We start from the raw sequence: 57,671 nt of genomic DNA on the forward strand, positions 1-57,671 counted from the left end.
CAATTTCAAAATGCAATGCATTTGAGAAGGAATAATAAAATAAAAATTTACAATTCTGTATTTACAGCGTATCCTAATGGATTGTTTATAGATGGTTCAACCACATTGGCTAATGCTGCAAATGGCGAGCTGGTATTAAAAAATATTGTTTTGGCAGGTGTTGATGGTTGGGGGGCAAATGGTTACGGTACTGGTGGTACAACAACATTTCCAAATCCAATTGGGGTTGAAACGAAATCAACTGGTAATGTTGGTACGCAGGCAATTGATGTTTGGTTTAAAACAACGTCATTCGCAAACGAAACTTATGGAAAATGGCAAGATTTAGGTATTGATGAAACTATTTTTGATTTAGGTGGTACTCCTAAATTCACTTTAAATACCGGATCAATTTTATTAACAGGTGCTAGCTTTACAGGCTTAACTGGTTTTGATGTGGTAACTCACCGTGGCGCATTTGGTACTTCAGACTGGACAGCAGGTTGGGCTAACTTTACGCCTCAAACTAGCGTTTATTAAGTCTTCAAGAATATAAAATACAAAAAGCCAGATAGAGATATCTGGCTTTTTGTATTTTATATTTCGTGTATAATGTATTTTTAAGCATTAGTTTTAGTCTTTTAACTTGATGTTTAGTTAATATCGTTTTAATATTCATCATATATTTTTAGTTGATGGAAAACTTAAAAATTAAAGCGCTCAAGATTGCAATAGTTGCGATTATGTTGTCTGCAGCTATAGTAAGCTGTAAGAAAGAAAGTAGCCCCCTCACGGAGCCTGCTACTTTAAAAATACCAAATAAAATGGCAGTTATTCCAACTCATGTTTTTGACTGGGAAACAACTGATTATATGCCTACCCCAGTGGGTTTACCGCCTATCTTGGTCCCATGGGCATCTGGCAGTAATCAGTTATTCCCGGATGAAATTGCTTTTGATTATAAAAAGGCTGATGGTTGGAATCTGGTCTATAATACTTTTAGCCCTACACAAGTAACATCTCCAAATTTTTTCGCACTTTACAACAAGTATAGAGGAATAATACGCTTTTACCTGTATCTACCTCCCGGAAGCCCGTATGCATCTTCGTACTTTAGTGATGGATTAGGGATATCTGGTGGATATGCGTCTTCAATAATGAATTTTTCTAAAGAGATTATTGAGCCTGAAAATGTACAAAAATCTGTAACAAAAATTCAAAATTATCAAATACTATCAACCGGTGCTTGGTATGCTTGTCAATATGAACTAGCATATGATCCATATATTGCAAACGCCAATCATGAGAATTTAAACTTTGTTTGGAATGTGTCTTCAACTAATTTATCACAAATCGTTCTAAATGGAACGTCAAATAGAACTTTAAACGGTACAGTTGGTACTGCAAATTCTGGTGGTTTTAACTTAGGTAGTTTATTGGGTAATTTAGGAAATACGGCTATTCATGTAGCTGGTTTTAAGGGGATACAAGCACTAAATCTACCTAAATCAAAAGTCTTTGGAACAGATGTTACAAAGTCTATAGAGGATGGTATTAAAGGCGGATTAAGTGGTGCGGTTAAAGGGTTTTTTAGTGCGATATTAGGTGGGTCTGCTAGTAGCCCTCAAGTAGTTGATTTAAAATTAAAAGTAGAAACTAATTTAACGGGCTCAATAACAAATAATAGTGGTATCCTAAGTACTACTTTAGCAATGCCAGGATCGGCGAATTCGAATACAGTTGGATATATACCAAACTATAATAAAATTATGGGTGTTGTAAATATTACTAAATCTCCGGTAGTACATGTTTTTACTGAATTGCTTAACTCACTTGAAACTCAATCTACTCCAAAAAAATATATAAATGATCATAGCTTAATTTATCTTGATTATGAAAATACGGATAATATTATTTATAATCCAGAAGTTACAAATGATGGAACTACAGTTAACCTTATAAGAACGGACTTGTTAGTACCTTATAGGCATAGATATTGGTATCAAGGGGCTAATATTCCTATTCGAAAACCAGTTGGCGTAACCTGGAACGGTATTGAAAAAACAACAATAGTTCCATTCATAGCTGGAGAATATTTTTCATATAATCTATCTTCTTATACGCTTCCTAAATTTTCAGGGCGAGATATTGTGAGCGACGAAGTATATATGTATGGGAGTAGTTCAGAAATTAAAAATGATCGTTTTATCGCCTTTAAAGTTCAACATCGTCAAGATATTAGTGGAGGAGGGACATCTAATTATAATGCTACTGATCTTAATGGTGTTTGTGTACGATATACTTTTTTAGTAACTCCACCAAATGGTTCAAATCCTGTCACAATAGTTAAAACATTTAAAGCAAGTATTGCACCAATAGGTGAAAAAATAACATATCCATAAACAACTAACAATAATGGTTAACTAAAGTAAAACAATAACCTTTGAGTTTGTAATTATGACCTTTGAGATAATACTTGTCAATCACCCGATAAATTATTGGTAAACGCAATATAAATCGGCAGTCAGTTTATAATATTTTTTGGCTTCGGATAGGTTTAAAAATGCAGGAACTATGGTTGGGTTTACGTAGAATGATAATTTGCCATGTCTACAAAAGTTGATTTTTTTATTTTAAGCATTTCCATTCGCTCGTCTGGGGCGTTAGATTAGAAGTTCTAATTGTTAAATAATATTATAAAGTCAGATAGCTATATCTGGCTTTATTTTTGGTGCGCAGCGCAAGGCAATAAACTATAAAGTTAGAATCCAGAACCGCTCTGCAGTAGGAAGTGTTAGCTTAAAACAAGGGTGTCTGGGTGAACTGCGAAAAGGAAGTCGGTGGCAAATATGGGGCTTACAAACAGAAAATGTATATGGAGGTGGATTTAGTTCGGGTGATATTGCCAAACAAACAGAAGCCTAATATTGGACGGGAACTATTACGTATATACAGCGGCACATCCATAGGAAGTAGATTGTCTTACCTGGGGGTGAATGAGTTCTATCGAATGTCGATTGGATGATAGTCTTCCAAATAATTATTTGGAAGACTTAGCCACTAACCATAAAATTAATGGCTTCAGAGGATATAATTACCTTTTATGGTTACCAGATTATCCCCATAATAACTTCTCCTGTACCTCATCTTTACCAATCCTTTACCCTCTAGGTAATAAATAGGTAGAGAAAAGGTAAGCAAAGGGTAACCCTGGGGTTAACTTGGTGTACAGAAAGGGTAAACAACAGGTAAAGAAAGGGTAAGCAATTTCATGTTGTTATACACTAATTTTAATCTATCAATGTTGTACTGTATTAAAATAGATGAAATGAATTAATATCTTATAAAAAATGCAGGTATATTGTTTAATTTAATGTATTTTTTGTTTGTTTATTATTGGCGATATCTGTTGTATAATTTGTATTTTTTATTAGATTAAACTTAATGATTTATTCATTATAGCTTAACACTAAGATGGTTAACTTGTTTGAAGGAAAACCTAACTATGAAAAAAACATCTATTTTAAGCTCATTCTCCAGGAAAGTGGGCTTGGCAGCTTTGCTGCTAACCTTAAGCATCTATTCATGTAAAAAATCTGAACCCTCTGTTATCGCGACTGAAAGCAAAGCAGAAGTTGACGCTACTGCACTTGCAAAAATCAAAGAAATGGGCTTTCAAACAGATGGTATTAAAGAATCTGGCGATTACTACGTGGTGGAAGGTGATATCCTGATTTTGAAGAAATCACTAGTTGAAAATATTGAAAAAGCAACAAATACTGGTGGTAAAATAGCGCAGGCAAATGCAAATAATTTACTTCAGGGAAATTTAACCAATGTGATCATTACAACGGAAGATTACGATATCAGATGGCACTATGCAATCAGGGAAGCTGTTGCTGCCTGGAATGCAATTGGCAACTGTCGGATTAACCTTATCCATTCCTATAGTCAATTTTATCCTCCGTATACGAATTCGGTGACACCTACAATTACTATAAAAAAATCGAATTTAGGAACTGGTGTTTTTGGGCAGGGACAACTTCCTACCACATCTGGTACTGCTGGAGCAATTCTGATGGTAAACCCTTTTACAAATAATGTTAATAGTAACGTGCAAGATAATGGTATTCCTAGAAGCCACGAGCAAGATGTTTATATGTTAGTACACGAAATTGGCCACTGCCTTGGTTTTAGACATACGGATTGGAAGGCGGAAGGTACTGGTGGAAGTGCTGTAGGTGCAAATCCGATCCCAGGTACACCTAATAATGGAGATCCCGGTAACGACCCTAATTCAGTAATGAATTCAGGTAGGTTAGGTACATCAAACACGTGGTCGAGCTTCTCTTCTTATGATGTAATTGCTGCCCAATATTTATATCCACCAGTAATCACGCCATTTGTGAGCACATTTAAAAATGTAATCAATGGTCCATCTTCCAATTCAGCAGGTAGCGAAGTGATCAGTACCGCCGGAGCCATGTACAATGGCGGTTACTATGAATGGAGAATGTTAGACCAAAGTTTAAATGTTGTATTGCCAGTAAGCAGTTTTAGTAATTCGGCACAACAGGAATGGACGCACAGTACTCCTGGAACTTATTATTTAGAGTGTCGTTTGGTTGGTTTAGAGTGTGCAGGAGAGTGGGCAAGACAAACCGTTACTTTTAATTAAGTGCCAGCTGATCAAACAAATCAGTTGCAAAAAAAGCAGGGTAATTTCCATTAGAAAATTATCCTGCTTTTTTCTTTAAAACTGGTATATGCTATAAAAAAGCTTTTATGGCCGTGTTCGCTTAATTGAATTTTAATTTACTCCGCTATCGGCTCTTTTTTTACTGCTTTCTTTTCTGCAACAGGTTTAGCTGTTTTTACCTTCGGAGCTGCAGGAGTAATTTGCTCTTCTTTGATGTATGGCGTTATAGAATCATCCTGAGTATGGAAAGTAACTTTTTTAGTTAATTGCTTTGCAAATTTTTCGATTACTTTATCCGTTTTTTTCGCTTTGCCGTATTGGATAACAAGTTCGTTAAATGCAAGGGCCAATTTCGATTCTAATTCTTTACGTAATTTTTTGCTTGTCGAATGATTTTTCGACTTAGATTTATTCTTTTTCATTAAAACTTATGGGTTTTTCCAAAGGTAAAGAATTGGAAAGTTAAATTAATATTATGATTATGTTAACACATGGCTGACTGCTTAACATATAAAATATTTCTTATAACTTAGGTTAAATCACATAGGTTAGCATTTAATCGAACAAATATGAATTACCCAATAGTAATCGGCGTTGCAGTTCTGGTCATTATTTTAATTGCTTATCTGATCATAAGAAACCAAAAAGACAAAAAGGAGTTTGAAGAGGAGGTAATCCAGTCAGAACTTCCACCTGAGAAAGATGATAAAGAAAATGGCTAAAAACTATTTCCTGGTGCGATGCCTCCACCCAGATCCAGTGTATTCTGGAAACCTTCCAGGTATTGAAGTAAATGCCGCTCTGCATTTGCATAAGAAGTAAATGTGGATGCCGGTTCATAGGCATCAGCATCAGTTTTGCTTTTGTAAAATGAACTGATTTTGAAAACGAAAATTTTGTCGTCATTTATAGGCGACATAATTCTAGCCTTTATGGCGTGGCCGTTTACCTCAACAAAAAATTCTTTTATAACAGTATAGATAACAGCAGACATAGACAAGGTTTTAGATTTAACTCAAATATAAAGGGTCTAAATTACCTTAAATAGCTCATGAATCAGTCTGTTATTGATAAATTAATATTCTTTTAACATTAATTTAATGTTTGTTTTTTTTATTTAATACGAATTCCTATTTCTTAACAGGCTCGTAGGCATAAACCACTTCATATTTACTGTTCTTGAAATTTGAAGAAAGTTGCCCGATTTTTAAGTTTTGTGCCTGTGGTGTAGGCTCACAGTAAGAATACTTCCTGCCTTTATAAGTAACCGGTTCGCCAATTGGTTTATCGAACTGTACGGCGATAGTTAAATGTTTAGGGTAGAGCAGGGCAATCATCGGCAGGTTATAGATTTCCTTTACCAGATAGAAAAATAATGCGGCCCGGTCATCGCAATCGCTGTAGGTACTTAATAAGGTTTGTTCAGGCGAGAAACGTTTTTCTTTGCCAAAGTTTTCATCGTCATCTTCGTATAAAAAACCATAACGGGTAAATCTCATGAGGTAATCAACACCTTTTTTCTGATCCATGTGTTTCAGGTTTTCTTTCAGGGTAGGAATAAGAGAGCTATATGTTTCCCTGCTCAGCGGAATATTAAAATAACTTTCAAAATCTACTACCGGATAATTTTTAAAAATGGTTTGTACATCTTCATTAACTTTTAACTTAAAATGATGGATTTTTTGACGGTAACTAAATTCGATATCTTTTTCCTGGTAACTTTCCGGTTTAAAATCGGGCATTCTGGTTACCTTATAAGAAAAAGGATTTTTAGCCTCCGGAATCGAAATTTTAACGGGCTTGTAAGCATCGGCCTGTTTAAATAGTTTGCCATAATCATGATAATTCAAACACATAAACTTTTTGTTGTCAATCATGAAAAATGGAATATCGCTAATGTCCTCTTCATTCCTTACATAAAAGATAACCTGATCATTCCCTACAGCTAACCGTGCATCGTAGCCGCATTTACTCAGTAAAAACCATTTATATAAAGTATAAGCAAAATAATTATCTGCTTTCGGACTAATCTGTTCAGCTGTCTTACGGATCAGTTGATAATAAATCCAGTCGTTTAAATGATATTTTTTCTGGTATTTTTCTAAAGAGGAAATAAGCGGCGCATATTGGCCAGAAGAGATGCGGCTGTAAAAGTTAGAAACAGCTGATGTTGTAGCTGTTTTAGGTATAGGAAAAACGACTGAAGAATCTACATTAAAGTTGAAAGTTCCATCATAAAAATCGAAAGAATAATGCTGTCCCTTCGAGATGACGGTATTCATCATCAGGAAAACGAACAAAATGGTCCTCAAAATATATGTGTAAATTCCTCTTTTCAAAATGCTCCATATTTGGTTACATTAAATTTACCTATTATTAACATAAAAGCAACAATTTCTTTATGTGAACAATGGGGTAGCGCTTAACGGAGAATTAACATTGGATTTTCGTAAATTCAAATAGGATTAATTTTTTAGTGCATAAAGTTCTTCTCTTAAATGTTTTAAAAGTGAGATATTACAATCTTTACACGCTATTTCTTTCAAATAAATGGGTTTGCCGATACTGATTTTTAACTGGTGACCATTTTTGTTGAATAACTCTGAAATTAGCTTTGCTGTTTGTAAAGAAGGGTGTATAAATTTCAGCAGGCTAAAAAAGATGCCATTATTGCCGTGAAAATAAACTGGTAGTATTGGTACATTGGCTTTGGAGATGATTTTTCCAACCACGGGATGCCATTCGCGGTCGGTAATCTGATTTTTTCTGAATTTATAGGAAGAAACTTCGCCTGCCGGAAAAATAGCAACTGGGCAGCCGTCTTTTAAAGCTTTTAAAGTTGTTTTTAATCCGCTGATACTTGATGAATCCTGAACTTTTTCGAACGGATTTACCGCGATAATACATTTCTCCAGATTTGGGATTTTCTTTAACAGAAAATTTCCCATAAACTTTGTGTCTGGTCGGTGATTGGCAAGGATACTTAATAATGCTAATGATTCTATCGCACCGTAGGGATGATTTGCAATCGCAATAAATGCACCTTCTTTTGGAATGTTGGCTAAATCCTCATCGCTGATCTGAATAATAACGCCCAGAACATTCAGGATATGATTGGCAAATTTTTCTCCTTCTAAAGTATTAGCATCTCTAATAATTCCATTGAAGTCGTTAATCTTTAAGAACTTCATTAAAAAGGAAGCAAGACCAGGAATTGGAATATTACAAATGCCTGTTGCCTTTGAAAAATTCTCTTTAGAAATGACTGTCATAATTATAGTTCAAAATTGATTCCATTAGAGAACCAACCTGATAAATGATTTTTTATTTGAGCTAAATATAAGGGTGGGAAACATTCGGTTCTCGCGAAGAAGAATGTTTATCATAGCTCATACAGAGTACCTAAAGATAATGGAATAATATGAATAAGAGTGTATTAATCAATTAAGAAATTGTAAGGAATAAAATTCTATAAATAACATTTCATTAACATGAATTTAATAACATGAGTCTACTTTTGTGGCATAAATATTTGGTTAGTATTTATAAAGTTTAGGTTAGTTGATAATAAAAAACCCAGATGGATGTCTGGGTTTTTTTATTGAATTAATTTACAGGTTTTTGCCGAGTTTTTCGAGCATTTCTGGTGGAATATTATGCGTATCAACCACTAAGAAACCATCCAGACAGTCAGAGAATTTAGGATCGATATTAAATGAGATAATCTTCGCATTCAGGTTCATGTACTGCCTCAACAGCACCGGTACTTTAATATGTGAATTTTCAATGTCTCCGATTATGCTATCCAGATCTTTAAAAGACTCGCTGCTATCAACCAATGTATCCGTCGAAATTGGTAAAAGATCGGCTTTAAATTTGTTTCTTGGCTTCACATATTTGGCCATCTCATAATCGAAATGGTTTTTGGTAATATAATCTACAATTAAGGCCTTGCTGAATTTCGAAAAATTGTTGCTGATACTTACCGGACCGAACATGTAACGGTACTGCGGGTTATCGATTAGGTATTTTAAAATTCCTTTCCACAGTAAGAACAATGGCAGTGGCTTGCCCTGGTATTCTTTTCTGATCCACGATCTGCCCAACTCGATACCCTGCTTTAACATGGGGTAAAACTGATCTTTCATTTTAAAAAGTTCAGAAAGGTAGAAACCACGGCGACCCATGCTTTCTAAAATTTCATCACCTTTACCAATACGGTAGGCACCTACAATATTTTCTAAATCCTTATCCCATATAAATAAGTGGTTATAGTAGATGTCGTAATTGTCGAGATCGATTTTTTTGTTGGTACCTTCGCCCACTTCGCGGAAAGTAATTTCCCGTAAACGGCCAATTTCTCTTAAAATATTCGGGATTTTTAAAGTCGGAACAATATATACCTCATAATTTTTCTCCGTCCAAACCCTGAAATCTTCCAGAAGCGTTACTTCATTTTTAATCAAAAGCCTCGAAGTTTCTTCAATTACCTCAGCAGGTTTCTTTTTAATTTTAAATAAGTTTAATGGGTTAAAGAGTTTCTTCTCTGTATCTAAACCAATACCAAGCGCATACGTACGGGCTCTTAGAAAGTCCATCAGTTTATTGCTGCTGTTCATGTGCGAAATTTCAGATATGGCTATTGGTTTACCAATCCGTACCTTAATGGTGCGCCCATGTTTATTTAAAAATTCAGAAGGTAATTTTGCTGTGCGCAGGGTAGGGTGTATGAAGCTCAAAATGTTAAAGAAAACACCGTTATTACCATGAAAATAAATAGGTACAACAGGTACTTTTGCTTTAGCAATCAGTTTTCCAACAACAGGATGCCACATCCTGTCCGTTACCTGCTGAGCATCTAATTTAAAGGTAGAAACTTCTCCTGCAGGGAAAATACCAATTGGGATTCCATTTCTAAGCAAATCAAAAGTAGTTTTTAATCCACTGATACTTGAAGAATGCTGCACATTTTCGAAAGGATTTACCGCAACAAAAAATTCATCAAGGTTTGGTATTTTTTTCAAAATGAAATTTACCATTACCTTAGCATCCGGCCTAACCGTACACAATAGTTTAACTAAAGCCAAACCTTCTACACCACCATAAGGATGATTTGCAATGGCGATAAAAGGGCCTGTTTTAGGAATACAATTTAAATCATCATCATCAAATTCTATAGAAACGCCAATGGTTTCTAATATCTTGTCTACAAACTCTAAGCCTTTAAAATGTTGATTTTGAGCAAATACGTCATTAATGTCGTTCAGTTTCATGATCTCCATCATCAAACCTGCTAAACCCGGTACACCTAGCTTATCTATCTTTGTTGCTTTCGCAAACTCAGATGTAGTTATGATCTTCATATAAATTCTTAGATTGTTGATAGGCAAAACCTATTCTGTTTTGCAATCCCAAAAATAAGATTTATATTTATAATACACATGTCATATCGCATCAATGAGAATTTGGTTTAACAAAAATTTTGGTGTTAGCAAAAGTGAGTTCAACGGATTGTTGTTTCTTGTCTCTATTATTGTTGTAATTAAAGCCATTCCAACGATATATGGCTACTATCAGCCAATTTCGAGCGATGATCCGAATCTTTTAGCACAAATTCAGCAGATCAGTATAACAGATCAGGCATATCCCAATACTGTTCGCGATCGGATTGAAGACGCTAACCCTCGAAAAATAATTAAACTTTTTAAGTTCAATCCCAACACCTTAGATGCAGAAGGTTGGCAAACTTTAGGCTTATCTGCAAAACAGGCACAATCAATTATAAATTATACCGCTAAAGGCGGCAAATTTTACAAAGCCGAAGATCTTCAGAAAATGTATACCATTTCTCCGGATATGTATAAAAGGATATTGCCTTATGTTAACATACCCGATCAGCCCATCAATGCCTCAAGGAAGTATGTACCTTTTGAAAAAAAGGAATATGCTAAAAAAGCTGCTGTGATTGTTGATATTAATAAGGCAGACTCGATGCAATTGGATGAGATTAAAGGGATTGGTGGAACTTTTGCACTTAGGATTATTAAATACCGTGAACGTTTAGGCGGTTTTTACAAAAAAGAACAACTTCTTGAAGTTTACGGTTTAGATTCCAGTAAGTATGCTGAAATTAAAGATCAGATTGAAATCAGCAATGTTCCATTAAAAACAATAAATATCAATACAGCAACTTTTAACGATTTAAAGCGCAATCCATATCTTTCTTTCAAACAGATCAATGCCATTATTCAATACCGTAAACAGCATGGCAATTATGCTAACCCATCCGATTTAAAAAAGATCATCATTTTAAACCAACAGGTTATTGATAAGATTACGCCTTATATTTCTTTTTAGAAACTTAAACTTAGCGCCTGTTTAAAATTAAATAAAATTTATTTCGTATGTCAGTCTGAGCGTAGTCGAAGACCATTTCAGCGCATTTATAAAAGCAATCCATTATGCTATCATTGACAGCCTCCAAAAATTCGTCATTGCGAGAAGGAACGACGAAGCAATCTATCATCCAGTGATCCATACTATAAAGATTGCTTCGTCGGCTGAAAAGGCATTCTTATAATGATATTATGTAAACAACTGATATTCATTGTTTTTTTTTGACCATATAAGATATTTAAGGACCATATAAGCTTACATTTTCTTATATTCCTTATATGGTAGGATTATTTAATGAATTAGATGTTCTTAGGTGGTTAATTAAACGTTATAAAAATTTAAACAGTCTCTTAAAGCTAAAATTTTAATTGTGACTTGGAAAGCAATACCAGTGCTAATCGGTTACGAAAGCCCTGTTTTACAATTACTCACCGATTAAAAAAAACCGGGATTTGTGTTCGTTTCAATCAGGTTTAATCATGTAGGGGCAATGCTGGTTAACCTCAAATCATAGTATCGGCCGTGCCACCTAAACCTGATCGGAACGAACACGAAGTGAAACGGAGTAAAGTGGAGAGCAGGACTGAATAGTGACAAACGCTCTGTACCTGATTTCCAAAAAGAAGATAACCAATTTAAAGTTATGCATTCCTGTTCAAGTTAATTATTGGAGTTAATTGCTTGCAAGATTTAAAAATAGTCCATTATGCACCATAATTAGCTTATTCGGCTAAAATTGTAAAAAAATAGAAAAAACTTTCCCTGTTAATTTCAAGGTTTAAAATTAACCGATAAACTAATTGAACCGAATACCATTTCATTCTGTAATTGCACAAATATTTAATGGTAACTAACTATCAAATAATTGTTTATAATTGCCTCAACTAACTTTAAAATATAAATTAATGAGCGTAAGCTTCGATTTTTCAGAAACAGAAACTCAGCAGAGCGTAAAGGCCATGGTCCGCGATTTTGCAGAGAAAAACATTCGTCCACATATCATGGAATGGGATGAAGCACAGCATTTTCCTGTCGGATTGTTTAAACAGCTCGGAGAGTTAGGCTTAATGGGCGTTTTGGTTCCGGAAGAATATGGAGGCTCCGGATTGGGCTACCAGGAATATGTAGATGTGATTGTAGAAGTGGCGCGGGTTTGCGGTTCAATCGGCTTATCATTAGCCGCACACAACTCTTTATGTACCGGCCATATTCTGGCCTTTGCGACCGAAGAACAGAAACAAAGATGGTTACCGAAACTGGCTACTGCCGAATGGATTGGTGCCTGGGGATTAACCGAAGCAAATACAGGTTCGGATGCCTTAAGAATGATGACCACTGCTATTGAAGATGGCGACGATTATATTATAAACGGCGCAAAAAACTGGATTACCCATGGCAAAAGCGGAGATATTGCGGTTGTGATGGTAAGAACAGGGGAGCAGGGAAGCTCGAAAGGGATTTCGGCCATTATAGTAGAACGTGGTACACCAGGTTTTACAGCGGGCAAAAAAGAAAATAAACTAGGCATGCGCGCATCAGAAACCACAGAAATGATTTTTGATAATTGCCGTGTACCGAAAGCCAATTTATTGGGCAATGTTGGCGAAGGTTTTAAGCAGGCCATGAAAGTTTTAGATGGCGGACGAATTTCTATTGCCGCATTGGCTTTAGGAATTGCAAAAGGTGCTTTTGATGCAGCAGTAGCCTATTCGAAACAACGGCAGCAGTTTGGACAGCCAATCTCCAGCTTTCAGGCCATTAGTTTTAAACTGGCTGATATGGCTACAGAGATTGAAGCAGCAGAATTATTGATCCGCCAGGCAGCAGATTTAAAGAACAGGCATTTACCTATGACAAAAGAATCGGCCATGGCGAAATATTTTGCCTCAGAGGTTTCGGTAAGGGTAGCAACTGAAGCGGTTCAAATATTTGGGGGTTATGGTTATACCAAAGACTTTCCGGTTGAGAAATTTTATCGCGACAGCAAGTTGTGTACAATAGGCGAGGGAACATCGGAAATACAAAAGATTGTAATTGCCAGAGAAATATTATCAAGGTAGAAGGTTTTAAGGTAGAAGGTTTAGGGCTATATGCGTTGAACCTTATACCCTAAGCCTTACGTCTTCAACCTTATATACAACAAACCAAATATATTATGAGTAATCCGGATGGTTTAACTACCTCCGGATTTTTTGTTTTAAAGTTTTCAAAACCAACTTTCAATTGCCAATGTTTTGACTAAAGACTAAAGACTAAAGACTAAAGACTAAAGACTAAAGTAGTTTGGCGCTTAGTGTTTGGCGTTTGGCGTCAGTTAGCCGATTTAAACAATTAATCGATTAGAGATACTAACTAATGAACTAAAGCTATGGCAAAGTATTCAGAAAAAGCTGGTGAGAAAGTAGAAAAAACCATGCATGAGATGAAAGAAGGTAAGCTTAAGAGCGGATCAGGTAAAAAAGTGACATCCAAAAAGCAGGCAATTGCTATAGGGCTATCCGAAGCCAAAAAAGCAGGAGCGAAGGTACCTAAGAAAGGTTAAAAGCTTAAAGACTAAAGACCAAAGCAAATAGGTGTGGTGACTAAACTATCTTCCCAGGGCTTTAGTCTTTGGACTTTTCGCTCTAAGCTTATTGCGGTATGTCTTTCGAAGTTAAAATGCTGTCAACCACATAAACGCTAAATCCCCGCCATGGTAGGGAGTGTTTATATTCTTTGTAGTGTAATTCGAAAAACTTACCACTATTGGCCATCATTTTTTCAGCAATTTCCTGGTTAGCGATAGAGAATTCGAATTCGTTGTTCTGCAGCGTTCCTGTTTGCCGGGATTTTATTCCGCTTTGAATTAATTTGCCTTCATAGGTTTTAAATACGTAGCCTTTTTTTACTACATAGTTTAACTCTCCTGCTTTAACACCTTCACCAAAAACAAAGAAATAACGGTAGTAACAAATTGCGATTAATGCGATAACAACTATAACTGCGATAATTGAACCTACTTTTTTACCTTTTGTCATATATGATTATGTATATATAAATGTAGCTAAACAACACATAAGTTCTACTAATGATTTAAATAAAAATTCTTTTTATAAATCTTTCTATTTTTCAATATTTTGCTTACATTTGCAGCCCCGATAACACGGGAAATTTAAAAACCACGAGAGGAGGTATTTCAGCGTTATGATCATTATCAACATTAAAGACGGCGAATCATTAGATAAAGCCCTTAAACGTTTCAAGAAAAAGTTTGAAAAAACTGGTGTATTGAGAGAACTACGTAGTCGCCAAGCATACGAGAAAAAATCCGTTGCTCGCCGTACTGAAATTAAACATGCTGTTTACATTCAGAACATGAATCTAGATACAACTTCTTAGTTGTTCACGATATAAATACAAAAAGTCCTTCCGATGTTAAATTGGAAGGACTTTTCTTTTTAAAAAGAAATCAGGAACATTTCAATAAACAATTAATTAATGATTTCTTTATATCAAAACTATTTGTAACTTCATATCAATGCCCCGCAAAAAGATATTGAATGCTGCTAAAAAGTTTTATCACCTATTTAACTCACGAGAAGCGCTATTCTCCACATACCATTACCTCTTATCAGGTAGATTTAGATCAGTTTGAAGTATTTATTAAGGCATTAGAACTGGATTTTTCTGAAATAAAACATACTCACCTGCGCAGTTACCTGGTTGAGTTAATGGAAAAGGAAAATTCAGAAAATACCATTAACAGAAAAATATCTGCTTTACGAAGCTTTTATAAATTTTTACATCGAACCGGAGCGATTGATCAAAATCCTGCTGTTTTAATTAAGGCGCCAAAAATACCTAAAAGGCTGCCCGTATTTATAGATGCGCAGAAAATGGATCATTTGCTGGATTCTGAGCAATATTTCGATGAAAGTTTTCCTTCCGTTCGCGATCATCTGGTCATTGAACTGCTTTTTGGAACCGGTATCCGTTTGGCTGAACTGTTGCAATTAAAAGATACTGATATTGATATGTATTCAGGAACGATAAAGGTGCTGGGTAAAAGGAATAAAGAAAGAATTATTCCAGTAAATAAACAGCTTATCAATCAGGTAAATACCTACATTGACCTAAAAAAGTTGCAAAAGTTTAATAACAATTTGCTTATATTAATCGTTACCAATACAGGTGCAGCGGCATATCCGAAATTAATATACCGTATTGTTACCTCGTACCTAAACCATGTATCAACCAATGAAAAGAAAAGTCCCCACGTGCTGCGGCATAGCTATGCCACTAGCCTGTTAAATGCAGGAGCAGATTTAAATGCGATTAAAGAACTTTTGGGCCATGCCAGTTTAGCAGCAACCCAGGTTTACACCCACAATTCGATCGAAAGATTAAAAACAATTTATAAACAAGCCCATCCAAAGGCGTAAAAAAAGGAGGAAAAATGAAAATCGGAGTTCAATCAATCCACTTCAGTGCAGACAGTAAGTTGTTAGATTTTATACAGAAGAAAGCAAACAAGCTTGATCAGTTTTTTGACCAGATCATTAGCGGAGAAGTGTATTTAAAGTTAGAGAACGTAGAGGACGAGGCTAATAAAATTAGTGAGATAAAATTAATTGTACCCGGAGGTACCCTCTTCGCTAAAGAACAATGTAAATCATTTGAAGAAGCCACAGATCTGGCCATCGAATCGTTAAGAAAGCAGATTACGAAACATAAAGATAAAACACGTGCAAAATTAAGTGAGCATAAAGCAATTTTAAGTGAGAGCGAAGCCGCTGATTATTAATAATAGCTTAATTATAAAAGTAAAAGAGCGACGCAGTTAATGCGCCGCTCTTTTTGTTATAATAAAGTCGTCATTGCGAGGAACGAAGCAATCCTAATGCGAACGCTGGTAGCGATCGTCGTAAGATTGCTTCGTCGGCTGAAAAAGCCTTCTCGCAATGACGACTTTTATTCTATAATCTATTAATAATAATTGTATGCAACCTCGAGATGAAAGCTTTTATGGCTCAGTTTTTTAAAATAATTTAAAGAAATCGGAAACTATTCGTACAATTTCTATAAACCAAATTTAATTTTCTAAGCAATTCTCCGTGAAAAAATCTCCCTCACGATATAAATTTTAAATTTATTGAGATTAATACATTTGTTATTTTCTGTTGATTATTGTGATTATAGATTATAATCATGTTTATAAGGACAACAGGCATAAAAAAATATTCGATTTTAAGAGATTGATTATTAAGCTCCTTCAGGTGTATGATGAGCACTAACTAAAATAACTTCATTATTTTTTTCAAATTTATTTTGAAGTGAAATATAAGTGTGTATATTTGCATTCCCTTTCGGAAACGGCGTTACGCTAAGAAGAAAAGGGTTGTTCTTTAAAAAGATAAAAGTTTTAAAAAAACACGTTAATAGTATGAAAAATGAAGATTTTTCGTATCATTGCACAAAATTTAAAGCCTCCTTAGCTCAGCTGGTAGAGCAACTGACTTGTAATCAGTAGGTCATTGGTTCGATTCCGATAGGAGGCTCTTTTTATTTTAAAGTGTTAACATTTTGAAGTAAAAAATGGGGAGATTCCAGAGCGGCCAAATGGGACAGACTGTAACTCTGTTATCGCAAGATTTCGAAGGTTCGAATCCTTCTCTCCCCACACTTTAAATGAATGACCAAATGTTTTAATGATGGAATAATTCTCTCATTCTTTCATTCAATCAATCAATGATTTTTAGAAGCGGAAGTAGCTCAGTTGGTAGAGCGATAGCCTTCCAAGCTATAGGTCGCGAGTTCGAACCTCGTCTTCCGCTCCAATAAAAATTAGAAAGTGGGCAGTTATCGGTAACAGTTTTGATATAGTAAAACTAAAGGCTGGAACTGGAAACTAAAAAGCCGACTTAGCTCAGCGGTAGAGCACTTCCTTGGTAAGGAAGAGGTCATGGGTTCAATTCCCATAGTTGGCTCAGGATAATAAAGCTTTGTTAAATCTGTTTAATATGCAGGGTAGACAAGGTTTTTTGTGTTGCATTGCATCAAAACAATAAATAAAAATTAATAAAAAGTTAACCTACTAATTAGTTATAAATAAAATGGCAAAAGAAAAATTTGACCGTAGTAAACCGCACTTAAACATCGGTACAATCGGTCACGTCGATCACGGTAAAACAACTTTAACAGCAGCTATTACAAAAGTTTTAGCTGATGCAGGTTTATCTGAGGCACGTTCATTCGATTCAATTGACTCTGCTCCAGAGGAAAAAGAAAGAGGTATTACTATTAATACTGCGCACGTTGAGTATTCAACTGCAAACCGTCACTACGCACACGTAGATTGTCCAGGTCACGCGGATTATGTTAAAAACATGGTTACAGGTGCGGCTCAAATGGATGGTGCTATTATCGTTGTTGCTGCTACTGATGGTCCAATGCCACAAACTCGTGAGCACATCTTATTGGCTCGTCAGGTTGGTGTACCTTCATTGGTTGTATTCATGAACAAAGTGGATATGGTTGATGATCCTGAATTATTAGAATTAGTAGAAATGGAAGTTCGTGAATTATTATCGTTCTACGATTTCCCTGGTGATGATATTCCTGTTATTCAAGGTTCTGCTTTAGGTGGTTTGAACGGAGATGCTAAATGGGTAGCAAAAATTATGGAATTAATGGATGCTGTTGATAGCTACATTCCAATTCCTCCACGTTTAACTGATCTTCCATTCTTAATGCCTGTTGAAGATGTATTCTCGATCACTGGTCGTGGTACTGTAGCAACTGGTCGTATTGAGCGTGGTGTAATCAACTCTGGAGATCCTGTTGAAATCTTAGGTATGGGTGCTGAGAACTTAAAATCTACAGTTACTGGTGTTGAGATGTTCCGTAAGATCTTAGATTATGGTGAAGCTGGTGATAACGTAGGTTTATTGTTACGTGGTATTGAGAAAACTGATATCCGTCGTGGTATGGTAATCTGTAAACCAGGTTCAGTAACTCCTCACACTGATTTCAAAGCTGAGATATATGTATTATCAAAAGCAGAAGGTGGTCGTCACACTCCATTCTTCAACAAATACCGTCCTCAATTCTATTTCCGTACTACAGATGTTACTGGTGAGATTTCACTAGCTGAAGGTACTGAGATGGTAATGCCAGGTGATAACGTTACCATCACTGTAAAGTTGATCAACGCTATCGCAATGGAAAAAGGTCTACGTTTCGCTATCCGTGAAGGTGGTAGAACAGTAGGTGCTGGTCAGGTAACTGAAATTTTAAAATAAACCCAAACCCCTTAAGGGTTTCAGGTAAATAACTGAAAGCAAAGTGTTTGAGTTCACTTAAGCACTTTGCTTTCTAAATACGGGAATAGTTCAACGGTAGAATAGAGGTCTCCAAAACCTTTGATCAGGGTTCGAATCCTTGTTCCCGTGCTCAAAACAATGGTTGGGTAATTGAATGAGTGAATGATTGAATTTGAAAGTTTACTTTCGGATATTATCATTCACTCATTTACTCATTCAGTCATTCAATAAATTAAATATGGCTAAAGTAGTTGAGTTTATAAAAGAATCGTACGATGAAATGACCAATAAGGTTACATGGCCTACATGGGGCGAACTGCAAAGTTCTGCAATTCTTGTATTGGTGGCTTCTTTAATTATTGCATTGGTTATTTTTGCAATGGATAAAGGTTCTACATTTGTGTTAGATACTTTTTATAAATCACTTTCTAATTAATATTTACTAATGAGCGATCTAAAGTGGTACGTTGTAAGGGCTGTTAGCGGTAAAGAGAAGAAGGTAAAACAGTACATTGATGCTGAGATCAGCCGTTTAGGTTTCTCTCATTTGGTTCCACAGGTATTAATCCCGATGGAAAAATATTACCAGATGAAAGATGGTAAAAAAATTGCCAAAGAGCGTAACTTTTATCCTGGTTATGTTTTAATCGAAGCTACTCTTGATGGTGAGCTGGAGCACATCATTAAAGGAATTAATAGCGTTATTGGTTTCTTAGGTGATAAAGCCGGTAATCCAATTCCAATGCGCCAGGCAGAAGTTAACCGTATTTTAGGTGTGGTTGATGAAATGAGCGAACAGGGTGAAACCATGAATGTGCCTTACTATGTTGGCGAAGGTATTAAAGTTATGGATGGACCTTTCAACGGTTTCTCAGGTATTATCGAAGAGGTAAACGAAGAGAAGAAAAAACTGAAAGTGATGGTTAAAATCTTTGGTCGTAAGACGCCTCTTGAGCTTAACTACATGCAGGTAGAAAAAGAGTAAAAAATTATTTAAAATATTTGAAAGGCCTTAGGATTTATTTTCTGAGGTCTTTTTTGTTTTACATCGATTTTAATTTATTAACACTAGTGGTTTTAGTTTATCTTTAATAAGGTATCGATGTTTTAAAAACCATAACGGCTATGAAAGGACTTCTTCTATTTTTGATTTGTATGTTTTTTTATGGCGTTGATAGTTTTAGTGCAAGTCATCATTCAATCAAAACGTCGATTGATACTCCAACCGTTATCAGAAAAATACAATCAGACTTTTCGGCAATCAATAAAGATTTAAGGTTTTACCGAAAGAAAACTAAGGATGCACCCGACATGTCGGCAGAAGGTGGAGAGGTAACCGGCTATTATGATAAAAATATTCTAAAAAAGATACATTGTACTTTTTACGGCGAAATGGGTAAGGCAGAGGAAGACTATTATCTTAATAGTAAGGGCTTATTCTTCGTATTCAGAAGAGAAATATTTTACGATAAGCCAATGTACCTGAAAGATTTTAAAATAAAAAGTACTACTGAAACACGTTATTATCTGTATGATGGAAAAGTGATAAAAAGTATCGTGAAACCCAAAACATCAACAATATTATCTGATCAAGAAATAGTGGGAGAACTAAAACAGATTATAAGTATCTTAGCAGAGAAATAAATTCACTATTAATTTATCTGCGACAGCTTATTTTTAAACTTATAAGCGGTAGTTGCTAGATAATAAAATATATTTCTTCTTATCTATTGCAGTAATGTAAGATTATCCATATCTTTGCAGTCCTTTAAGCTTTATAGGAGCTCTAAGGAATTAAATGTTACATGCTTCCAATATTTAACATTGAGTTTTAAATAAACAAAAAACACAAAATGGCAAAAGAAGTCAGTGCAATGATCAAATTACAGATCAAAGGCGGAGCGGCAAATCCATCGCCACCAGTAGGACCTGCATTAGGTGCTAAAGGGGTGAACATTATGGAGTTTTGCAAACAGTACAACGCTCGTACCCAAGATAAAGCAGGTAAAGTATTGCCAGTTGTAATTACTGTTTATGCTGATAAGTCATTCGATTTCATCATCAAAACCCCTCCGGTAGCTATCCAGTTAAAAGATGCTACTAAATTACAGAGTGGTTCTGCTGAGCCTAACCGTAAAAAAGTTGGGTCGGTGACCTGGGACCAGATTAAAGTTATTGCTGAGGATAAAATGCCTGATTTAAATGCATTTACAATCGAATCTGCAATGAGTATGGTTGCTGGAACAGCACGCAGTATGGGAATCACCGTTTCTGGTGACGCACCCTGGAACAATTAATTAAAAAACAGTTTACAACAGTGGCGAAATTAACTAAAAATCAAAAAAAGGCACACGCTAAAATAGAAGCTGGTAAAGCTTATACTTTACAGGCTGCTGCTGCTTTGGTAAAAGAAATCACTACCACTAAATTCGATGCGTCAGTTGATATTGATGTATCTTTAGGTGTTGATCCGCGTAAAGCGAATCAAATGGTACGTGGTATTGCTACTTTACCACACGGTACAGGTAAAACTGTTCGTGTTTTAGCTTTGGTAACTCCTGATAAGGAAGAAGAAGCAAGAGCAGCCGGCGCAGACTTCGTAGGTTTAGACGAATATGTGGCTAAAATTGAAGGTGGTTGGACCGATGTAGACATTATTATCACAACACCAGCTTGTATGGCAAAAGTAGGTAAATTAGGCCGCGTTTTAGGTCCAAGGAACTTAATGCCAAATCCAAAATCTGGTACAGTAACTAACGAAGTTGGTAAAGCTGTAACAGAGGTTAAAGCAGGTAAGATTGATTTTAAAGTAGACAAAAGCGGTATTATACACGCTTCAATAGGGAAAGTATCATTCCCAGCAGATAAAATTTATGAGAATGCACTTGAAATCATTCAGGTAATTTCAAAATTAAAACCATCTGCTGCTAAAGGAACTTATTTTAAGAGCATTCACGTGTCTTCTACAATGAGTCCTGGAATTGCAATTGAAACAAAATCAGTAGCGGGGATTTAATCATGAACAGAGAAGAAAAAAACGAAGTAGTTTTAGAACTACAAGGACAAATGCAAGAGTATGGCAATTTCTATATTGCTGATACCTCTAGCCTTTCTGTTGAGCAGATTAACAACATCCGCCGCAAATGTTTCGAAGGTGATATCATCATGAAAGTAGCTAAAAACTCTTTAATCCGCAAAGCGATTGAAGGTTTAGATGGCGATGCTTCTGAGATATACGAAGCCCTTAAAGGTTCATCATCATTATTATTCTCAAAAACAGCAAACGCTCCGGCTAAGTTGATTAAAGCTTTGAGAAGAACATCTGATAAACCATTGCTTAAAGCAGCATTTATAGATTCATCAGTATACGTTGGCGATGACCAATTGAATAACTTAGTAAGCTTGAAATCAAGAGAAGAGCTTATCGGAGATATCGTTGGATTATTACAATCACCAGCTAAGAATGTTATATCTGCGCTTAAATCAAGCGGAGGCAAAATTGCAGGAATTGTTAAAACTCTACAAGAGAGAGAAGGTTAACGAACACCTTAAGTTCGCAATAAAACAAAATTATTTTTACGTAAATTTTTAAAATCTTAATAAAATGGCAGATTTAAAATCGTTTGCTGAGCAATTAGTAAACTTAACCGTTAAAGAAGTTAACGAATTAGCTCAAATCTTAAAAGACGAGTATGGTATCGAGCCTGCAGCTGCTGCTGTAGTTGCTGGTCCTGCTGCTGGTGGTGATGCACCTGCTGCTGCTGCAGAAAAAACATCATTTGATGTTATCTTAAAAGAAGCTGGTGGCGCTAAATTAGCAGTTGTGAAACTTGTTAAAGACTTAACTGGCCTTGGTTTGAAAGAAGCAAAAGACTTAGTTGACGGAGCACCAAAAGAATTAAAAGCTGGTGTTACTAAAGACGAAGCAGAAGCTCTTAAAAAACAATTAGAAGAAGCTGGAGCAGTAGTTGAGATTAAGTAATCACTTAACTTAGCTAAGCTAAAAATGTATCAGACACCGACTGAAAATGTCGGTGTCTTTACCTGTTTATAAACATCTCATTTTGTTTGGTTAATGAGCATGGTTAGAACGAAACCAAACAAATAGTTTATTCTTAAACTAAAATCTTTTAGTCCATTGGCAAAGACAGTCGAACAAAGAGTAAATTTTGCAACTAGTAAGCACATTATAGACTATCCGGATTTTCTGGATGTGCAATTGCAATCATTCAGAGAATTTTTCCAGATAGATACCACATCAGACGATCGCTCTAGCGAAGGTTTGTTTAAAGTGTTTGCTGAAAACTTTCCAATAACAGATTCAAGAAATATCTTCGTATTAGAGTTTCTTGATTATTTTGTTGATCCGCCACGTTACGATATACACGAGTGTATTGAGCGTGGATTAACCTACAATGTTCCATTAAAAGCAAAGCTGAAGCTTTCTTGTAATGATGTAGAACATGAAGATTTTGAAACTATTATCCAGGATGTGTACTTAGGTACTATCCCGTATATGACACCAAAAGGTACGTTTGTTATCAACGGTGCAGAACGTGTTATCGTTTCGCAATTACACCGTTCTCCAGGTGTGTTCTTCGGTCAAAGCCGTCACACAAATGGAACCAAATTGTATTCTGCACGTGTTATTCCTTTCAAAGGTTCATGGATCGAGTTCGCTACAGACGTTAATAACGTGATGTATGCGTATATCGATCGTAAGAAAAAATTCCCGGTTACCACTTTATTACGTGCTATCGGTTACGATTCTGATAAGGACATCTTAGAACTTTTTGATCTTGCTGACGAAGTAAAAGTTAGTAAATCGGGTTTAAAGAAATACATCGGTCGTAAACTGGCTGCAAGGGTATTGAAAAAATGGGTTGAAGATTTTGTTGATGAAGATACTGGTGAGGTAGTTTCTATCGACCGTAATGAAGTGATTCTTGAAAGAGAAACCGTTTTAGAAGACGAACACATTGATATGGTTATCGAAGCTGGCGTAAAAAGCATCATCTTATCAAAAGAAGATGGCGCAAGTCAGGCAGATTATACCATTATATATAATACATTACAGAAAGATACATCAAACTCAGAAAAAGAAGCTGTAGAAAACATCTATCGTGCTTTGCGTAACGCAGAACCACCTGATGAGGAAACAGCCCGTGGTATCATTGATCGTTTATTCTTCTCGGATAAACGTTACGATTTAGGAGATGTTGGTCGTTACCGCATCAACCGTAAATTAAAAATGAATACCCCTGATGAGGTTAAAGTATTAACAAAAGCAGATATTATTGCAATTGTGAAATACCTGATCAAATTGATCAACTCAAAAGAAGAGGTGGATGATATCGATCACTTGTCTAACCGTCGTGTACGTACGGTAGGTGAGCAATTGTACGCACAATTTGGTGTTGGTTTAGCCCGTATGGCCAGAACAATCCGTGAGCGTATGAATATTCGCGATAACGAGGTGTTTACCCCAACTGATTTGATTAACGCACGTACGTTATCATCAGTGATCAACTCTTTCTTTGGTACTAACCAGTTATCTCAGTTCATGGATCAAACGAATCCATTAGCAGAGATCACTCACAAACGCCGTTTATCGGCTTTAGGTCCAGGTGGTTTATCACGTGAGCGTGCCGGTTTCGAGGTACGTGACGTTCACTATACTCACTATGGTCGTTTATGTACTATTGAAACTCCAGAGGGACCAAACATTGGTTTGATTTCATCACTTTGTGTGCATGCAAAAATCAACAATTTAGGTTTCATTGAAACACCATACAAACGTGTTGAAGATGGTAAAGTAGTTGTTGATTCAGACGTTATTTATTTATCTGCAGAAGATGAAGATGGTAAAACCATTGCTCAGGCTAATGCAGAGTATGATGATAAAGGTAACTTTACCACGCCACGTGTTAAAGCGCGTTATGAGGGTGACTTCCCGATTATTGAGCCTGAGAAATTAGACTTAATGGACGTTGCGCCTAACCAGATTACTTCAATCGCTGCTTCGTTAATTCCGTTCTTAGAACATGATGATGCGAACAGGGCTTTGATGGGATCGAACATGCAACGTCAGGCCGTACCATTGTTGCGTCCTGAAGCACCAATTGTAGGTACAGGTTTAGAAGGTCGCGTTGCACGTGATTCAAGAACTTTGATCAACGCAGAAGGTGACGGTGTTGTAGAGTATGTTGATGCTAACGAAATTACCATTAAATATGAGCGTAACGAAGATGATCGTTTGGTTTCATTTGAAGGTGATAGCAAAACTTACCGTTTAATTAAATTCAAAAAAACCAACCAGAATACTTGTATCAACTTAAAACCAATCGTTAAGAAAGGTCAGAAAGTTACTAAAGGACAAGTGCTTTGCGAAGGTTATGCAACTGAAAATGGTGAATTGGCATTAGGTAGAAACTTAAAAGTGGCATTCATGCCTTGGCAAGGTTTCAACTTTGAGGATGCGATTGTAATTAACGAGCGTATTGTTCGTGATGACGTTTTCACTTCATTGCATATTGAAGAGTTTGAATTAGAAGTACGTGATACTAAACGTGGAGAAGAGGAATTAACACCAGATATCCCGAACGTTTCTGAAGAGGCTACTAAAGACCTTGATGAAAACGGTATTATCCGTATTGGTGCTGATGTAAAAGAAGGTGATATTTTAATTGGTAAGATCACTCCAAAAGGAGAATCTGATCCTTCACCGGAAGAGAAATTACTACGTGCAATTTTTGGTGATAAAGCAGGTGATGTTAAAGATGCGTCTTTAAAAACTCCTCCTTCAATCCAGGGTGTAGTAATTGATACTAAATTATTCAGCCGTGCTAAAAAAACTACAAAAGCTGAAGAAAAATCGGCAATTGAGAAATTAGACAAAGGATATAACAATATCACTGAGAAATTAAAAGCAGAATTAGTAGACAAATTATTCACCATTGTAAACGGAAAAACATCTCAGGGTGTATTTAACATTTACAAAGAATTATTAGTTGCTAAAGGCGCTAAATTTACTCAGAAAATTTTAGCTGAACTTGATTATAATCACATTAGCCCTAACAAATGGACTACTGATGATGATAAAAACGAGATGATTAAAATGTTGCTTCACAACTACGGTATCCGTGTTAACGAAGAACTTGGTGCTTACAAACGCGATAAATTCGCGATCAGTGTAGGTGATGAGCTTCCTTCAGGAATCGTACAGATGGCAAAAGTTTATGTAGCTAAAAAACGTAAATTAAAAGTAGGTGATAAAATGGCGGGTCGCCACGGTAACAAAGGTATTGTTGCACGTATTGTACGTGATGAAGATATGCCTTTCTTAGCTGATGGTACTCCGGTTGATATCGTGTTGAACCCACTGGGTGTACCTTCACGTATGAACCTTGGTCAGATCTACGAAACTATTTTAGCTTGGGCAGGCCAGGAATTAGGTGTTAAATTTGCGACACCGATTTTTGATGGAGCTACCCACCAGGAGGTTGAAGAATGGATCGCTAAAGCAGGAGTTCCTGCTTCAGGAAAAACCTACTTATACAATGGTTTAACAGGTGAGCGTTTCGATCAGACTACAACTGTAGGTATTATCTACATGTTGAAATTAGGTCACATGGTTGATGATAAGATGCACGCCCGTTCAATCGGACCATACTCATTAATTACACAACAACCATTGGGTGGTAAAGCCCAGTTCGGTGGTCAGCGTTTTGGTGAGATGGAGGTTTGGGCATTAGAGGCATTTGGTGCAGCTAATATTCTTCAGGAGATCTTAACCGTTAAATCTGATGATGTAATCGGAAGAGCCAAAACTTACGAAGCCATTGTTAAAGGTGAAAACCTACCAACGCCAGGTGTACCAGAATCGTTCAACGTATTGGTACATGAGTTACGCGGATTAGGTTTAGATATTACGTTAGACTAAGTATTAAGTATAAAGTATCGAGTATCAAGAAGGTTAATTCAATCTCGATACTTGATACTAAGTACTTGCTACTAAAAACAAAAAGATATGTCTTACAAAAAGGATAATAAATTAAAAAGCAATTTCACATCAATCACGATTAGCTTATCGTCTCCAGAAATTATTTTGGAACGCTCAAGCGGTGAGGTGTTGAAACCAGAAACCATTAACTACCGTACTTACAAACCTGAGCGTGATGGTTTGTTCTGTGAGCGTATTTTTGGTCCGGTAAAAGATTACGAATGTCATTGCGGTAAATACAAACGTATCCGTTATAAAGGTATTGTTTGCGATCGTTGTGGCGTTGAAGTAACGGAGAAAAAAGTACGTCGTGAGCGTATGGGACACATTGCTTTAGTGGTTCCTGTTGCACACATCTGGTACTTCCGCTCTTTACCAAACAAAATCGGTTATTTATTAGGTTTACCTACTAAAAAATTAGATTTAATTATCTATTACGAGCGTTACGTAGTTATTCAATCAGGCTTAATGGCTGAAGAAGGTATCAACTATATGGACTTCTTAACGGAAGAAGAATATTTAGATATCTTAGATAAATTACCTAAAGAAAACCAATACTTAGATGATAAAGATCCTAATAAATTCATCGCCAAAATGGGTGCTGAAGCATTAGAAGATTTATTAAAACGTATTGATTTAGATACTTTATCTTATGATTTACGTCACCAGGCAGCTAACGAAACTTCTCAGCAACGTAAAAATGAGGCTTTAAAACGTCTTCAGGTTGTTGAAGCTTTCCGTGGTGCTAATACACGTATTGAGAATCGCCCTGAGTGGATGATTGTTAAAATCGTTCCGGTTATTCCACCAGAACTACGTCCGTTAGTGCCATTAGAAGGTGGTCGTTTCGCTACTTCCGATTTAAATGATTTATACCGTCGTGTAATTATCCGTAACAACCGTTTAAAACGTTTGATCGAGATTAAAGCACCAGAGGTAATTTTACGTAACGAGAAACGTATGTTGCAGGAAGCTGTAGATTCGTTATTCGATAACTCACGTAAAGTTAACGCGGTAAAAACTGAAGGTAACCGTGCTTTGAAATCACTTTCAGATATCCTGAAAGGTAAACAAGGTCGTTTCCGTCAGAATTTATTAGGTAAACGTGTGGATTATTCAGCTCGTTCGGTAATTGTTGTAGGGCCTAGCCTTAAATTACACGAGTGCGGTATTCCTAAAGATATGGCTGCTGAGCTTTACAAACCGTTCATTATTCGTAAGATGATTGAGCGTGGTGTGGTAAAAACAGTTAAATCTGCTAAGAAAATCGTTGATAGAAAAGATCCATTAGTTTGGGATATCTTAGAAAATGTATTAAAAGGTCACCCGGTATTATTAAACCGTGCACCTACGCTACACAGACTAGGTATTCAGGCTTTCCAGCCAAAATTAATTGAAGGAAAAGCAATCCAGTTACACCCGTTAGTTTGTACTGCATTCAACGCCGATTTTGATGGTGACCAGATGGCTGTCCACTTACCTTTAGGTAACGCAGCAATTTTGGAAGCCCAGGTATTGATGTTGGCCGCACATAACATCTTAAACCCTGCAAATGGTACGCCAATTACAGTACCATCACAGGATATGGTTTTGGGTCTTTACTATATTACTAAAGGCCGTAGAACAGATGAAACCAGAGTTGTAAAAGGACAGGATTCGAATTTCTATTCTCCGGAAGAAGTTATTATTGCTTATAACGAGAAAGAATTAGACTTGCATGCATTTATCAAAGTAAGGGTAAATGTGAAGCAAAATGATGGATCGATCGTTAATAAATTAACTGAAACAACAGTTGGTAGAGTATTATTCAACCAAATGGTTCCTGAAGAAGTTGGTTATATCAATGAGTTATTAACTAAAAAATCGTTAAGAGATATTATCGGTGAGGTAGTTAAAATGACTGGTATGGCACGTGCTTCTCAGTTCTTAGATGATATCAAAGAATTAGGATTCCGTATGGCATTCCAGGGAGGTTTATCGTTCAACTTACAAGACGTAAACATTCCGGTAGAAAAACATACTTTATTAGAACAGGCAGCTGCAGAAGTTGAAGAGGTAAGAAACAACTATAACATGGGTTTCATTACCAACAACGAGCGTTACAACCAGATTATCGATATCTGGACCCGTATCAACAACAGGTTAACTACTTTCGTTATGACTCAGTTATCTTCAGATAACCAAGGTTTTAACTCAGTTTACATGATGCTTGATTCAGGTGCACGTGGATCTAAAGAGCAGATTCGTCAGCTTTGCGGAATGCGTGGTTTGATGGCGAAACCTCAAAAATCTGGTTCAGGTGGTGATATCATTGAAAACCCGATCTTATCAAACTTTAAAGAAGGCTTATCGGTATTAGAGTACTTTATCTCTACTCACGGTGCGCGTAAAGGTTTGGCAGATACGGCGTTAAAAACAGCTGATGCGGGTTACTTAACCCGTCGTTTACATGATGTTGCACAGGATATGATTGTTAACTCAGTTGATTGTGGTACTTTAAGAGGTATGTACACAACTGCGTTGAAAGATCAGGAAGATATTGTTGAGCCATTATACGACAGGATTTTAGGCCGTACTTCATTACATGATGTTTATAATCCTTTGGATAACACATTGTTAGTAAGTGCAGGCGAAGATATCAACGAAGATGTTGCTAAACTGATCGAAGAGTCTCCATTAGAAGGTATCGAAATCCGTTCGGTATTAACTTGTGAGAACAAACGTGGTGTTTGCGCATTATGTTACGGTCGTAACCTGGCATCTGGTAAACGTGTTCAAAGAGGTGAGGCAGTTGGTGTAATTGCAGCACAATCAATCGGTGAGCCGGGTACACAGTTAACACTTCGTACTTTCCACGTGGGTGGTACTGCATCAAACATTGCTGCAGAATCTAACATCGTAGCTAAGTTTGATGGTGTAATCGAATTCGAAAATATCCGTACTGTAGATACACAAACAGAAGAAGGAACAGTTCAGGTAGTATTAGGTCGTTCAGGTGAGTTCAAAATTGTTGAACCAGGAACCGGACGTATCATTGTAACCAACAACATTCCTTACGGTGCATTCTTGTTCGTAAAAGAAGGTGATAAACTTACTAAAGGTGATAAAATCTGTTCATGGGATCCGTACAACGCGGTTATTCTATCAGAATTTGCCGGTAAAGCACAATTTGATGCCATTATTGAAGGTGTAACCTTCCGTGAAGAATCAGATGAGCAAACTGGTCACCGTGAAAAAGTAATTATCGATACACGTGATAAAACGAAAAACCCTTCAGTTCAGATCGTTGATAAGAAAGGTGAATTCATCAAAGGTTATAACATTCCGGTAGGAGCCCACGTTTCAGTTGATGAAGGTGAAGCCATCCAAACTGGTCAGATTATCGCTAAGATTCCTCGTGCAACTGGTAAAACCCGGGATATTACAGGTGGTTTACCTCGTGTAACCGAATTATTTGAAGCACGTAACCCATCTAACCCAGCTGTAGTAACTGAGATTGATGGTGTGGTAACTTTAGGTGGCGTTAAACGTGGTAACCGTGAGATCACAATCGAATCAAAAGATGGTGAAGTTAAAAAATACCTGGTTCCATTGTCTAAACACATCCTTGTACAGGATAATGACTTTGTGAAAGCAGGTATGCCGTTATCAGATGGTTCAATTTCTCCTGCGGATATCTTATCAATTAAAGGCCCTGCAGCGGTTCAGGAATACTTAGTAAATGGTATTCAAGAGGTTTACCGTTTACAAGGTGTGAAAATTAACGATAAGCACTTCGAGGTAATTGTTCACCAGATGATGCAGAAAGTTCACATTGAAGATCCGGGTGATACTATTTTCTTAGAAAACAATGCTGTTGACCGTTGGGATTTTGCCGACGAGAACGATGCGATGTACGACAAGAAAGTGGTTGAAGATGCAGGTGATTCGACAGAAATCAAACCAGGTCAAATTGTTTCATTACGTAAATTAAGAGATGAAAATTCTCAATTAAAACGTAAAGATTTAAAACAGATCACGGTTAGAGATGCAAGACCAGCAACTGCAAGTTCTATCTTACAAGGTATTACACGTGCGTCATTAGGTACTAAATCGTTCATTTCTGCGGCTTCGTTCCAGGAAACTACGAAAGTATTAAATGAGGCAGCTATTGCAGGTAAACGCGATAATATGTTAGGCTTGAAAGAAAACGTGATCGTTGGTCACTTAATCCCTTCAGGTACTGGTGTACGTGGTTACGAAAGAATCATCGTTGGTTCTCAGGAAGAATACGATAAATTATTAGCTTCGAAACAAGAAGAAGTAGAAGCTTAATAAAATTCATATTTTTTAAAAGGGCTGCACCATTAAATTGGTGTAGCCCTTTTTTTATAATCAGTATTTTCTTCCAACTGTAAAGATCCACTTTGTCATTTATTTCCATCCTCATCCGGGGTGAAATTAGGTGCATTATTACAAGTTTTCAATAGAAGGGAAATATTTTGTAAGTCATTCTTTCAGTTTACTTTACTGAAATCATTATAAAAGCTTATAAAGCTATCATTCCTATTAAATACATCGCTTCTTCAGCGGAAAAGGCTTCTCGTAAGAATGGAAAAAATAGGTTAGTAGTTGCCCTATAGGAGAACTTATTTTTAATATTAAGTAAGTAGTCAACGATCGACCTGGATATCGGGAGGCTCAGTGTGAAAGGAAGTAGGGTAAGGATAAAATTTAAACGAACCCTTAATGTTTAGCGATTTGAATAATTAAGATCTGGTTTTATAATAAATTCTCTTTTTTTTCTGTCTTTTAGAAAGAATATCTCCGGTACCTGCGGTGATGATAATGATACTTAAAGGAATAAGATATCCACAGAATGCTAAGGGTAAACTTAAGGTAGGTCTGTCATAAAATGACTTTTTTTTTGAAGAATTTTTCTGATTAGTAAGTATAAAACAAGATGAAACCCCGAATAATAGCATGATTATGCCAATAATTATTTTTTTCATTGCTTGCAAAAAAAAATCGCTTCAATTATTAGGCTGATGGATCAATACGATTTAAATTTAATATCTGATAAAAGAGATCAGTGATTAGCTCTTTTATCAGATATGATTAACTTATTTAAGGTTATAAGATAAACCTAAAGTAGTCTGTATTTCGGATATAGGTTGTTTAGTCACCAATCTGCCCGCATTGATATTACGGTTATCGTTAGTGATCTTAATTCCATCAGCACCAATGTAATTTCCTCTTAAAGCGAGACCTATTTTATTGGTTAAGCTATAGCGTAATCCTATTCCGCCGCCATAAGCAAATGTAGACGCAGTAGAACTACGCTGGTAAAAAGTGTGTGTAGGATCATCTTCCAAATCAACTTTTAATTCTGGTGTAGAAAAACTTTTAATCACCCCAGCAACTGCCCGCACATCAAGGATCAGTTTAGGATGAAGTAGAAACGAATATTGAGGGCCTACCAGCACATTTAGATTACGGTAGCGTTTATTCGAAGTAACTGTCGAATTATCTACAGCAAAGCCATCCGTATATCCTGCAGAAAGATTTTCTACATCCTTATGGCTTAATCTTCCCTGATCCTGATAAGATATTACACCTGCTAAGGCAAGGTTTTTATAGAAGTACCAGGCACCGTCTACACCAAAAGTAAAACCGTTTTTTGCGTAACCTGCTTTGTTGTTCTCCTTATAGATTTCTCCATACTCCGACTTTGCAAAATTGTCGATTGGTGAGGATAATCCACCAAAAAATCCGATATAACTTTTAACCTGTGCACTCGCGCTGAAAACAGTAAAAATTAATAAAAATAACGGTAATAATAAGTATTTTCTCATGATAAAAGGCTCAAAAATTAGTTAATAGCTACTTTAAAATTCACATCAAGATCTGTTGAACCAGGAGCAAAAGTTCCGTTTTTAGCGTTAGGCTGGTGACGTAAGATTACCTCCAGATTACCTGTACTTGCTGCTCCTGTGGTAAATAGGTCGGTTAATCCTACTTCTAATGCCGGACTGTTGGTGTCACGATCCGTTCTACTTACTGCAAGGTTGAGGTAGGGGCCTTTTGAACTGGTTAACGTACCTGGGATATAAGGGCTTGTATTGCCTGTGATCAGGTTAGCACTGGATATTGGTGTAGGCTGGAAAAATAAAAGGTGATAATTTTGCCTTTCTTTAATTTCATTACCTACATTAAATACTGGAGTTTGTTGTTCATCATAAATATTTACCACGGCATTATATTTCGCATTTGCTTTAAGCTTTAATACGGTAGAATCTGAAGACTTCACATTACCGGAGTTATCAAAATAATACTTATACCTGCAGGAGGTAGTATCACTTACATCGGCCTGGTTGGTCAGGTTAAGTACCACTGTAGTTAAAGATTCATTTGCTATTGTTGGAGCAACTGCCTGCTCTTCTTTTGAACACCCTGCAAAAAACAAGGTAGCCCCGCATAACAGCAGGCTTAGGGATTTAAATTTAGTCATCATTTTTATGTTTTAATTGTTGTGTATTTGTATTCATTAGTATCAATTAATTACCGATTGGTATGGGTGGTTTTTGAGATTTTAAAAGGTACTTTGAGGCGAACAATAAAGTTTCTTCCGGGCTCATCCGTGAAATAACGGAAGCGGTCCAGGTAATCACGGTAAGCTGTATTGGTTAAATTATTAACGGCAAAGCTGACGTCGGCATAATTGTGCAGGTAGTTTACCCTAAAGCTCAGTTGTAAATTAATCAGATTATAACCAGCAGGTGGCAACACATAATCCTGCCCCACTGGTACCCGGGATTGCTTACTTACATAAACATCTTCCACACTAAAGAAAATACGCTTTAAGCCTGATAAATTACCAAAATGATAACCGATACTATTTTGAAAGCGACTTGGAGGAGTATAAATCAGATAATCATGAATGGTTTTATTGTAAGCGTAAATCAGTGACGTTTTTGAATTAAGTTCCAGAGAATCTACCGGCTTTAGGATTAAGTTAAAATCCAGTCCCCTAAAGTAAACATCAGCTTGTGTGTAATTGAAAACCAATGCAGGTCCACGAACGGTGCGTGTATATTGATTTGTTGGATTTGCAAAGATAAAGTTATTGATGCTGTTATAATAAGCCTGAACATTTATTAATAACCTTGAAGTGGTATAATCTAAATTTATATTAAAATTGTTGGCACGCTCCGTATGTAAATCTGGATTTCCAATTTCATAGGAGACTAAGCTCTGGTGTATTCCGTTGGAGTATAATTCGTTAACTGTTGGTGCCCTGAAAGCTGAACTGTAATTGCCACTTAATTTTAATGCATCGGTTATACTATACGTGGTACCAATCGTATAGCTGGCACTCTGATAGTGAGTTGTAGGTGTCTCTATTAAAGCTGTATTGTTATTCAGTTTATACGCCCTAAGCCAGCGGTAATCATACCTTAAACCCGCTTCCAGCAATAAATTACCGTGTGTATATTTCTCTATAAAGTAAGCTCCTCCTCCATAATTCCTGTAATTAGGGATGAGGTATTCATATTTTCGAATATTGCCCTGAGTAATACCATTAAAACCAAATGAGCCTGAGAAATTGCCTAAATCTTTATGTTCATAATTGATATCTGCAGTCTGTGTATTGATTTTAAGATATAATTCTGGATTGATTCTTCCATTAAGTGGCAAAAAGTCATATTCTTCCCGGGTATTGGTCTGATTAGCAAATTGAAACCGCAGCTTACTGCCATTTTCAAAATTGTAAAAGCTATTCAGTTTTAAGGTTTGGTGATTTACAGTTTGGTAGGGGCGATCAATGGCGTAAGTAAAAAAAGATGGTGTTAAAGGTTCAGTCTGTTCAATAGCTAATTTTAAATCTGCAATGGAGCCTACTTCTGCTCCCTGAAAGATACCTAGCTTTGTATTGAACACACTATAGTAAGCCTCAAATCCATAATTTTTATGATGGTACTGTACTGCTGCAGAACCATCCTGTTCTCTCAGTCCGGTATTTGCAAGCAGATAATTAGGCGTACTGCTGTTTCCCGCAATTTTGAAAGTTCCTTGTAAACGGTAGCTTAATCCGGTAAGCTTTTTATCAAAAGCGCCTTCCAGCATACCTGAAAATGCGCCAAGTCTACTATTAGACATCCCAATGGCGTTTATTTCTCCATCCATTCCGGGGTTTTTAGGCAGCGCTTTAGGTTCAGCAAGAATCACCCCACCTATAGCATCCGATCCATAACGGATGCTGGCAGCACCTTTGATCACTTCAAGCCGGTTAGCAATAAAAGGATCAATTTCCGGAGCATGTTCAGATCCCCACTGTTGAGCCTCCAGTCGTACGCCATTGTTTAAAATCAGAATTCGGTTGCTATATAAACCATGGATAATAGGCTTGGCAATGGAAGGACCTGTTTGAAAAGTAGTGACACCTGTAATAGATTTTAACGATTCTCCAAGGCTAAATCCTCGGGTATGATCCAGCTGCTCTCCCTCCAATATAGATAGGCTTTGGGTAGCGATTTCTTTAGGGGAACCAGTACCTTTTACCTTGACCTCTTTTAAATTTTGTTGGGAAATGGTTAATGATAGATTAAGTACAACATTAGAATTAACCTGGACTAAGGTATCTAAAGGAATATATCCTATAAAATCACATTTCAAGTGATAAATACCCTGTTTAACGCTAAATTTATAATTTCCGTTCTGATCTGAGTGCGTTGCACTCGAAGGAACCGAGAGGCTAAGATTGGCACCAACCAGAGCCAAATGAGTGCTAAGATTTGTTACGCTTCCCGTTATCAGATATTCTCCTACCTGTTCATGGTTATTTTGCGCATACAATAAGTTAGTTGCCAATAGCAATAACAAGGAAAATAGGGATGATTTTATCAACGTTTGATACATTTCTTAAATGCAGCAAAGATGCATTTGTTTTTGCAACAATATTGCATATAGGTAATGTAATAAATACGATACAAATGAAACTAAGTTGCTTTATTAGCTTTAGAGTAGCTAACCAAATCTATCATCGGGTCTCTCGTAGCGAGAAATAATTTTTTGATATTAGGCAGGTTTTTATAAAAATAAGGTCTCATTCAATATTCTAATTTATGGTTCCGGCCGTTTTTACGAAGAATATTGATCATTTCTGGTATACCATAAAACCTTTGAAAACTTTGTAGGATGGATTATTAAAGTTATGGGGTGAAAAATACGTGGATGCTTTTTTATCTAAAACCTTATTTTAATAGTAAGCAAAGAAGCCATTAATGATTAATCTTGATATATAGGGAAGATCAGTGTTGCAGAAAAGCAGGATAATTGTACCATTAAAATTTAATAGGCTACCTGATAACATACATATCTTTTTAAAAGGGTTATTTCGATAAGGAGTAGACCTTTTTTGTTTTTAATAAATTTTAAAGCTTGGCACTTAAATATTACCTTTAAAGGCTTATAGTTTCAATAAACGCATTTATAATAATATTATGGAAGAACAACAAAACGAAAATCAATTAAATATAGAATTATCAGAAGAAATTGCTGAAGGAATTTTTTCTAACCTGGCTATTATTACCCATTCAAATACCGAATTTGTATTAGATTTTATCCGTGTAATGCCAGGCATTCCGAAGGCAAAAGTAAAATCAAGAATTATCCTAACTCCGGAACACGCAAAGCGCTTATTATCAGCATTGGAAGATAATATTGAGAAGTTCGAGACGGTAAACGGCCGGATTAAAGCACAAGAGGAACCGCCTTTCCCGATGGGTTTTGGCGGACCGACTGCCCAAGCCTAAAACGCATAAAATTCTTACAAACAAATATTTGTTTGCTATGCTAACATAGTATATATTTGTGTATAACCATTTATAAATGAAAAAATTTTTATTGAGCGCATTACTTTCTGCTCCACTTTGGGTTTTGGGGCAGGGTTTCCAGGTTAATTTACAAGGTCAGAAACAAATTGGTATGGCTGGTGCAGGTTCTGCATTGGCTTTAGATGAGGCTTCTGTATTTTATAATCCCGGTGCAGTAACTTTCTTAGAGAAAAACTCAGTTTCCGCAGGTGTAAACCCACTATTATTTAAATCAGCTTTTAAACAGAGCGGTTCGAATGTTACAGAAGATGTAAAAAACAAAATTGCTCCTCCTTTCGAGTTTTATGCGGTTTGGGGACCAAAATCAAACAAATGGAAGCTAGGCCTGGGGGTTTATACACCATTTGGTGGTTTGGTAGATTGGGGCGATAACTGGTCTGGTAAGTATGCACTAACCTCATTAAATTTAAAAGCCATTTATTTCCAACCTACTTTAAGTATTAAAATTACTGATCGTATTGGTATAGGGGCAGGCTTTGTTTATAACCATGGCGAAGTAAACCTTCAACGCGCACTTCCGGTAAATTATCCTGACGGACGTTCTGGTCATGTTACCTTAGATGGTACAGGAACAGGTTATGGATGGAATGCTGGTTTATACATTAAAACCTTAAGCAATATCTCGTTTGCTATCGTACATAAATCGAAAGTAATTACCAAACTGGATGGTGGTACTGCAGATTTTACAGTTCCGCAATCATTAGCAGGATCTTTTCCTGCTGGCAATACATTCAATGCCGAACTGCCTTTGCCTGCAACAACCAGTTTAGGTGTAGGTATTCCTTTATCGAAAAGTACGGTTTTAGCATTTGATGCAAGTTGGGTGCAGTGGCACATTTACAAAGAACTGGCTTTTGATTATGCAACAAATACTTCGGCATTAGCTGACACAAAATCAGCGCGTAACTATCATGATGGTTCATCATTTAAATTGGGTATCAATCACCAGGCATCAGAGAAATTGGCTTTAAGAGCGGGTGTAGGTTATGCTTTTTCTCCGGTTCAGGATGGTTATGTAACACCAGAAGCACCAGATGCTGATCGTTACATTTTAAGTGCAGGTTTAGGTTATACACCTACCCGCCATTTCGAAGTTAATGCATCGTTCTTTTTTGAAGATGTAAAATCGCGTAAACAGAAAAATATCGAAACAGGTTTGGATGGTACTTTTAAAACTTTGGTTTATGCACCAGGTCTTTCATTAACTTATAAATGGTAGGAGAAATTACAAATGAAAAAATATATATTAAATAGTTTCGTTGCTGCTGCCATTCTTTTTACCGCAGCCTGCAAACCAGAAATAGAAACACCTGCAGGCTCTACTGCCGGACAAGCTAATTTTAGCAAGTACATTGCCGTAGGCAACTCTTTAACTTCTGGCTTTGCCGATGGAGGCTTATATTTAGAAGGCCAAAAAGTAGCTTATCCAAATTTAATTGCAGCCAAAATGGCTTCAGTTGGTGGTGGAGCATTCACTTCTCCATTTTTTACTGACGCACAAGCTAATGGTTCTGGATATATTTCACTTACAGCTTTAGTAAATGGTGTCCCAACTTTAACTCCTGTTTTAGGTAATGGTTGGCGTAATTCGCCAACAAATAGTCGTTTATTTAAATATTCTGGCGAAATCCAAAATTTGGGTATTCCTGGTATGCGTGTCGATTTATCTTTCGACCCAACACTTACTTTTAGTGCCGCCAATCCATATTTCGAGCGTTTATTAACTGATGCACAAGTGGGTAAAACCAATTACTTTCAGTATATACAGGGCAGAAACCATACCTTTTTCTCGCTTTGGTTGGGAAATAATGATGTATTGGGGTATGCTTTAAATGGTGCAGTTACCGTTACAGGTGATCCAACTACTGTATTAACAGATAAAGTAACATTTTCATCATTGTATGCTAATTTTTTAAATGCATTAACTGCTGGTGGTCAGAAAGGTATCGTGGCAACTATTCCTGATGTAACTGCTGTTCCTTATTTTCATACGGTTACCGTAGCTGCTTTATTAAATGCTGCTAAAGCAATTAATCCTGCAGCGGCAGCTATTTATATTCAAACAGGAACGGGTGTGGTAAGGCCTGCAACTGCTGAAGATTTAATCCGTTTGCCGTTTCAATCAGAAGGCATATTTGGAAAACCAAATGGTTCTGGAATTCCTTATGGCTTACACCCCTTAAATCCGATAGAAAATAAATGGGTATTGGATAAAGATGAGGTAGTTAAGGTGAAGGACTATGTAAACAGTTATAACAGCAGTATTAAATCTTTAGCTACCAGCAAAGGCCTGGCCATTGCAGATACTTATGCTTATTTTAATCAGGTTAAAACTGGTATTAATGTTCAGGGTGTTGGTATCAACGCTTCATTTATTACGGGTGGCGCATTCTCTTTAGATGGTATTCACTTAACGCCTCGTGGAAATGCAGCAATTGCCAATGTATTTATTGATGCCATTAATGCTAAATACGGTTCTACTGTACCTTCTGTTGATATTACACAATATAGGGGAGTAAAATTCCCTGATAAATAATTTATACAATAAGAATGAGGTATCAGAAATTTTGAGATACCTCATTCTTACTATAGTATATTAATAGTTGAAAAACCTTTTTAGTTATGTATTGTAAACGGAGTAGATTTTATTGCAAGAATAGTATTACAATCATTCATGTTTGCTTGCATACGAACCTCTCCAATATATTGACCGTTTGTTCTGACTTTAAGCCTAGAAGTTCCTTGCCCACTTATTAAATCAACTCCTTGTGGTATTATCCATGTTATAGTTTGATAACGAAACGGAGGGAGAGCATTTTCATTATAACTAATACGCGGACCAGTTCCAAACATATTCCAGATATCAATCTCTACGGAATAAAATAACCAAAATTCTAATTCTGTTCCAACAGCTACAGATCCATAGCTAGGGGTCATTCCATGTTGGTATGTAGGGTCATTACCATATATAATTCTAGACCCTACAACATCATCAACACTCAGAGTTCTCATATTCAATCCAAAATAGTGAGGGGTCATCGTAGCATTTATGCATTCTGAATGGTCTAATCCGATAGTGTGCCCAAATTCATGTGCTGCGACAGAAGCTATATCTATAGTCCCAAACTCAGGACCAAGTGATGAAGCAGACCAGTTTTCATCATCATCAAAATGAATAACCCCACTGGTAGGATAAAAAGCATGTGCCAAAACTCCACCTCGGCCATCAAAGGCGTTATTGGCTCCGTCACCATGATCTCCTTTGTACCAGCCTATTTTGATGTCTGCATTATTGATAGAAGTTGTATAACCAATAGTTATGTTAATACCTGGAAGGAAATTTTCCTGAAACCATGCCCCTATACCTTTAAAGACTTCATCTTTGGCGACTTGTGGATTAATACTGCTAGGATTATTAATAAAAGTGATTAATAAACGATGGCCTCCAGGTTGAAAGATATTACCTTGGGCCACCCAAGATTTTAAAATGTCATTAAGAGTGTTATTTTCTGTAGTTGCTAGTTTTTGAACTATGCTAGAATGCGGCACACTTTCTAATGGTATCCAATCTTTAATAAACTTAATGTTTTTATAAATGTCAGGTTTCAATTCCTCCGTTGTGGTTTCATTCTTTTTACAAGACGAAACGAATAGACTTAAAAAAAAAGTCGCTAAAAGAGTACAAATGTAGTTTTTGTTTTTCATAATTAAATGTTTTTAAGTTTCCCTTACCAAACTTAAAAATTTAATTCATGATAATGTATGTATAACTACATTTTTGATAGTAAAAATTATAATTGTTTTGTAGTATTATATACTTCTATGTGTTATTGAAATTATGTAATTTGTGATTTGATCCTTTTCTTCTGGCTCAAACCAGTTAATCTCCTCATCTCTTCTAAACCAGGTAAGCTGGCGTTTAGCAAAGCGGCGGGTATTTTGTTTAATTGCCGAAGCAGCATTCTCAAGAGATAAATTTCCGTCCAGGTAATCGAAAATTTCACTATAACCTACCGTGTTTAAAGCATTGTATTTTTTAAATGGTATTAGCGATTTTACTTCATTTACTAAACCATCAGCAATCATTTGATCAACTCTTCTGTTAATTCTATCATAAAGTACAGCCCGATCAGTATTTAACCCAATTTTGATTATTTTAAACGGTCTTTCCTTTTTTGTAGCTGAAAGCATTGAAGAAAGTTTTTGACCAGTCGATAAATATACTTCCAAACCCCTGATCATTCTTTGTGGATTTTGCTGATCTACCTTTGCAAAATATTCGGGATCTAACTCGGCCAGTTGGTTTTGTATAACTGCTAAACCTTCTTCTTCAAACTGTTTGTTTAATTTTTCCCTGATCGATAAATCGATCTCGGGCATTTCATCTAAACCATTTATTAAAGCGTTTACATATAATCCAGAGCCCCCGACCATAATGGCGAGATCGTGCTTTTGGAAAATTTCTTCAAGTGTTTTTAAGCCTTCTACCTCAAAATCGCCCGTACTGAACAGCTGTGTTACAGTATGTGAATCGATAAAATGATGTTTTGCCGCTGCTAATTCCGCAGCGTTGGGCTTTGCCGTGCCAATGGCCATTTCCTTAAAAAACTGGCGTGAATCTGCAGAAATAATTTCTGTGCCAAAATGTTGAGCCAGTTGAATAGCCAGGGCTGTTTTGCCAATTGCAGTAGGACCAACTATGGATATTAAGGTTTTGGGTTGAGGCATGGGGTTTGTATAAAATAAAAGCTGCCAAATTTAAATATTTGGCAGCTTTTGTAATATTATTTTGTTGCTAATTAATAGTCGTCTTTATGGCTATCATCTTCGAAGTTATCACTATCAGAAAATTCATCTCCAAATTCATCTTCTTCACTTTCCTCATCTTCATCCCTTTCTTCCTCATTGATGCCCATTTCGCCCATGGCTTCTAATTCGTCGGTGTCTTCAGGCACAAAATTCATTTCATTTAAGAAATCAAATTCACCTGCAACTGCACTAACAGCTGCGCCAGGATCGGCAATGGGTGCATTGCTGCTTTCGAAAATTTTTGGTGCCTCACCACTACTTTTGGCTAAAAATGGGTATTCTATATTTGGATCGGCATCTAAAATTATTTTTACCAGTTCTACATGGAAATCATAAGGGCGATCGAAATTATAGATATAGTAAAACTTTTGATGTGGATCTTCAATAAAACCACTCAGTTTAGAATTCTCCATTAAAACTACACGGTCTTTTTTACGTTCGTTTGGTAAATAGGCAATTTCATCACCTTTTAACCAATTATCAGTGCTCACATAAAAAGAAGAAGATTTCTCGGCATTATAACCTGTAGATCTGTGAATAGCCTTGTGGAGGTCTTCAAATGTTTGGTTTGATTTAATGTCGATCTCTCTCACAACATCATCAAAATCTTCAAAAGTAATTCTAAATTTATAAATAGCCATTATTGTATTTTGGAATCGTAAAAATAAAGTTAATTTATAATTACCACAAATATGATGTGCCATAAAAAAGACACCATATTCATATTGTTACGGCAATTAAATTATTTATTAACAGGATTAAATCCCATTTGTTTTGCCTGATTGAGCATAAAATTAAACGCTTCCTGATAATCGTTTGTGATCTCACCTTCCAATATGGCTTCACGAATGGCATTTTTAATTATGCCGACTTCTTTGCCTGCATCAAGACCAAAAGTTTCCATAATATCGTTGCCAGAAATTGGAGGTTGCCAGTTTCTGATTTTATCGCGTTCTTCTACGTCCTTTAGCTTTTGTTTAACCAGTTCAAAGTTATTTCTATATTTTGTTTTTTTGTATTCGTTTTTTGTTGTTACATCGGCATTGCAGAGTAACATCAAGCTTTCAATTTCTTCTCCGGCATCAAAAAGTAAACGCCTTACGGCAGAGTCGGTAACAGTTTCCTGTGCCAGAACAATCGGGCGTAAATGAAGCTGTACCAATTTTTGCACATACTTCATTTTTTCATTTAAAGGAAGTTTTAGCTGTGCAAATATTTTCGGTACCATGCGTGCACCGCGGTCTTCGTGGCCATGAAACGTCCAGCCGTGGCCTTCTTCAAAACGTTTGGTAGCGGGTTTGGCTATATCGTGTAAAATAGCTGCCCAGCGTAACCATAAATCATCGGTATCTGCACAGATATTATCTAATACTTCCAGAGTATGGTAGAAATTGTCTTTATGTCCTTTTCCTTTAACAATCTCCACGCCATAAAGCTGTGCCATTTGGGGGAAAATGATCTGCAATAATCCGGTATCAAAAAGATGTTTAAAGCCTATCGACGGTTTTTTAGATAAGATGATTTTATTCATTTCATCCGTAATGCGTTCCTTTGATACAATACCGATGCGCTGTTTCTGAGTTTTAATGGCATTGAGCGCTGCCGGATCGATATCGAAATTAAGTTGTGAAGCGAAACGGATGGCCCGCATCATGCGCAATGGATCGTCTGAGAAAGTAATTTCCGGATCGAGCGGGGTACGGATCAGCTTATTTTCTAAATCTTTAATCCCATGAAAAGGATCTAAAAGTTCACCAAAATACTCAGCATTTAAATTGATTGCCAATGCATTGATGGTAAAATCCCTGCGGAGCTGGTCATCTTCTAAAGTGCCGTCTTCAACAATCGGTTTACGCGAATCCGATCGGTATGATTCTTTTCTCGCCCCTACAAATTCGACCTCTAAATCCTGATATTTGATGTTTGCCGTACCGAAGTTCTTAAATACAGCCACTTTTGTGTTTAATTTTCGACCTACGGCTTCTGCATATTCGATTCCACTACCTACAACAACTACGTCAATATCTTTTGAAGGGCGATTTAAAAACAGATCTCGCACAAATCCTCCGATTACATATGCTTCGGTTTTGCTCTTATCGGCAATTGTAGATAAGGTTTTAAATATTGGGTTTTGTAGGTGTTGTTGCATCAAGTTAGTTATTTTGTCACGCTGAGATAGAAAGCATCTGCGTGCTATGAAACAGATCCTTCGTGCCTCAGGATGACAATAAGAATTACAAAAGTAATAAAATTACTTGCGAATAAACTCAAACTGTCCACCAGCAGAAAGTTTCATAATGGTTGATGGCTTTTTGCTGGTTCGATTTTCTTGTTCGAAATCTACTACATAATCAACAGCATCGATAATTTCAGGATCAATGTCGTCAAAGAATTTTGGCGAAGGTTGTCCGCTTAAATTTGCAGAGGTTGAAACAATAGGTTTTCTAAAACGCTGGATTAATGGTGTGCAAAAATCGTGTTTAACAATCCTGATGCCTACACTGCCATCTGCATTGATTACATTTTCAGCCAGGTTTTTGGCATTCGAAAAAACGATGGTCAGCGGGTTTTCTGCATATTCGATCAGATCGTAAGCTACATCAGGTATTTCGGCAACATAACTTTGCAATTTGCTGTCTACATCCAATAGAACAATTAAGCTCTTTTCTGCCGGACGGTTTTTTATTTTAAGCACTTTATCCACGGCTTCAGGATTGGTGGCATCACAACCTATTCCCCAAATGGTGTCGGTAGGATAGAGGATCACCCCGCCCGATTTTAATACTTCAAAAGCTTTGTTAATCTCGTCTCTTAGCATTTTGCAAAGTTAATTTATTAAGAGGAAGTTAAATAATGTTAATGTGTATTTCCTGTGCTGTCAGATATTTCTATCTGACACTTGTAATATTGATAAAGGAATTTTTATGATCGTAACATATTCTTTATCTTTTATTTATAACGACTGATGTGTTTTAATGCGATAAACCTGTATTTTAGTAACAGGTTATTAAATAAAACATAAAATGAAACACACACTTAAATGGGGTATGCTGTTTACTATTGTAATGGCATTTACCAGTTGTATTACTGTGCTTACGGCATCAGATTACGACAAAAAGATCGATTTTTCTAAGTTAAAATCCTTTGCTTACTATGAAAAAGGAATTGAGCATTTAGAATTAAACAACCTCGACAAGCCCAGGATGTTAGATGCCCTTGAAACTGCCATGGCAAAAAAGGGCTTTACTAAAGCTGGCCGACCAGATTTTTTAGTTAATGTAGTGGTTTTGAGCAGCATTAATGCGAGGGCCGATTGGGGTTATAGCGGAGGCGGTTATCAATGGGATGCTGTTTCATCTTCGTACCAATGGAGAGATTCGCAATTCGGACCGCTCAACAGCAGCAAAGAATACCAATCCGGCACCATTATCATTGATTTTTTGAATCCCGAAACCAAAGCAATTATGTGGCACGGGGTAGGATCGGGCTTTAATTTTGATGATTATGAAAATAGAGAAGAAAGAATAAAACTGGCCGTAAAACAGATCTTATCGGAATACCCACCAATTTATTGATTCCTACGATTAATCCAATTGTAAAATATTTAGTCTGAGTGATATAACGTCAAAACATAATCGAATAGAAATCGTTTTACAGATAACAATCTGATTGTAAAAAATGTTAAATGAGTTGCCATTTGGTTTATAATATCGTTATATTTATGTCAGGTTATTTATACAAGAGCGCACAAAATGAGAACAGCACAAAAATTATTAATGCTTTTTACAGTAGTATTGGCATTAGCAGGATGTACATCACTCCGAACCGCATCAGATTATGATAAAAATGTTGATTTAAGCGGATACAAAACTTACAATTTTTACGATAAGGGGATTGCTAGGATTAAGCTTAACAATTTGGACAAGCGCAGATTAATGGCTGCGGTTGAATCTGAAATGAATGCAAAAGGATTTACAAAATCAGATCGCCCGGATTTGTTGGTTAACCTGGTTGTAGTTGCCCGGGAAAAAACTGATGTGTATGGCCCAGGTTACTATGGTGGCTGGGGATGGGGCTGGCGTGGCGGCTGGGGAAATCCTTTTTGGGGCGGCGGAACCTACGTAAATCAATATATTGACGGTACCATTGTCATCGATTTTCTGGATCCGGCTAAAAAGATTTTGTTCTGGCATGGACAGGGATCAGGTTTTAACCTCGATAACTTTAATAAAAGAGAACAACGTTTGTATACTGGTGTAAAAGAAATATTAGCACAATATCCACCAAATGTTACCGCTGCTAAATAAGTTGTAATATTAAATTAAGAACACAAGAGGGCCGTTGAATTTTAAATAAATTCCGGCCTTTTTTTGTGGTTTTATAGCTTTTATTTCTTAATTGTTACTACAGTCTCCCCCAATCTAAACCTGACATTCGCGGAAAGCCCGGAATCCGATCCTTCATCGGATGAGGACTTGCAGCATTGGCAGGACTAACATTTAACAGCAGCACTAACCTTGCTTTTCAAATATTAAAACTAAATTTTTGAAAATCGACCTGAATAAGTTACACATTCATTATGCGCTAAGCTATATGAACGGAATTTGAGGATTATTAAAGAGATAAGTAGCAATCCATTAACTGCTGCGTCACCAAATTGCTGTCGAATTTTTGAACAAATTCCAATCCTTTTTCTTTCATCTCTTTTTGCTGCTGAGGACTTTCCAGAATTTGATTAATGGCTTTTGCAAGTTCTTTAGCGTCATTTGGCGAAACGTATAAGCTATCTGGTCCGCCGGCTTCTTCTAAGCATGAGCCTGTAGCCGCAACCACCGGAACACCTGAATATAAGGCCTCTATAATGGGAATGCCAAAGCCCTCATAAAAGGAAGGATAAACAAAAATACTGGCCATCTGGTAAATGCCAGGCAGATCGGCAAAAGGAATGTTTTTTAAGAAGATGATCCTGTTTTTAAGACCAAGCTTTTCGATTTCTTTCTCTACAGTTTTAAAATAAGCCGTTTGTTTGCCTATTACCACAAGTTTATATTCCTCACTAACCTCTTTTAAAGCCTGTACAGCCAATTTAAGGTTCTTGCGTTCTTCGATGGTGCCAACGTTCAGTATGTATTTTTCAGGGAGTTTATAGGTTGCCTTAATGCGGCTTAAGGTTGGTGCAGCAAAAGCTGTTTTGAAACTATCATCGCAGCTTTGGTAAATCACCTCAATTTTTTCAGGACTGATCCCGTATAAATCTATGATGTCTTCTTTTGTTTTTTCGCTGATGGCGATAATTTTATTAGCACGTTTACAGGCCGATTTGCTTTTCCATTTGTATAATTTCCGGTCGATGAATTTATAGTATTGGGGGAAACGCAGAAAAATCAGATCATGTATAGTAACTATCGATTTAATCCTTGTATGCTGTATGGCTAATGGGATTTCATGACTCAGTCCGTGAAAAATCTGGCAGCCGTCCTGATTTAAATCTTTTAGGATATTTAAAGTTCTCCATAAAAAAGGGCCGTTTTTAGGGAGTTTAAGTTCGATGTTATCTTTTTCAAAAAATGCATCAATCTGTCTGGCCGCTTTTAATTTTGGAGCATAAACAAGATACTCGTGTTCGGGATACTGACTTGCCAAATGCTCAATTAAAGACCGGCTGTAATTGCCCAATCCGGTTAAATTATTGGCGGCGCGCTTGCCATCGTATCCAATCTTCATTAGAGGTGTAAGGTTCAAGGTAAAAGGTTTAAGGCTTTGGGTGTTACCTTACACCTTAAGCCCTATACCTTAAACCATTTATACTGCTACATTATTTTCTCTCAACGCGTCGTTAAGCGAAGTTTTTTTATCTGTACTTTCTTTACGTTTTCCGATAATTAATGCACAAGGCACCTGAAATTCGCCCGCAGGGAATTTTTTAGTGTAACTACCAGGAATTACTACTGAACGTGCAGGAACAACACCTTTGTATTCTACCGGAGTTGGGCCGGTAACATCAATAATTTTGGTTGACGCTGTTAATACCACATTGGCACCAAGAACTGCTTCTCTTTCTACTTTAACACCTTCTACAACAATCGCTCTCGAACCTAAAAAGGCATCATCTTCGATAATAACCGGAGCAGCTTGTACAGGCTCTAAAACACCACCAATCCCCACACCACCACTTAAGTGAACGCGTTTACCAATTTGTGCGCAAGAGCCAACAGTAGCCCAGGTATCAACCATGGTACCTTCATCAACATAAGCACCGATGTTTACGTACGATGGCATCATGATTACACCTTTTGCTAAAAATGAACCATAACGTGCACTTGCCATAGGCACCACACGTACACCAGTTGCTTTATAATCAGTTTTTAATTCCATTTTATCATGGTAAACAAACGGACCGCTTTTAATTTCCTTCATCTCACGGATCGGGAAATATAAAATTACCGCCTTTTTTACCCATTCATTAATGCCCCAAGAGTTTAAAACTGGTTCAGCAACACGAATTTCACCTTTATCTAAACCCTGAATTACGGTTTCGATGGCTTCGCAATAGTTGCTATATTGTAAAAGGGTTCTGTCTTCCCAAGCGGCTTCAATTAATTTCTTTAAATCTGAATACATGATGTTTTTAAATTTTACGCAAAATAAATCAATTTTTGTTTATTAAAGGGCTAATTGTTTAAATTGTTTGTAGATAGCTTAGTGCAAAGATTATCGAATTGTTCGATTGCTGGTCTTAACGGCTTTGAAAATGAGAATGATTTAACAATAAAGCAATAAAACAATTTAACAATTCTTTACTTTTGAGGCTTTATGACAGAGACAGAAAAACTTAGGATAGATAAATATTTATGGGCCATCAGGTTGTTTAAAACCCGGAGCCTTGCTACTGATGCCTGTAAAGCCGGAAGGGTGAAATTGAAAGGTCAGAATATTAAACCATCGGCCATTGTAAAAGTTGGTGATGTTTATCAGGTATCGAAAGGGGTCGAGAAGAAAATCATTGAAGTGGTAGAACTTTCGTACAACAGAACTGATTCGCCAACGGCCTTAACGAAATACAAAGATTTAACTCCAGTAGAAGAAACACATGCCTTTAAATCGATGTTCCATGCGCCAAGCTTAAAACGCGATAGGGGTACAGGACGTCCGACTAAGAAAGATCGTCGCGAAACAGATGACCTGATTGGAGGAATGTTTGAGGAAGAATAGTTAGTCCTCAGTCTTGAGTCCAAAGTCTGTAGTCTGTTTGATAACTATAGACTTCAGATTAAAACCATCAATTCCCTTTCTCCAGTCTGAAATCACTGATTGGCTCATGACTCAAGACTACGGACTGAAGACTAAAATACCTCATTCTATAACTCATTATAGCAGTTTTGCCCAGTTTTTCGATCAGTTTATAATTGGCAACTGCTCCTACCGCTGCGCCAACAAAAGGCAACATCTGGGCAAGTTTGGCCAAGTCGATATAATCGCGGTATTGCTGTTGAAAGGTAAGCCAATCAAATTCATCAATGTTAGTCGGTAACTGATGGGCTTTATCATCCCAGTTCTGCATTTTATAAAATATATTCTGGCTTTCTTCTTTGCTCGAAAAGGCCAGTTGAAAAATGTGTAATATATATAAACGCTCGCGGTAATCTTTAACATCGTATCCGTAAACCGCGGCAATATCAAAAAGCATCTTCATTTTAATGCCCAGCAATAAAGGGAAATCTGCCAGGCTCATTAAAAAACCACCAGCACCCGTAATCCCACCTTCTGCCGCTCCGGTTTTTTTGTAGGTGTCAATTTTTTGTTTTACCAACGCTTCCCGGTGCATTAAGGTTAAATCGGTAATGGGTTTCGAGGTTGTAAAGGTAGATCCTAAAAGAACCGCCTTAACCATTTGTTTAATCGCAGTGGTAATGGCATTGTGAACCTTGTCGGGAATATAGCTGTTTATTTTTTTCTGCACTTTATCCGTCACCTTACTCAAAAGCGAAGGTTTCTGCAAGGTTTTAAACTTCCAGAAATTTAGTTCACCACTTATTTTTTGTTCGTAGGTCATGTTTCAATGCTACAATAATTATTCCTTAAAATTTAACATAAAATAACTTTGAAGAATAAAGAATAAACTATATATTTAGTTACCTGAATATAAACTTAATCCTTTCATTATGAAAACCTTAAAATTGTTCTGTTCACTGGTGTTGGCTGCGGGAGTGGCTAATGCTCAAGGGGTAAAATTTTCAGCTGATCAACCTGCGGCAGGAAGTACCGTTAAATTTACCTACGATCCAAAAGGAACCAACCTGGAAAACCTGGCCGATGTAAAATGTAAGAGTTATACTTTTTTTTCGAAAACCAACCCAAAAGACACCAAGATTGAGCTGGTAAAAGAAGGGGCGATTTATAAAGGGGAAATTACTGCGCCGGATAGCGTTACCGTGGTTGGACTTGCTTTTTCGGTTGGCGATCAGAAAGATGAAGCGCCTGCGGGTTATGTACTTGAATTTACCAAAGGTGGAAAAGTGCCTGCTGAAGCCTATCTTAACGAAGCCTTTTTATACGGATTGGCCGGAAATTATTATCTCGGGCTTACCATTGATCCTGAAAAAGCAGTTAGTTTGTATAAACAGGCATTCGCCTTAAAGCCAGAGCTGAAAAAGAAAAACCTGCAACAATATCTTTCGTTGGAGTACAAAGCAGATAAAGATAAGGGAACAAAGCTCATCAACGAGAATATTTCGGCCTTATCTAAATTAAAAGAACCTAAAGAAGAAGATTTAAGCACTGTTATTGGGCTGTATTCATTGTTAAAGAAAAAAGCTCAGGCAGACTCGGTAAAAATAATTCTGTTGAAAAAATATCCGACAGGAAATTATGCCTGGGGAGATGATATGAATGCGCTATATGGTACAAAAGATTTTGGAACACAGGAGAAAAAAGCAGCAGACATGATTGCCAAATTTAAATTCGATGCCAGCAAAAAAGCAGATGCCGATAAGTTAAATTCAATTTATGGCATTTTGGCAAACGCAAGCATACAGGCAAAAAATGCCGATAAATTTGAACTTTATGCTGGTAAAGTAACTAATAAACAAAGCAAGGCAAATTTGTATAATTCTTTTGCCTGGCCATTGGCTGAGAAAAAAGAAAACCTGGAGCTAGCAACAGAACTCTCTAAAAAATCGCTCGATTTGATAGAAGAGGCTAAAAATGGTGAAGTACCAGTTTATTTTTCTTCAAAAGATGAGTACATAAAATCGCTTGATCGGGCTTACGCCATGTATGCCGATACCTATGCACTATTGCTGCATCATCAGGGTAATAACAAAGAAGCATTGGCTTATCAGGAAAAAGCTAAGGCTTATAATGATGCTAGTGGAAACGAACGGTACATCATGTATTTAAATTTAACGGGTAATAAGGATAAAGCCTATGCTGAAGCCGAAAAGATCATAAAAGAAGGGAAAGCCACTGACTCTTTGAAAACAATCTTCAAAACGCTTTACACTTCATTAAAGAAAGAAGGAACTTACGAAACCTATATTGCCAACTTAGAAAAAGCAGCACTTGAAAAAGAAAGAGCGGAGTGGGTCAAAAAAATGATCAATATCCCTGCGCCTGGGTTTTCTTTAACCAATCTTAAAGGGGAAAAGGTAAGCTTAGCAAGTTTAAAGGGGAAGATTGTGATTTTAGATTATTGGGCAACCTGGTGCGGCCCTTGTGTTGCTTCTTTTCCGGGGATGCAAAAAGCCATGGCTAAATATTCAGGTAACCCCAATGTGGTATTCTTGTTTGTAAACACCTGGCAAAATGAAGAAAATAGAGAAAAACTTGTTACCGATTTTATTGCCGAAAAGAAATATAATTTTAACGTGCTTTACGATACCAAAAATGCAAAAGACCCCTCAAAATTTGATGTGGTAAGTGCTTATAAAGTTGATGGAATCCCTACCAAATTTGTAATAGATGGTGATGGTAACATCAGGTTTAAAGCCGTTGGTTTCTCTGGCTCTGATGATGGTGTGGTGAAAGAAATAGATGCCATGGTCGGATTACTGGCTTCTAAAGAATCGAGTAAATAATGCCTCAATTAAACAACAAAAGGTGCTGAATTATCGGCACCTTTTGTTGTTTAATAATCTACCCGCATTGAAGAAGTTTCTATAATTGATTTTTTGTCCGACTGCACAATCTTGCCTCGGCTCGCCGCCGCCGAAGGGCTCTTTCTTTTTGGTATCAAAAAGACCAGCGAAGCTAGCTTGAATGCCATTGAAAACATAAAGACACATGAAAAAACAAAAAATGCCGGCTGAAAATTTTTCTTTGGAAGCCGGTAGGTTGGCTGAGGCAGTGGAATCCGAAAAATTTGTTAGGCCGGAACTGAGTGGAACGGAGATACCGTGCTATGGACTAGCTGGGTGGAAATGCAAGTAGCAAATAAAGTGCTCAGCGAAGCTAAATAGATCTCCCTCTTAATTTAATTTTGGGCTTGCACTTCATCCGATTGCCATCGGATCTAGATGACAATTTTTCTTTTTGGATCTATCAATAATAACTTCTTAATAATCAATCCGCATTGCAGAAGTTTCCCATAATTTGAAAGCTGCCAAAGCTTCATCCCGCATCAGTTGGATTACCGGCAGGCTCCTTTTTTCCATCGGTTTATCTAATTCTTCATAAATAAACTTATCACTAAAACCAATGTTTTCGGCATCTGCCTTGGTATTTGCATAATAAATGGTATCAATCTTAGCCCAATAAATAGCACCCAAACACATAGGGCAGGGCTCGCAACTGGTATAAATTACACAGCCGCTTAAATCGAAAGTATTCAATTCGGTACAAGCCAACCTAATGGCTGAGACTTCGGCGTGTGCTGTAGGATCGTTGCTTGAAGTTACCTTATTGGCCGATTTAGCAATCAATTTGCCATCTTTCACCACCACAGCACCAAAAGGCCCGCCAATACTTTCACTTACATTCTGTACAGATAGGTCTATTGCCATCTGCATATATTCCTGATGTTGAGTCTCCATTTTATATCCTGATTAATCCCTTTGTCGTTAAAATTTAAAATAACAGCACAAAAAAAATGCCCCGATTATTCGGGGCATTCTGTTTTAAATATCTTTTAGCTTATTTTTTGCTGTATTCAGCATTTAAGCCTTTAATTACTTCCGAAGTAACATCTAAACTTTCGTCGGCAAATAAAATAGAACTGTTACCTTTTGAGTAAGTTAAAACCATTTTATAACCTTTTCCTTTAGCGTAACCTTTTAAATATTCTGCAACTTTATCATACAATTTTTCGTTTTCAGCAGCCTGCTCATTCTGTAAAGCACCGCCGGCATTTTGTTGGTAAGTTTGCAATTCCTGTTGCTTACGTGCTAAACGCTCTTCAGTGCTTTTACGTTGATCGGCAGATAAAGTTTGTGCCGATTGTTGGTATTGTGCCACCTCTCTTTGGAAAGCCTGACCTTTAGCCTGCATATCTGCCTGAGCATTTTTGCTCTTGCCTTCAAATTTCACTTTAAGATCTTTGAAGTATTCATATTTTGTAAGTAACGAGTCGGAGTTTACATACACAATTTTCTCAGTTGGAGAAACCGCTGCAGTAGTACCCTCTGTTTTTTTAGTTTCAGTAGTTTTAGTGTCTTTGTTCTGGCATGCAGAGAAAGCAGTTATCAAAGTTGCTGTTGCAAGTAAACCAAAGGTTTTAAAGGTTCTTCTTTCCATTCTTGTTTAATAAATTTTAGCAAACTTATATAAATTAGTTTTGATATGCAATTTAAAGAAACGCCTATTGCGGTACGAGGGTAGTTTTGCGTTTAGCGCATTGCGTAAAGCGTTTAATTTACTCAACGCTTGCCGCTCAATCTGATAGAGGTGATTTGAAAAGCAAAAACTGTGTTTCAAACGGCTGTTTGCCCCGCTGTCCGCTTTATTTCATGCCCGCTTACATCGGGTTTAGGTGGCAAGGCAGGTGTTACTATCCGGGGCTGCAGAGCGGCAAGAGCAAATTTAAAAATACCAAACGTTCCTACGGAACGAAAACACCAATTAAACAATTGGCTACCGATGAATCGTCCCTAACGGGACGGCAGAAAAGTATTGGTTAAAAACACCATGGCATGTCGTTAAGTTAGGCCCTGGCGCAGGTAACATCATTTAACCACAGATAAAAAGGATGCGCACAGATATAAAAATCCGTGTTTATCTGTGTACATCTGTGGTTAAAACCCTCGTCATAATGACACTATGCAGTGACGCGTTGGGCAATTGTTGCTATTGTGAAAAAAGCGTCCCGTAGGGATGCATGCCCGGTAGAAAAAAAAATGTAATATTTTTTCGTTCCGTAGGAACGTTTGGTGAATAATCCATTCATATTCAGCATTGTTTTTCCCACCTAAACCCGATTGAAATGAAAAGCTTCCGCTTCTTCAGCGGGACTTGTAATGGAAAGCGGGAGGAGACATGGATTGGAATGCGGGTTTTGCTTTCCAAACCTGATTTAAACCTGTTTCAATCGCTTTAACAGTAATCTCTTAACAGCTCAAAACTTATCCACATATTAGTTTAAATGCCAAAATTTCCGTATTTTTGATACTTATTGTTTTTAATTAAAATATGAGCGAAGAACAGGATTTAAAGTCAAATTATTCGGCAGATAATATACAGGTTTTAGAAGGTTTAGAAGCGGTGCGTAAGCGCCCTTCAATGTATATAGGTGATACTGGTGTTAAAGGTTTACACCATTTGGTTTACGAGGTTGTGGATAACTCTATTGATGAGGCTTTGGCCGGTCATGCAGATACCATCGACGTTCGCATTTTGGAAGGTAACTCTATCAGGGTTGAAGATAATGGTCGTGGTATTCCAACCGGAATCAATACAAAAGAAAACAAATCGGCGCTTGAAATCGTAATGACGGTTTTACACGCCGGTGGTAAATTTGATAAAGATACTTACAAGGTTTCAGGTGGTTTGCACGGTGTGGGGGTAAGTTGCGTTAATGCCTTATCTACCGATTTAAAAGCAGAAGTGCACCGTGAAGGTAAGATCTGGATGCAGGAGTATAAAATTGGTGTTCCACAGTATGATGTTAAAGAAGTTGGAACTACCGATAAGCGTGGTACAATTGTAACATTCACTCCGGATGAAACCATTTTTACCCAAACTACTGAATACAAATACGATACTTTAGCCAGTCGTTTACGCGAGTTATCTTTCTTGAATAAAGGAATTAAATTAACGTTAACCGATGAACGTGAGAAACTGGATGACGGTTCTTATTTTTCGGAAACTTTCCTTTCAGAAGGTGGTTTAAAAGAGTTTGTAGCCTTTTTAGATGATACCCGTACTTCGATTTTGGCCGAGCCGATTTATATAGAAGGAATTAAAAATGGTGTTCCTGTTGAGCTGGCTTTCCAGTATAATGATAGTTACTCAGAAAATGTTCACTCTTATGTAAACAACATCAATACGCATGAGGGTGGTACACACATTGCCGGTTTCCGTAGGGGCTTAACCCGTACTTTAAAAAACTATGCCGATAAGGAAGGTTTATTAAAGAATGTAAAAATGGAAATTACCGGTGATGACTTCAGGGAAGGATTAACCGCAGTAGTTTCGGTAAAAGTACAGGAACCACAATTTGAAGGACAAACCAAAACCAAACTGGGTAACAGTGAGGTAATGGGGTCTGTTGATATTGCAGTAGGAGAGGCTTTAGGTAATTACCTTGAGGAAAACCCGAAAGAAGCCAAAATGATTATCAATAAGGTAATCTTAGCGGCTACAGCGCGTGCAGCGGCCCGTAAAGCCCGCGAAATGGTTCAGCGGAAGAGTGTAATGGGTGGTTCAGGTTTGCCCGGTAAACTGGCCGATTGCTCAGACAGTGATCCCGAAAGATGTGAGATTTACCTGGTAGAGGGTGACTCGGCGGGTGGTACCGCTAAACAAGGTCGCGATAGAAACATTCAGGCCATTTTACCTTTAAAAGGTAAAATCCTGAACGTAGAGAAAGCGATGGAGCACAAAATTTACGAGAACGACGAGATCAAAAATATGTTTACGGCTATTGGGGTAAGTATTGGTACACCAGAGGATAATAAAGCATTAAACATGACTAAATTGCGTTATCACAAGATTGTAATCATGACGGATGCGGATATCGACGGTTCACACATTACTACGTTGATCTTAACTTTCTTCTACCGTTACATGAGGGCATTAATCGAAGCAGGTTATGTTTATATTGCTTCTCCACCGCTTTATCAGGTTAAAAAAGGTAAAGAATTTGAATATTGCTGGAATGATGTACAACGCGATGCTGCTGTACAACGTTTAAAAGGCGCAGGTAAAGAAGATAGTGTACATATTCAGCGTTATAAAGGTTTAGGTGAGATGAACGCAGAACAATTGTGGGAAACTACTTTAAACCCGGCAACACGTACTTTATTACAGGCTACTATCGAAAGTGCTGCAGAGTGCGATCATACTTTCTCTATGTTAATGGGCGATGAAGTTGCTCCTCGTAGAGAATTTATAGAGCGTAATGCAAAGTATGCGAAGATTGATGCTTAACCACTAAATCCCAAAAAGGGGAATTTAAAATACCAAACCTCTTCAAGATTTAACTTGAGGAGGTTTTTTTTGCCATATTCGTCATTGCGAGGCACGAAGCAATCTTAATGCTTTGGGTTTTACGTGCGAACGTTGTAGGATTGCTTCGTGCCTCGCAATGACGATCACTTTATCATGGTGTAAGATGTTACCATCTTACACCATATTGAATTTTTCTAGCTTGGATGAATTATGTTGTCATAAGTCAGATGGAAGCAGCTAACTTCACCCGAAAATAGGTTATTAATTTATCGCTATGTTATGAACATGTCGCTTTTTATTTTGTAAATTTATTTACACACAAATAAAATCAAAATGAAAAAAGCAGGAATTATTTTACTGCTATTATCGGGCTCGATAATAGTTAGTGCGCAGTCACAGCGTAAAAGTCAAAAAAACCATCCAACGGCTCAATTGTTGAAATTGAAGATTAACCCTAAGCTAAAATCTTCAACGGATTGTAAGACCTCAATAGCGATGCATCCGTATGTTACACATTCAGTTTTTAGTAAACCCGGAGATATTTCTACCATTGTTAATGCCAATGGAACCCATTTGACTGTGGTGAATAATGGGAATATGGCAACAATAGTTAATCCGGATGGTACGCATTCAACCGTCATCAAAAATGGTAACACATCTACTATTGTTAATCCAAATGGTACGCATTCAACCGTCATCAAAAATGTTAACACATCTACTATTGTTAATCCAGATGGTACGCATTCAACCGTCATCAAAAATGGTAACACATCTACTATTGTTAATCCAAATGGTTCACATTCTACCGTGATCAATAATGGAAATACATCTGTTATTGTAAATCCTAACGGAACACATTCTACTGTAATTAACAATGGAAGCACATCAATAATTGTTAATCCAGATGGAACACACACTGTAGTTGTAAATTAATTTAGCAATATAAAAAACAAAGCCATTCAAAAAATGAATGGCTTTTGTATTATACACGATTGCAAATGGCCGCTCTTTATCCAAAAAGAAACCACTGCGCTTAACTAACCATCTCAGTACTGAGATGTATTTTTAGGCTTTACGTTGACTACAAGATGTAGTAAGACCCAACTGGAGCCAATTCTGTTTGAGGTTTGTCCTCATATATTTTATTATCGTCTAACATCTGGCAAAGATCTCGTTCAATAGTTCTGCAGATTGTTGTTGTCGGAGTATCCGTAGGTTTATTCTCGAAGGGATCCTGAAGATGAACAGCCATTTTTTCTACCAATAAAAAGAACGCTGCAATAGCAACCACTAAAGGAACTTCCATGTAACCAAAATATTCGATCAATCCGAAAGGCAACAATACGATGAATAAATGGATCGACATATTGATATATTTGCTATACGTAACGGGGAAAACGGTGTTTTTAATTCTTTCCGATCCACCCATGTGGTTACATAAACCTGTTATCGTTTTGTCTATTTCTATCTGCTGGTATTTATTGATCCAGCCTTCCTGTAATGCCCTTTTTAAATCCATGGCATGTAATTCCAATATGGTTGTGGTTACATTTTTACGTTTCTTAACGAAGGCAACTTCTTCTGCGGAAAGGTATTCTTCCAAACCTTTTCGTGCATTAAAACCGCGCAACGATTGACTTAAGGCGTAACACCAGGCAATTTGTCGTTTAATAAACCTGGCCTTAAACTCCTCAATTTCGTCTAATCCATAAGGATTCTCAGTGAACGACAATATCTGGCGGGAGAGGGTTCTCGAATCGTTAACTATGGCGCCCCAAAGAATCCTAGCCTCCCACCATCTATCGTATGCCTGGTTAGACCGAAATGCCAATAGAAGCGAAATAATTGTTCCTAGTAAAGCTGGTACAGCAACAGGAATGGAAATGCGGGTAACGTGAAAATTCTCGTACAATACCACAATACCTATAGAGTAACCAATAACAAACAGGAGTTCTTTTTTGATCTTTCCGAATATATAGGTGAGCGGAATATTATTTCGTAATAGCATA

At 36.9% G+C, this 57,671-nt stretch carries 49 protein-coding genes and 5 tRNA genes (1 of these 54 cut by a window edge); 34 read left to right on the top strand and 20 right to left on the bottom strand.

Going from position 1 to position 57,671, the window contains the following annotated elements; all coding sequences use genetic code 11:
• The 3 genes from KYH19_RS02560 to KYH19_RS02570 all read left to right on the top strand — a co-directional run.
• A protein-coding gene (locus KYH19_RS02560) for a hypothetical protein (protein WP_255562536.1) crosses the window boundary here: on the top strand, positions 1-519 show its final stretch. Its footprint begins 1,005 nt before the window's first position; the window shows 519 of its 1,524 coding nt (coding positions 1,006-1,524); its start codon lies beyond the left edge, outside the window; it ends in the stop codon at positions 517-519.
• Between the two features lie 155 nt (positions 520-674).
• On the top strand, positions 675-2,381 hold the full coding sequence (locus KYH19_RS02565; protein WP_219077452.1) for a hypothetical protein: 1,707 nt from the start codon (positions 675-677) through the stop codon (positions 2,379-2,381).
• A 1,103-nt stretch (positions 2,382-3,484) separates the two neighbouring features.
• Entirely contained in the window at positions 3,485-4,657 is a 1,173-nt protein-coding gene (locus tag KYH19_RS02570) for a M57 family metalloprotease (RefSeq protein ID WP_219077453.1), read from the top strand.
• Between the two features lie 137 nt (positions 4,658-4,794).
• Here KYH19_RS02570 and KYH19_RS02575 read toward each other — a convergent pair whose 3' ends face one another.
• Complete coding sequence (locus tag KYH19_RS02575; RefSeq protein ID WP_219077454.1) at positions 4,795-5,100, bottom strand: hypothetical protein; 306 nt, start codon at positions 5,098-5,100, stop codon at positions 4,795-4,797.
• A 147-nt stretch (positions 5,101-5,247) separates the two neighbouring features.
• Here KYH19_RS02575 and KYH19_RS02580 point away from each other — a divergent pair, with 147 nt between their 5' ends.
• Positions 5,248-5,400 carry a hypothetical protein gene (locus KYH19_RS02580; RefSeq protein WP_165902539.1) on the top strand — a complete coding sequence of 51 codons (153 nt, stop codon included), beginning with the start codon at positions 5,248-5,250 and terminating at the stop codon, positions 5,398-5,400.
• On the opposite strand, the gene KYH19_RS02585 is transcribed toward KYH19_RS02580, so the two are convergent.
• From KYH19_RS02585 to KYH19_RS02600, 4 genes are all read right to left on the bottom strand, one after another.
• Complete coding sequence (locus tag KYH19_RS02585) at positions 5,397-5,672, bottom strand: hypothetical protein (protein WP_219077455.1); 276 nt, start codon at positions 5,670-5,672, stop codon at positions 5,397-5,399. The genes KYH19_RS02580 and KYH19_RS02585 overlap by 4 nt on opposite strands.
• A 136-nt stretch (positions 5,673-5,808) precedes the next feature.
• The gene (locus KYH19_RS02590) at positions 5,809-7,017 is read right to left on the bottom strand and encodes a hypothetical protein (protein WP_370630278.1); all 1,209 of its coding nucleotides are present in this window, start codon (positions 7,015-7,017) and stop codon (positions 5,809-5,811) included.
• Between the two features lie 126 nt (positions 7,018-7,143).
• The gene (locus KYH19_RS02595; protein WP_219077456.1) at positions 7,144-7,950 is read right to left on the bottom strand and encodes a lysophospholipid acyltransferase family protein; all 807 of its coding nucleotides are present in this window, start codon (positions 7,948-7,950) and stop codon (positions 7,144-7,146) included.
• 339 nt (positions 7,951-8,289) lie between these two features.
• Positions 8,290-10,041 carry a lysophospholipid acyltransferase family protein gene (locus KYH19_RS02600; protein ID WP_219077457.1) on the bottom strand — a complete coding sequence of 584 codons (1,752 nt, stop codon included), beginning with the start codon at positions 10,039-10,041 and terminating at the stop codon, positions 8,290-8,292.
• A gap of 94 nt (positions 10,042-10,135) precedes the next feature.
• Here KYH19_RS02600 and KYH19_RS02605 point away from each other — a divergent pair, with 94 nt between their 5' ends.
• From KYH19_RS02605 to KYH19_RS02615, 3 genes are all read left to right on the top strand, one after another.
• Entirely contained in the window at positions 10,136-11,035 is a 900-nt protein-coding gene (locus KYH19_RS02605) for a ComEA family DNA-binding protein (RefSeq protein WP_219077458.1), read from the top strand.
• A gap of 944 nt (positions 11,036-11,979) precedes the next feature.
• Positions 11,980-13,134: an acyl-CoA dehydrogenase gene (locus KYH19_RS02610; protein ID WP_219077459.1), complete on the top strand. Its 1,155-nt coding sequence runs from the start codon at positions 11,980-11,982 to the stop codon at positions 13,132-13,134.
• Between the two features lie 308 nt (positions 13,135-13,442).
• Entirely contained in the window at positions 13,443-13,616 is a 174-nt protein-coding gene (locus tag KYH19_RS02615) for a DUF6496 domain-containing protein (RefSeq protein ID WP_208600671.1), read from the top strand.
• 88 nt (positions 13,617-13,704) lie between these two features.
• On the opposite strand, the gene KYH19_RS02620 is transcribed toward KYH19_RS02615, so the two are convergent.
• Positions 13,705-14,091, bottom strand: coding sequence for a hypothetical protein (locus KYH19_RS02620; RefSeq protein WP_219077460.1), 387 nt, complete (start codon positions 14,089-14,091; stop codon positions 13,705-13,707).
• A 166-nt stretch (positions 14,092-14,257) separates the two neighbouring features.
• Here KYH19_RS02620 and rpsU point away from each other — a divergent pair, with 166 nt between their 5' ends.
• The 18 genes from rpsU (at position 14,258) to rpoC (ending at position 30,691) form a co-directional block, all read left to right on the top strand.
• Positions 14,258-14,452, top strand: coding sequence for a 30S ribosomal protein S21 (rpsU, locus tag KYH19_RS02625; protein ID WP_025143268.1), 195 nt, complete (start codon positions 14,258-14,260; stop codon positions 14,450-14,452).
• A gap of 161 nt (positions 14,453-14,613) precedes the next feature.
• A complete protein-coding gene (locus KYH19_RS02630) occupies positions 14,614-15,495 on the top strand; it encodes a tyrosine-type recombinase/integrase (protein ID WP_219077461.1) in 882 nt (293 codons plus the stop codon).
• Positions 15,496-15,509: 14 nt separating this feature from the next.
• Positions 15,510-15,857: a ribosome hibernation-promoting factor, HPF/YfiA family gene (gene hpf / locus KYH19_RS02635; protein WP_025143266.1), complete on the top strand. Its 348-nt coding sequence runs from the start codon at positions 15,510-15,512 to the stop codon at positions 15,855-15,857.
• Between the two features lie 681 nt (positions 15,858-16,538).
• Positions 16,539-16,611 (top strand) — tRNA-Thr (locus tag KYH19_RS02640).
• Positions 16,612-16,650: 39 nt separating this feature from the next.
• Positions 16,651-16,733 (top strand) — tRNA-Tyr (locus KYH19_RS02645).
• A gap of 81 nt (positions 16,734-16,814) precedes the next feature.
• Positions 16,815-16,890, top strand: a tRNA-Gly gene (locus tag KYH19_RS02650).
• A 78-nt stretch (positions 16,891-16,968) separates the two neighbouring features.
• A tRNA-Thr gene (locus tag KYH19_RS02655) sits at positions 16,969-17,040 on the top strand.
• A 126-nt stretch (positions 17,041-17,166) separates the two neighbouring features.
• Positions 17,167-18,354, top strand: coding sequence for an elongation factor Tu (gene tuf, locus KYH19_RS02660; protein WP_057932476.1), 1,188 nt, complete (start codon positions 17,167-17,169; stop codon positions 18,352-18,354).
• Between the two features lie 79 nt (positions 18,355-18,433).
• Positions 18,434-18,504, top strand: a tRNA-Trp gene (locus tag KYH19_RS02665).
• Between the two features lie 109 nt (positions 18,505-18,613).
• On the top strand, positions 18,614-18,811 hold the full coding sequence (gene secE, locus KYH19_RS02670) for a preprotein translocase subunit SecE (RefSeq protein ID WP_025143264.1): 198 nt from the start codon (positions 18,614-18,616) through the stop codon (positions 18,809-18,811).
• Positions 18,812-18,820: 9 nt separating this feature from the next.
• On the top strand, positions 18,821-19,360 hold the full coding sequence (nusG, locus tag KYH19_RS02675; protein ID WP_025143263.1) for a transcription termination/antitermination protein NusG: 540 nt from the start codon (positions 18,821-18,823) through the stop codon (positions 19,358-19,360).
• A 140-nt stretch (positions 19,361-19,500) separates the two neighbouring features.
• Complete coding sequence (locus KYH19_RS02680; RefSeq protein ID WP_219077462.1) at positions 19,501-20,019, top strand: hypothetical protein; 519 nt, start codon at positions 19,501-19,503, stop codon at positions 20,017-20,019.
• Between the two features lie 209 nt (positions 20,020-20,228).
• A complete protein-coding gene (rplK, locus tag KYH19_RS02685) occupies positions 20,229-20,672 on the top strand; it encodes a 50S ribosomal protein L11 (RefSeq protein WP_010601094.1) in 444 nt (147 codons plus the stop codon).
• Between the two features lie 20 nt (positions 20,673-20,692).
• Positions 20,693-21,391 carry a 50S ribosomal protein L1 gene (rplA, locus tag KYH19_RS02690; protein ID WP_116250007.1) on the top strand — a complete coding sequence of 233 codons (699 nt, stop codon included), beginning with the start codon at positions 20,693-20,695 and terminating at the stop codon, positions 21,389-21,391.
• A gap of 2 nt (positions 21,392-21,393) precedes the next feature.
• Positions 21,394-21,915, top strand: coding sequence for a 50S ribosomal protein L10 (gene rplJ, locus KYH19_RS02695; protein ID WP_108200815.1), 522 nt, complete (start codon positions 21,394-21,396; stop codon positions 21,913-21,915).
• A 64-nt stretch (positions 21,916-21,979) separates the two neighbouring features.
• Positions 21,980-22,357, top strand: coding sequence for a 50S ribosomal protein L7/L12 (rplL, locus tag KYH19_RS02700; RefSeq protein WP_029279312.1), 378 nt, complete (start codon positions 21,980-21,982; stop codon positions 22,355-22,357).
• A 156-nt stretch (positions 22,358-22,513) separates the two neighbouring features.
• The gene (gene rpoB, locus KYH19_RS02705) at positions 22,514-26,317 is read left to right on the top strand and encodes a DNA-directed RNA polymerase subunit beta (RefSeq protein ID WP_121282522.1); all 3,804 of its coding nucleotides are present in this window, start codon (positions 22,514-22,516) and stop codon (positions 26,315-26,317) included.
• A gap of 87 nt (positions 26,318-26,404) precedes the next feature.
• The gene (rpoC, locus tag KYH19_RS02710) at positions 26,405-30,691 is read left to right on the top strand and encodes a DNA-directed RNA polymerase subunit beta' (protein WP_121282524.1); all 4,287 of its coding nucleotides are present in this window, start codon (positions 26,405-26,407) and stop codon (positions 30,689-30,691) included.
• Positions 30,692-31,479: 788 nt separating this feature from the next.
• Here rpoC and KYH19_RS02715 read toward each other — a convergent pair.
• Genes KYH19_RS02715 through KYH19_RS02725 form a run of 3 tightly spaced genes read right to left on the bottom strand, consistent with a single transcriptional unit; the run spans position 31,480 to position 35,227 of the window.
• A complete protein-coding gene (locus tag KYH19_RS02715) occupies positions 31,480-32,211 on the bottom strand; it encodes an outer membrane beta-barrel protein (RefSeq protein ID WP_219077463.1) in 732 nt (243 codons plus the stop codon).
• 17 nt (positions 32,212-32,228) lie between these two features.
• Positions 32,229-32,870, bottom strand: coding sequence for a hypothetical protein (locus tag KYH19_RS02720; RefSeq protein WP_219077464.1), 642 nt, complete (start codon positions 32,868-32,870; stop codon positions 32,229-32,231).
• A 47-nt stretch (positions 32,871-32,917) separates the two neighbouring features.
• On the bottom strand, positions 32,918-35,227 hold the full coding sequence (locus tag KYH19_RS02725) for a TonB-dependent receptor domain-containing protein (protein ID WP_219077465.1): 2,310 nt from the start codon (positions 35,225-35,227) through the stop codon (positions 32,918-32,920).
• A gap of 632 nt (positions 35,228-35,859) precedes the next feature.
• On the opposite strand from KYH19_RS02725, the gene KYH19_RS02730 reads away from it, so the two are divergent.
• The 3 genes from KYH19_RS02730 (at position 35,860) to KYH19_RS02740 (ending at position 38,788) form a co-directional block, all read left to right on the top strand.
• Positions 35,860-36,171 carry a DUF3467 domain-containing protein gene (locus KYH19_RS02730; protein ID WP_121282527.1) on the top strand — a complete coding sequence of 104 codons (312 nt, stop codon included), beginning with the start codon at positions 35,860-35,862 and terminating at the stop codon, positions 36,169-36,171.
• A gap of 76 nt (positions 36,172-36,247) precedes the next feature.
• Positions 36,248-37,471 (top strand): OmpP1/FadL family transporter, encoded by a 1,224-nt coding sequence (locus KYH19_RS02735; RefSeq protein ID WP_132394962.1) that lies wholly within the window; start codon positions 36,248-36,250, stop codon positions 37,469-37,471.
• Positions 37,472-37,483: 12 nt separating this feature from the next.
• Positions 37,484-38,788 carry a G-D-S-L family lipolytic protein gene (locus tag KYH19_RS02740; protein WP_193419912.1) on the top strand — a complete coding sequence of 435 codons (1,305 nt, stop codon included), beginning with the start codon at positions 37,484-37,486 and terminating at the stop codon, positions 38,786-38,788.
• 80 nt (positions 38,789-38,868) lie between these two features.
• Here the strand turns inward: KYH19_RS02740 and KYH19_RS02745 are convergent, their stop codons facing one another.
• The 5 genes from KYH19_RS02745 to KYH19_RS02765 form a co-directional block, all read right to left on the bottom strand.
• A complete protein-coding gene (locus KYH19_RS02745) occupies positions 38,869-39,957 on the bottom strand; it encodes a matrixin family metalloprotease (protein WP_219077466.1) in 1,089 nt (362 codons plus the stop codon).
• Between the two features lie 105 nt (positions 39,958-40,062).
• The gene (gene miaA / locus KYH19_RS02750) at positions 40,063-40,980 is read right to left on the bottom strand and encodes a tRNA (adenosine(37)-N6)-dimethylallyltransferase MiaA (protein ID WP_219077467.1); all 918 of its coding nucleotides are present in this window, start codon (positions 40,978-40,980) and stop codon (positions 40,063-40,065) included.
• Between the two features lie 71 nt (positions 40,981-41,051).
• Positions 41,052-41,702, bottom strand: coding sequence for a hypothetical protein (locus tag KYH19_RS02755; RefSeq protein WP_132394959.1), 651 nt, complete (start codon positions 41,700-41,702; stop codon positions 41,052-41,054).
• Between the two features lie 101 nt (positions 41,703-41,803).
• A complete protein-coding gene (locus KYH19_RS02760; protein WP_219077468.1) occupies positions 41,804-43,210 on the bottom strand; it encodes a CCA tRNA nucleotidyltransferase in 1,407 nt (468 codons plus the stop codon).
• A 102-nt stretch (positions 43,211-43,312) separates the two neighbouring features.
• A complete protein-coding gene (locus tag KYH19_RS02765) occupies positions 43,313-43,879 on the bottom strand; it encodes an L-threonylcarbamoyladenylate synthase (RefSeq protein WP_219077469.1) in 567 nt (188 codons plus the stop codon).
• A gap of 205 nt (positions 43,880-44,084) precedes the next feature.
• Between KYH19_RS02765 and KYH19_RS02770 the strand changes: the two genes are divergently transcribed.
• Both KYH19_RS02770 and KYH19_RS02775 read left to right on the top strand, forming a co-directional pair.
• Positions 44,085-44,636, top strand: coding sequence for a DUF4136 domain-containing protein (locus tag KYH19_RS02770; protein WP_165902536.1), 552 nt, complete (start codon positions 44,085-44,087; stop codon positions 44,634-44,636).
• Between the two features lie 177 nt (positions 44,637-44,813).
• The gene (locus KYH19_RS02775; protein ID WP_132394955.1) at positions 44,814-45,368 is read left to right on the top strand and encodes a DUF4136 domain-containing protein; all 555 of its coding nucleotides are present in this window, start codon (positions 44,814-44,816) and stop codon (positions 45,366-45,368) included.
• Between the two features lie 307 nt (positions 45,369-45,675).
• Here the strand turns inward: KYH19_RS02775 and KYH19_RS02780 are convergent, their stop codons facing one another.
• Both KYH19_RS02780 and KYH19_RS02785 read right to left on the bottom strand, forming a co-directional pair.
• A complete protein-coding gene (locus tag KYH19_RS02780) occupies positions 45,676-46,785 on the bottom strand; it encodes a glycosyltransferase family 1 protein (protein WP_219077470.1) in 1,110 nt (369 codons plus the stop codon).
• A gap of 78 nt (positions 46,786-46,863) precedes the next feature.
• A complete protein-coding gene (locus tag KYH19_RS02785; RefSeq protein ID WP_207908365.1) occupies positions 46,864-47,682 on the bottom strand; it encodes a 2,3,4,5-tetrahydropyridine-2,6-dicarboxylate N-succinyltransferase in 819 nt (272 codons plus the stop codon).
• A 192-nt stretch (positions 47,683-47,874) separates the two neighbouring features.
• Between KYH19_RS02785 and KYH19_RS02790 the strand changes: the two genes are divergently transcribed.
• A complete protein-coding gene (locus KYH19_RS02790) occupies positions 47,875-48,273 on the top strand; it encodes an RNA-binding S4 domain-containing protein (RefSeq protein ID WP_132394953.1) in 399 nt (132 codons plus the stop codon).
• 67 nt (positions 48,274-48,340) lie between these two features.
• Here the strand turns inward: KYH19_RS02790 and KYH19_RS02795 are convergent, their stop codons facing one another.
• Entirely contained in the window at positions 48,341-49,114 is a 774-nt protein-coding gene (locus KYH19_RS02795) for an EcsC family protein (protein ID WP_132394952.1), read from the bottom strand.
• 109 nt (positions 49,115-49,223) lie between these two features.
• On the opposite strand from KYH19_RS02795, the gene KYH19_RS02800 reads away from it, so the two are divergent.
• Positions 49,224-51,137 carry a TlpA disulfide reductase family protein gene (locus tag KYH19_RS02800; RefSeq protein WP_219077471.1) on the top strand — a complete coding sequence of 638 codons (1,914 nt, stop codon included), beginning with the start codon at positions 49,224-49,226 and terminating at the stop codon, positions 51,135-51,137.
• A gap of 477 nt (positions 51,138-51,614) precedes the next feature.
• Here KYH19_RS02800 and KYH19_RS02805 read toward each other — a convergent pair whose 3' ends face one another.
• Together KYH19_RS02805 and KYH19_RS02810 are read right to left on the bottom strand one after the other, a co-directional pair.
• The gene (locus KYH19_RS02805) at positions 51,615-52,091 is read right to left on the bottom strand and encodes a nucleoside deaminase (protein ID WP_132394950.1); all 477 of its coding nucleotides are present in this window, start codon (positions 52,089-52,091) and stop codon (positions 51,615-51,617) included.
• A gap of 100 nt (positions 52,092-52,191) precedes the next feature.
• The gene (locus tag KYH19_RS02810) at positions 52,192-52,791 is read right to left on the bottom strand and encodes an OmpH family outer membrane protein (RefSeq protein WP_132394949.1); all 600 of its coding nucleotides are present in this window, start codon (positions 52,789-52,791) and stop codon (positions 52,192-52,194) included.
• An 891-nt stretch (positions 52,792-53,682) separates the two neighbouring features.
• Here KYH19_RS02810 and gyrB point away from each other — a divergent pair.
• On the top strand, positions 53,683-55,641 hold the full coding sequence (gyrB, locus tag KYH19_RS02815; RefSeq protein WP_121282553.1) for a DNA topoisomerase (ATP-hydrolyzing) subunit B: 1,959 nt from the start codon (positions 53,683-53,685) through the stop codon (positions 55,639-55,641).
• Positions 55,642-55,995: 354 nt separating this feature from the next.
• A complete protein-coding gene (locus tag KYH19_RS02820; RefSeq protein WP_132394948.1) occupies positions 55,996-56,595 on the top strand; it encodes a hypothetical protein in 600 nt (199 codons plus the stop codon).
• A 148-nt stretch (positions 56,596-56,743) separates the two neighbouring features.
• Here KYH19_RS02820 and KYH19_RS02825 read toward each other — a convergent pair whose 3' ends face one another.
• The gene (locus KYH19_RS02825) at positions 56,744-57,670 is read right to left on the bottom strand and encodes a bestrophin family protein (RefSeq protein ID WP_219077472.1); all 927 of its coding nucleotides are present in this window, start codon (positions 57,668-57,670) and stop codon (positions 56,744-56,746) included.
• Between the last annotated feature and the right edge of the window lies 1 nt (position 57,671).

The sequence above is a fragment of the Pedobacter sp. D749 genome, from assembly GCF_019317285.1.
In the GTDB taxonomy this organism is placed as follows: domain Bacteria; phylum Bacteroidota; class Bacteroidia; order Sphingobacteriales; family Sphingobacteriaceae; genus Pedobacter.

What these genes read in the sequence shown, in the direction of transcription:
- KYH19_RS02565 (WP_219077452.1), top strand. Translation starts at nt 675, where the DNA reads ATGGAAAACTTAAAAATTAAAGCGCTCAAGATTGCAATAGTTGCGATT.
- KYH19_RS02570 (WP_219077453.1), top strand. Translation starts at nt 3,485, where the DNA reads ATGAAAAAAACATCTATTTTAAGCTCATTCTCCAGGAAAGTGGGCTTG.
- KYH19_RS02575 (WP_219077454.1), bottom strand. Translation starts at nt 5,100, where the DNA reads ATGAAAAAGAATAAATCTAAGTCGAAAAATCATTCGACAAGCAAAAAA.
- KYH19_RS02580 (WP_165902539.1), top strand. Translation starts at nt 5,248, where the DNA reads ATGAATTACCCAATAGTAATCGGCGTTGCAGTTCTGGTCATTATTTTA.
- KYH19_RS02585 (WP_219077455.1), bottom strand. Translation starts at nt 5,672, where the DNA reads ATGTCTGCTGTTATCTATACTGTTATAAAAGAATTTTTTGTTGAGGTA.
- KYH19_RS02595 (WP_219077456.1), bottom strand. Translation starts at nt 7,950, where the DNA reads ATGACAGTCATTTCTAAAGAGAATTTTTCAAAGGCAACAGGCATTTGT.
- KYH19_RS02600 (WP_219077457.1), bottom strand. Translation starts at nt 10,041, where the DNA reads ATGAAGATCATAACTACATCTGAGTTTGCGAAAGCAACAAAGATAGAT.
- KYH19_RS02605 (WP_219077458.1), top strand. Translation starts at nt 10,136, where the DNA reads ATGAGAATTTGGTTTAACAAAAATTTTGGTGTTAGCAAAAGTGAGTTC.
- KYH19_RS02610 (WP_219077459.1), top strand. Translation starts at nt 11,980, where the DNA reads ATGAGCGTAAGCTTCGATTTTTCAGAAACAGAAACTCAGCAGAGCGTA.
- KYH19_RS02615 (WP_208600671.1), top strand. Translation starts at nt 13,443, where the DNA reads ATGGCAAAGTATTCAGAAAAAGCTGGTGAGAAAGTAGAAAAAACCATG.
- KYH19_RS02620 (WP_219077460.1), bottom strand. Translation starts at nt 14,091, where the DNA reads ATGACAAAAGGTAAAAAAGTAGGTTCAATTATCGCAGTTATAGTTGTT.
- rpsU (WP_025143268.1), top strand. Translation starts at nt 14,258, where the DNA reads ATGATCATTATCAACATTAAAGACGGCGAATCATTAGATAAAGCCCTT.
- KYH19_RS02630 (WP_219077461.1), top strand. Translation starts at nt 14,614, where the DNA reads ATGCTGCTAAAAAGTTTTATCACCTATTTAACTCACGAGAAGCGCTAT.
- hpf (WP_025143266.1), top strand. Translation starts at nt 15,510, where the DNA reads ATGAAAATCGGAGTTCAATCAATCCACTTCAGTGCAGACAGTAAGTTG.
- tuf (WP_057932476.1), top strand. Translation starts at nt 17,167, where the DNA reads ATGGCAAAAGAAAAATTTGACCGTAGTAAACCGCACTTAAACATCGGT.
- secE (WP_025143264.1), top strand. Translation starts at nt 18,614, where the DNA reads ATGGCTAAAGTAGTTGAGTTTATAAAAGAATCGTACGATGAAATGACC.
- nusG (WP_025143263.1), top strand. Translation starts at nt 18,821, where the DNA reads ATGAGCGATCTAAAGTGGTACGTTGTAAGGGCTGTTAGCGGTAAAGAG.
- KYH19_RS02680 (WP_219077462.1), top strand. Translation starts at nt 19,501, where the DNA reads ATGAAAGGACTTCTTCTATTTTTGATTTGTATGTTTTTTTATGGCGTT.
- rplK (WP_010601094.1), top strand. Translation starts at nt 20,229, where the DNA reads ATGGCAAAAGAAGTCAGTGCAATGATCAAATTACAGATCAAAGGCGGA.
- rplJ (WP_108200815.1), top strand. Translation starts at nt 21,394, where the DNA reads ATGAACAGAGAAGAAAAAAACGAAGTAGTTTTAGAACTACAAGGACAA.
- rplL (WP_029279312.1), top strand. Translation starts at nt 21,980, where the DNA reads ATGGCAGATTTAAAATCGTTTGCTGAGCAATTAGTAAACTTAACCGTT.
- rpoC (WP_121282524.1), top strand. Translation starts at nt 26,405, where the DNA reads ATGTCTTACAAAAAGGATAATAAATTAAAAAGCAATTTCACATCAATC.
- KYH19_RS02715 (WP_219077463.1), bottom strand. Translation starts at nt 32,211, where the DNA reads ATGAGAAAATACTTATTATTACCGTTATTTTTATTAATTTTTACTGTT.
- KYH19_RS02720 (WP_219077464.1), bottom strand. Translation starts at nt 32,870, where the DNA reads ATGATGACTAAATTTAAATCCCTAAGCCTGCTGTTATGCGGGGCTACC.
- KYH19_RS02730 (WP_121282527.1), top strand. Translation starts at nt 35,860, where the DNA reads ATGGAAGAACAACAAAACGAAAATCAATTAAATATAGAATTATCAGAA.
- KYH19_RS02735 (WP_132394962.1), top strand. Translation starts at nt 36,248, where the DNA reads ATGAAAAAATTTTTATTGAGCGCATTACTTTCTGCTCCACTTTGGGTT.
- KYH19_RS02740 (WP_193419912.1), top strand. Translation starts at nt 37,484, where the DNA reads ATGAAAAAATATATATTAAATAGTTTCGTTGCTGCTGCCATTCTTTTT.
- KYH19_RS02745 (WP_219077466.1), bottom strand. Translation starts at nt 39,957, where the DNA reads ATGAAAAACAAAAACTACATTTGTACTCTTTTAGCGACTTTTTTTTTA.
- miaA (WP_219077467.1), bottom strand. Translation starts at nt 40,980, where the DNA reads ATGCCTCAACCCAAAACCTTAATATCCATAGTTGGTCCTACTGCAATT.
- KYH19_RS02755 (WP_132394959.1), bottom strand. Translation starts at nt 41,702, where the DNA reads ATGGCTATTTATAAATTTAGAATTACTTTTGAAGATTTTGATGATGTT.
- KYH19_RS02760 (WP_219077468.1), bottom strand. Translation starts at nt 43,210, where the DNA reads ATGCAACAACACCTACAAAACCCAATATTTAAAACCTTATCTACAATT.
- KYH19_RS02765 (WP_219077469.1), bottom strand. Translation starts at nt 43,879, where the DNA reads ATGCTAAGAGACGAGATTAACAAAGCTTTTGAAGTATTAAAATCGGGC.
- KYH19_RS02770 (WP_165902536.1), top strand. Translation starts at nt 44,085, where the DNA reads ATGAAACACACACTTAAATGGGGTATGCTGTTTACTATTGTAATGGCA.
- KYH19_RS02775 (WP_132394955.1), top strand. Translation starts at nt 44,814, where the DNA reads ATGAGAACAGCACAAAAATTATTAATGCTTTTTACAGTAGTATTGGCA.
- KYH19_RS02780 (WP_219077470.1), bottom strand. Translation starts at nt 46,785, where the DNA reads ATGAAGATTGGATACGATGGCAAGCGCGCCGCCAATAATTTAACCGGA.
- KYH19_RS02785 (WP_207908365.1), bottom strand. Translation starts at nt 47,682, where the DNA reads ATGTATTCAGATTTAAAGAAATTAATTGAAGCCGCTTGGGAAGACAGA.
- KYH19_RS02790 (WP_132394953.1), top strand. Translation starts at nt 47,875, where the DNA reads ATGACAGAGACAGAAAAACTTAGGATAGATAAATATTTATGGGCCATC.
- KYH19_RS02795 (WP_132394952.1), bottom strand. Translation starts at nt 49,114, where the DNA reads ATGACCTACGAACAAAAAATAAGTGGTGAACTAAATTTCTGGAAGTTT.
- KYH19_RS02800 (WP_219077471.1), top strand. Translation starts at nt 49,224, where the DNA reads ATGAAAACCTTAAAATTGTTCTGTTCACTGGTGTTGGCTGCGGGAGTG.
- KYH19_RS02805 (WP_132394950.1), bottom strand. Translation starts at nt 52,091, where the DNA reads ATGGAGACTCAACATCAGGAATATATGCAGATGGCAATAGACCTATCT.
- KYH19_RS02810 (WP_132394949.1), bottom strand. Translation starts at nt 52,791, where the DNA reads ATGGAAAGAAGAACCTTTAAAACCTTTGGTTTACTTGCAACAGCAACT.
- gyrB (WP_121282553.1), top strand. Translation starts at nt 53,683, where the DNA reads ATGAGCGAAGAACAGGATTTAAAGTCAAATTATTCGGCAGATAATATA.
- KYH19_RS02820 (WP_132394948.1), top strand. Translation starts at nt 55,996, where the DNA reads ATGAAAAAAGCAGGAATTATTTTACTGCTATTATCGGGCTCGATAATA.
- KYH19_RS02825 (WP_219077472.1), bottom strand. Translation starts at nt 57,670, where the DNA reads ATGCTATTACGAAATAATATTCCGCTCACCTATATATTCGGAAAGATC.